We start from the raw sequence: 55,010 nt of genomic DNA, 5'->3' as shown, positions 1-55,010 counted from the left end.
GCGCAGCGCAATCGCCGCAGGCGACGCGACGCAGGAGCGCCCTTGAGGGGCGGGCCTCCGCCGCCACACTTACATGTGGCGGCCCCCATCGCAGAAGCGACCAACGCCCCAGGGCCGCCAACGCCCGCCCGGTGTGTTCAGCCGAAGCGGGGGCGCCGGAGGGCGGTGCTTCTGCTCCGCAGCTATCCCGACCCGGGACCATCCAGCCCAACAAGCCCACCCAGCCCACCCAGCCCACCCGGCCCATCCCTCCCACCCGCACCACTTCCGCGAAATTTCCGTTGCCGCGGGAACCTGTGGCGCACCGGTTCCGTCCAACCGGCGTACTGCCGGTGAGTCTCCGCACAGCGGTGTCGGCACTCGCTGCTGGCTGCGATCGCCGACTCCCCTCTCCAGCCGCCTGCGGCCGGCAGCACAGCCGCCACTGGTGCGCCCCCCTCCGAATGCGCCAGTGGCGGCCCCCTTTGCGGGGGGTCCTCGCTCCTATGTGCTGCCACACCCTTGACCTGGCAGTTACTTTCCGGATATCCGTGACTCCTTGGAAGTTTCCTTCAACTCCCTTGTCGGGTACGGCCGTAAGGAGCTCACGTGGACCACCACCGCACCTCCGCCTCCACCTCCAGACGCACCCTGCTCACCGCGACCGCCGCCGCAGTGGCCGCGACCGCCATCAGCTCCACTCCCGCCGCCGCCTCGGACACCGCCACAGGCACAGGCACAGGCACAGGCACAGGCACAGGCACAGCCTCAGGTGACGAGTCCGTCAGGGGCGTTGGGCGGGAACGGCTCAAGCGCCTCATCTCCCGGATGAGCCTCGAAGAGAAGGTCGGCCAGCTCTTCGTGATGCGGGCGTACGGGCACTCCGCGACCGAGCCCGACCAGGTCGACATCGATCTGAATCTCAAGGAGATGGGAGTCAGGACCGCCGCCGAACTCGTGGCGAAGTACCACGTCGGCGGCATCATCTACTTCGCCTGGGCGCACAACACCCGCGACCCTCACCAGATCGCCGATCTGTCGAACGGCATCCAGCGGGCCGGGCTCGCCCAGGACACCCCCGTCCCCCTCCTCATCTCCACCGACCAGGAGCACGGCATCGTCGCCCGCGTCGGCAAGCCCGCGACCCTCGTGCCGGGCGCGATGGCGCTAGGGGCCGGCGGGTCGCGTTCCGACGCGCGCAAGGCGGCGCAGATCGCGGGGGCCGAGCTCGCGGCCATGGGCATCGTGCAGAACTACGCGCCCGTCGCGGACGTCAACGTCAACCCGGCCAACCCCGTCATCGGCGTACGGTCCTTCGGAGCCGATCCGCAGGCCGTCGCCGGGATGGTTGCCGCGCAGGTCAAGGGGTATCAGGGCGCCGGGATCGCCGCCACCTCCAAGCACTTCCCGGGGCACGGCGACACCAAGGACGACAGCCACTACTCCCTCCCGACGATCCATCACACCGCCGAGCAGTGGGAGGAGCTGGACGCGCCGCCGTTCCGGGCCGCCATCGCCGCCGGCATCGACTCGATCATGACCGCGCATATCGTCGTACCGGCTCTCGATCCGGCCAAGGACCCGGCGACGCTCTCCAAGCCGATCCTGACCGGTGTTCTGCGCGAGCGCCTCGGCTACGACGGAGTCGTCGTGACCGACTCCCTCGCCATGGCGGGCGTACGCCAGAAGTACGGCGACGACCGGGTGCCCGTCCTCGCGCTCCTCGCCGGCTGCGACCAGCTGCTGAACCCGCCGGACCTGCCCGTCGCCTGGAACGCCGTCCTCAAGGCCGTCAAGGACGGCGAACTGAGCATGGCGCGAGTCGAGGAATCGATCCTGCGGATCCTGCTGCTCAAGGCCAAGCTCGGGCTGTTCCGCGACCCCTATGTCTCACACAAGGATGTGGACAGGACCGTGGGCGCGCGGGCTCACATCGACGCGGCCGACCGGATCGCCGAGGGGACCACCACCCTGCTCGCCAATGACAGCGGGCTGCTGCCGCTCAGCCGTCGTACGCACCGCAATGTGCTGGTGGTCGGCGCCGACCCCGCGTCCCCCACCGCGACCACCGGGCCGCCCACCACCGTCATCGCCAAAGCCCTGACCGAACTCGGCTTCACCGCCACGGCCCTGTCCACCGGGATCACCCCGACCCAGGCGAAGATCAAGGAAGCGGTCACCGCGGCCAAGGGCAAGGACGTGGTCGTGGTGGGGACGTACAACGTCTCCGCCACCAGTCCCCAGCGCACGCTCGTCCGCGAGCTGGCCGCGACCGGGGTGCCCGTCGTCGCCCTCGCCATCCGCAATCCGTACGACATCGCCCAGCTCGTCGGGACGGGGTTCGGCGCGAGCGTCGCCGCGTACTCCTGGACCGATGTCGAACTGCGCGCGGCCGTACGGGCCATCGCCGGCCATAGCGTGCCCGGAGGGAAGCTGCCCGTTCCGATACAGCGTGCGGACGATCCGGCGAAGGTGCTGTATCCGGTCGGGCACGGACTGACGTACTAGCGGACGTACGTATCCGGCGTACGCCGCCGTACGCCGGACCACCGCCGCACCACCGCCCCACCACCCCCCAAGTGGCGCAAAGCCCCCCGCGCGTCTGGCGTGCGCCCGCTCCAGCGGGTCACGCTGGGTGGACGTACCGGGGGGGTTCTGCATGCGTCGACGTCGCAGGGATCGGTTCAGGGGGGTGGCGTGCGCGCCGCTGCTGCTCGTCATCGCCGGCATGGTGGTCGCTTCGGCGCTGACTGGGTGCCAGCAGCCGTCATCCGGTCAGGGCGACGTGTCCGACAACAGCCTCGTCGGCACGGTCACACCATCGGGTTACGGCGCCACCTTCCTCGGTGTCGGGGAATGCAGCTCGCGCGGGCGCGACTTCCGTGAGGTGTCCTGCGCGAGCGAGAAGGCTGCGGCCCGGGTGCTGGCCCGGCACGAGGGGCCTCATGCCGAGGGGCCGGCCTGCCCGGCCCGTACGGACTTCGTGCTGCACATCTCGGAAAGTCTGTCGGAGAGCCGGTCCTCGTTCGATGAAGACGGCGACGGGGCCGTGCCGCGCGGGTTCGCGTGCATGCGCAATCTGGAGCAGCCACATCCGGGCGATCCGGGGAATGGGGGCGGGCCACGGACGGTCGTCGGGGACTGTGTCTACACGGCGCGCAAGGGGCAGGTGAAGGAGACGCCCTGCGACGGGTCGGGCGAGATGGCCCCGGAGTTCGAGGTGGTGGCCGCCGTGCAGCGCCGTGCGCAGTGCCCGTCGGCGACGGCGTTGTACGTCCAGCTGGGCGGGGAGAAGGCGGTGGGCTGCGCCCGCCGGGTGTGAAACCACGGCGGGCGCAGCCCGTTCGAGCGTTGCGTTGCGTTGTTGCGGTGCGTTGCGTTGCGTTGCGTTACGGGCGCAGCGTCTGCCTCTGCTCCACGTCGCGCTTGTCCAGCTTCGCGTCGTACCGTGCCAGCGGCTTGGCCTTCGCCGGGTCCGCCTGGACGGCGGCCGGGGCCACGCCCGCCCATTCGAGGATCGCGGCGGTCGCCTTCGCCTTCTCGGCGGGGGCGAGGCCCGCGACGTTGGCGCCGTGGTTGGCGCCGGGCGCGGTGTAGACGTACGAGTCGCGCGCGCCCTTGCCGAGGCGGAAGGGTTCGGCGCTCCACGGGTCGTTCTGGCCGTTCACGAACAGCATCCGCGTGGCGTTGTGCCGCACCCAGCTGTCCACGTCCCGCATCGCGCGCGGGTTGAACTTCATCGGGATGTCGCGCGGCACGTAGACACGCGGCTGGAAGAAGTCCGGGCCGTACTTCATGAGGCCTTCGAGGTGCGGGTACTTGATCTGCGGCGCGCCCAGCTGGGTGCCCGCCTGGTAGTAGTACGGCGTGTACGTCGCCAGGCTGTCGTCGCTGTAGGCGGCGAACCCGGAGATCGCGTCGACGTAGTCGTAGATGACCTGGTCGGAGGAGTCCGCGGCGGGCACGTCCGCGCAGTCGCTGGCCTTGCTGTACTGCCAGAAGGCCCACACGAAGTCGAGGACCGTGGACTCGTACGCCTTGTCCAGGCTGCCGACGGTGTTGAAGGTGGCGTTGTTGGCGTCCGCCCACTCCTTGACCTTGGCGCTCAGCGGACCGCGCCGCTCAAGTGCCTCGCGCTGTACGGCGTTGAGCGCGTCGCGGCACTCCTTGGTGCCGACGCCCTGGAAGAAGCGGTCGTACGCCGCGTCCTCCTTGTTCACCACGTCGTTGGGGGCGACGTACGCGACGACGCCGTCCATGTCGCGCGGGTAGAAGCGCTCGTAGTACGTCGCGGTCATGCCGCCCTTGGAGCCACCGGTCGAGATCCACTTCTTGGAGTAGATCTTCTTCAGGTCGGTGAAGATGCGGTGCTGGTCACTCGCGGCCTGCTTGATGTCGAGCTTCGACCAGTCGGCGGGATCCGCCGGGCGGGACGGTGTGAAGAAGCGGTACTCCATCGAGACCTGGTTGCCGTCGACGATCGTCGTCGGCTCACTGCGGCGCGGGGTTGTCGAGACGTTGTAACCGCTGGTGAAGAAGACCGTCGGGCGGTTGGTGTCCTTGTGCAGCAGGGTGACGCGCTGCTTGAAGGTGCCCTTGGACGGGTTCCGGTGGTCGACCGGCTGGGTGTAGTTCAGTACGAAATAGCGATAGCCGGTGTACGGCTTCTCCTCAACCAGGCTCATGCCCGGTATCGCGAGTATTCGCTCCTTGATGTCCTGCTCCGGCTCTGCGGTGGTGACCGCCCCGGCCGGTGCGCTGCCGAGTCCTACGGTGCCTATGAGCACCGCGAACGACAGCAGCATGCTGCGCGCCTTGCGCATTCGCCCTCCCCTGTTCAGTCACAGACGACGGGGCGAACCTAGCCGGGCAACTCCCGTACCACCAGCCTCAGCAGAGAATCCAGCCGGTCGATGCGTTCCGCGCACCGACCGAACCATGCGCCCGCACACAGCGGTTGAGGGCGTAGACCGTCACCGGTCCGGCGCGGTGGGTGAAGCGGCCGCTGTCCCTGGCGGTGCGGCTGCCGCGCGCCTGGATGGTGACCGTCATGGTCTGCCGTACGCCGGGGCGCTTGGAGACGGTGATGGCGCAGGCGTAGCGGCGGCTCTTGTAGATGCGCAGTTCTCCGGTGGCGAAGGCGACCGTCTTCACTTTCCGGCCGGAACAGGCAGATCCGGCAGACGCCGCCTCGGCACTTCCGGTGCCGGGGCTCGCGAGAGTCAGTCCCGCCGCCGCGATCACGATGGCAAGTCCGTACATCAGGTGTTTTCTCATCGCCCCACCCGCCACAGCGAACACACGTGTCCCCTTCCCCCACATGAGCGTACGTGCGTACGGACGCTCGGGAAACACGGCGCGGTTGCGGGACTTCCGCGCAAAGGTTCGACGGGTTGGGACAACCGAATCCTCCGGGATCAGGAGTCTCAGCCGCGGCTGAGGACGAGCACCAGGAACATCCCCTCCATGGCGAGTTGGGTCCACAGCGCCGCGCGGCGAATCCGCTCGGCACCTGCCATGCGCGACGGTATGAAGAGGGCGGTGCAGCACGCCACCAGCGCGGCGACGAGCGCCGCCACGAACGCCCAGCCGGGCGGCGAGGCGCCGCACGCGTCGCCCCCGTACTTGAGGCAGCGCCCGCCCTGTTCGGTGGAGACGGAAGCCACCCAGGCCACCACGGCGCCGGGAAGCAGCAGCACGGCCGCGAACACGGAGGCCATGCGCAGGCGGACGGCGGTTCGGGAGGCGGGCGGGGGCGTGCTGACGTCGCGCATCCAGCCGGCGTGGTCGACCTTGTTCATGCCCCCGATCAAAGCGGAGCCGGCCCCGCTGAGGGACCGGCTCCGCTACTCATCTTCCGCACGGAACATACTCAGACGGCCGCCGGCTCGTCCTCGCCCACGAACGTGCGCCACAGTCGGGCGTACGTCCCCTCCAGGGCCAGCAGTTCGTCGTGTGTGCCGTCCTCGACGACCCGGCCGTGGTCCATGACCACGACCCGGTCCGCGCGCGCCGCCGTCGTCAGGCGGTGGGCGACGACCAGCGTGGTACGGCGGCCGGTGAGGCGGTCCGTGGCCTGGTTGACCTGGGCCTCGGTCGCCAGGTCCAGGGCCGCGGTCGCCTCGTCGAGCAGCAGGACGTCGGGGTCGACGAGTTCGGCGCGGGCGAGCGCGATGAGCTGGCGCTGGCCGGCGGAGAGGTTGCGGCCGCGCTCGGCGACCTCGTGCAGGTAGCCGCCGTCGAGCGTCGCGATCATGTCGTGCGCGCCGACCGCCCGGGCCGCCGCCTCCACCTCGGCGTCAGTGGCGTCGTGCCGGCCGTAGGCGATGGCGTCGCGGACCGTGCCGGCGAAGAGGTACGCCTCCTGCGGTACGACGCCGAGGCGGTGCCGGTACGCCGTGATGTCGAGGTCGCGCAGGTCGGTGCCGTCGGCGGTGATCCGCCCGGAGGTCGGGTCGTAGAAGCGGGCGACGAGCTTGACGACGGTGGACTTGCCCGCGCCGGTCTCGCCGACGAAGGCGACGGTCTGGCCGGCCGGAATCCGCAGATCGATCCCGCTGAGCGCCTCTTCCTCATCGCCGTACTGGAAGCGCACGTCCTCGAAGGCGATCTCGCCGCGCAGCGACGGGACTTCCTTCGGCCGCTCGGCCGCGGCGGTCGAGGTGGGCTCCTGGAGCAGTTCCTGGATGCGCCGCAGGGAGACCGTGGCCTGCTGGTATCCGTCAAAGACTTGGGAGAGCTGCTGTACGGGCGCGAAGAACAGGTCGATGTAGAGGAGGTACGCGACAAGCGCGCCGGTGGTGAGTGTGCCCGCGTCCACCCGCCCGGCGCCGACGATCAGCACCGCGGCGGCGGCGGCGGACGACAGCAGCTGCACGAACGGGAAGTAGATGGAGATCAGCCACTGGCCGCGCACCCGCGCCTGCCGGTAGCTGTCGCTGCGCTCGGCGAACCGCTCGGCGCCCGTGCGCTCGCGCCGGAACGCCTGGACGATGCGCAGCCCGGACACGGACTCCTGGAGGTCGGCGTTGACGAGACCGACGCGGTCGCGCGCCAGCTCGTACGCCTTGACGCTCGACTTGCGGAAGAAGTACGTACCGATGATCAGCACCGGCAGTGTCGCGAAGACGACCAGGGCCAGCTGCACGTCGATGACGAGGAGCGCGACCATGATGCCGAAGAAGGTGACGACGGAGACGAAGGCCGTGACGAGGCCGGTCTGGAGGAACGTCGACAGGGCGTCGACGTCCGTCGTCATGCGGGTCATGATGCGGCCGGTCAGCTCGCGCTCGTAGTAGTCGAGGCCGAGGCGCTGGAGCTGGGCGAAGATCTTGAGGCGGAGTGCGTAGAGCACGCGCTCACCGGTCCTGCCGGTCATCCGGATCTCGGCGGTCTGCGCGACCCACTGCACGACGACGGACAGCAGCGCGAGCCCGGCCGCCGCCCAGACCGCGCCGAGCGCGAGCTTGGTGACGCCGTCGTCGATGCCGTGCCGGATCATGACCGGCAGGAGCAGCCCCATGCCGGCGTCCACCGCGACGAGCGCGAGGCTGACCAGCAGCGGCAGCCCGAAGCCGCGCAGGAGGCGGCGCAGGCCGTACGACTCCTCGGGCTGGACGGCGCGGGTCTCGTCGATGTCGGGTACGTCGTTGGCGGGCGGCAGCGCCTCGACCTGGGCGAGCAGCTCGGGCGTGGCCGGCATCCCCGGCGCGTGGTCGGTGGCTGCCCGGTCGTCGGGCGAGGTCTCGTCCCGTACCCACAGCTCGGGCGTGATGCCGCGCTCGGCGTCGAATTCGGCGTCCAGCTCGGCCTGCACGGACCGGTCGTCCGCCGGCTCGGGCAACTTGGTGAGGATGTGCCCGGGCGATACGCCGCCGAGCTCGTCGGGGTCGGTGAGCAGCCGCCGGTAGAGGGCCGAGCGCTCCTGGAGCTCCTCGTGCGTACCGATGTCGGAGAGGCGGCCGCCGTCGATCACGGCGATGCGGTCGGCGAGGTTGAGGGTGGAGCGGCGGTGGGCTATGAGCAGCGTCGTACGCCCGGCCATGACGCCTTTCAGCGCCTCGTGGATCTCGTGCTCGACGCGGGCGTCCACGGCGGACGTGGCGTCGTCGAGGAGGAGCAGGCGGGGGTCGGTGAGGATGGCGCGGGCGAGGGCGATGCGCTGGCGCTGCCCGCCGGAGAGGGTGAGGCCGTGTTCGCCGACGGTGGTGTCGTAGCCGTTCGGCAGCTCGGATATGAAGCGGTCGGCCTGGGCGGCGCGGGCGGCGGCCAGGATCTGTTCTTCGGTGGCGTCCGGCAGGCCGTACGCGATGTTGGCGCGGACGGTGTCGGAGAACAGGAAGCTGTCCTCCGGTACGAGCCCGATGGCGGCCCGGAGCGAGTCGAGGGTGAGCTCGCGGACGTCGTGCCCGCCGACGAGGACGGCGCCTCGGGAGACGTCGTAGAAGCGCGGGAGGAGAAGCGACACGGTGGACTTGCCGCTCCCGGACGAGCCGACGACGGCGACGGTCTCCCCGGACCGGATCTCCAGCGAGAAACCGTCGAGGACGGGCCGGTCGTCGTCGTAGCCGAACGACACGTCGTCGAACTCGACGGTGGCGGGAGCGTCGGCGGGAAGCTCTTTGGTCCCGTCCTCGATGGACGGCTCGGTGTCGATCAGCTCCAGGACACGCTCGACACCGGCGCGGGCCTGCTGCCCGACGGTGAGGACCATGGCGAGCATGCGGACGGGGCCGACGAGCTGGGCGAGGTAGGTGGAGAAGGCCACGAACGTACCGAGGGTGATCTCCCCGCGCGTCGCGAGCCAGCCGCCGAGCGCGAGCATCGCGACCTGGCCGAGGGCGGGCACGGACTGGAGGGCGGGGGTGTAGCGCGAATTCAGCCGTACGGTCCGCATCCGCCCGGCGAAGAGCCGCCGGCTGACCCCGCGCAGCTTGCCGGTCTCCTGGTCCTCCTGGCCGAAGCCCTTCACGACGCGTACGCCGGAGACAGCCCCGTCGACGACGCCGGCGACGGCGGCGGCCTGGCCCTGGGCGTACCAGGTGGCCGGGAAGAGCCGCGTGCGGCTGCGCTTCGCGATGAACCACAGGGCGGGGGCGACGGCGAGGGCGACGAGGGTGAGGAGCGGCGAGAGCCACGCCATGATCCCGAGGGAGATGAAGAACAGCAGGAAGTTCCCGATGGTCATCGGGAGCATGAAGAGGAGGCCCTGGATGAGCTGGAGGTCGCTGGTGGCGCGGCCGACGACCTGACCGGTGGAGAGCTCGTCCTGGCGGCGTCCGTCGAGGCGGGTGATGGTCCCGTACATCTCGGTGCGGAGGTCGTGCTGGACGTCGAGGGCGAGGCGGCCGCCGTAGTAGCGGCGGATGTAGGTGAGGCCGTACACGACGACGGCGGCGACGATGAGCAGCCCGGTCCATACGGCGAGCGACCGCGTCTTGGCGCCGATGACGTCGTCGATGACCACCTTGGTGATCAGCGGGACGAGCGCCATGACGGCCATGCCGCCGAGCGACGATCCGAGGGCGAGCACGACATTGCGCCGATACCTCCAGGCATAGCCCGCCAGCCGCCGTGCCCACCCTTGATCTGCCGCCGACGCCACTAGATGCCTCCCGATCGTCCTGCTCTGCCGGAAGTCACCAACGCGGTGAGGTGCGGATTTCATCCCGCCGGGGCGAATACGGGTCTCTGGTCCTAGGACCCCGTCACTCGTTCGGCGGACTTCCTGACTGTTTCCCCGAGTCATACACTGGAGTATCTATACATTCGAGTGTATGGAAGATCCTTTTATGGTCGAGATCGAGCCGGAGGTCCGGCTGTGGCTCATGAACCTGTCCGATTCGGACTATCTCGTGGTCGAGCACGTGACCAATCGACTGTTGAACCACCCGACGACTCTCGGTGAGCCATACTCGCGTTACTTGGGCGATGGGGTCCGGGAGCTGCGCTTCGATCTGGGCAACAACCGCGACGCCATACGGATCCCGTACTGGCTCGCACCAGGGCGGAGGGTGGTACTCCTGACGGTCTTCCGCAAGACACGGCCGCGCGAAGACGCCGAGGTCGCGCGTGCCAAGCGGGCCAGGACAATCTGCGCAGCCGAGCACGAGCCCGCGCACGAGGAATTCACGCGTGCCGTCAAGAGAGGAGAAGTGTGATGGTGAGTCACGCTCACTGGAAGCTCGCCAGGGACCGGAAGGTCGCCCAGGGCATCTCGGAAGATCCAGAGGTGACCAAACGGCGCGAGGAGATCAGCCTGGCATTCGATCTCGGTCAGGCGGTGTACGACCGGCGAACCGAGCTCGGGATCTCGCAGACCGAGCTCGCGCAGCGCGCCGGCATGACGCAGCCGCAGATCTCCAAGTTGGAGCTGGGCGGCACCATGCCGACGCTGCCGCTGCTCGCGCGGCTGGCGCGGGCGATGGAGGCCTCGTTGAGGGTGGAGCTCGACGGTGATACGTCCGTTGTCGCGTTCCGCGCACGTACCACCGCCGCCTGACGGAGCCGGTCCGTCAGGACTTCGGTACCGCCGGGATCGCCTCGCGGGGCGTCTGGGTCGGGGCGTACAGGGTCGATGCGGAGGCCGTCGGGTTGAGGGCCTTGTGGATGGCGCGGGACACGGCCTGGATGGTGTTCACGCCGTCGTTCATGGTGGCGTTGTCGTAGGTGAGTACGGTGATGCCGTAGTCGTGACCGTTACCGGTGAACGCGCCGATGGAGTGGACCCGCCAGCCGTGCGTCGAGCGGGGCAGCCAGCCGTTCTTGACCTGGATCTTGGCGGTGGACGGGGCGCCGGCCGGAGTGCCCCAGCGCTGGGAGGAGATGACCTTGCCCATCAGGCCGAGGGTGTACTTCCGCGAATTGTCGCTCAGGACGGTGTTCTTCGCGGTGAGCAGCGCGAGCAGCTTCTGCTCGTCGCGGGCGGTGATCTGGGTCAGGCCCCAGTAGCCGCCGGTGCCGGGGACGGTCTGGGTCATCCCGGCGGCGGCCAGGAAACCCTTGATCTTCGTCATGCCGAGCTGCCGCCACAGCGTGCTGGTGGCGTTGTTGTCCGACTTCGTGATCATGTCGGTGGCGAGCGTGTTCTCGCGCGACGTCAGGTAGCGGTTGGTCTTCTTCGCGTCCCACAGCAGCGTGGCGAGGACGGTCACCTTGACCACGCTCGCGGAGTCGTACTTCTGCGTGGCGCGCAGGGTGCAGGTGGTCTTGGTGGTGCGGTCGTACAGCGAGATCGCGGTCGTGGACTTCCGCCCCTTGAGCGCCTCGGTGATCCCCGTGGTCAGCTTGGCCGCGAGCCCGGTCTTCGCCGAGGTACAGACCACCGTCGGCGCGGTGGCGGCAGCGGCGGGCGCCGCGGCGGCGAGGGGCACGAGTACCGCCCCGGCCAGGGCTGCGGCGGTCGTGGCGAGCGTTATTCGACTGTGCGTCATGGTGTGGTTTTCCGTCCCCTCGTGACTTCTTCTTCAGATGACCCTTGGGGGGCCGAAAGGTTGTACGGGACGCGGGGGCGGCGGAACCGATGTTCCTCGCCGGATCGTACGGGGTAGTGATGCCGGTCCATGGACGAACGGGGAGGAACCATGCCTGCAGACAAGCCGAGTGACGCCGAACTCTGCGGCCGGCTCTACGCGGCTCTCGCCGCACTGCAAAAACTCAGCGCACCGGGCAACAACCACTCATTGGGGCGCCCGGGGGCCTGCGCGAAGGCCGCCGAGCATCCTGAGCGGCAACTGCGCGAGCACCTGAACAACGTGGTCAAGTACTTCGTGGAGGCACGGAAGCAGGGCAAGGCCGAGATCGCCACGGAGCTCTTCGGATCGATACCCGGCCTGCTGCCTTCGGGGAACCGTCTGCCGGGGGACCTGGATCACGAGAAGCGCGAGCAGTTCTGCAAGGGCCGCCGGGCGCAGGAGGAGTCCCTCCAGAAGGCGCACCCGGCGCTGGCATAGCCAGGCCGGGCGCACGAACCGGTCACAGGTGCGTCGGGGCGAACATCCGGAGGAGCGCCGGGAGTACGAGGACCGAAGGGCCGGGAGTGGAGAAGGACTTGGCCAGGTCTTCGGTCAGGGTCTCGGGGGTCGTCCTGTGTGCCGGTACGCCGAAGGATTCGGCCAGGGCGATGAAGTCCGGGCGGGCGAGTTCCGTGCCGGTGGCCTCGTCGAAGGCGTCGGTCATGTATTCGCGGAGGATGCCGTAACCGCCGTCGTCCACGATCAGCCAGGTCACCGGGAGGTTGTGCTGGCGGGCCGTGGCGAGTTCCGCGATGGAGTACATCGCGCCGCCGTCGCCGGACACCGCGAGTACGGGACGGGTACGGTCCGCCGCCGCCGCGCCCAGCGCCGCCGGGAAACCGTAGCCGAGGCCGCCCGCGCCCTGCGCCGAGTGCATGGTGTTGGGGTGGCGGGGGTCGAAGGCCGACCAGGCCCAGTAGGCGAGAATCGTCATGTCCCAGAAGCTCGGGGACGTGGCGGGGAGAGCCTCCCGGATCGATGCGAGCAGGTGCTGCTCCAGGGGGAGGTCCTGGGAGGCGATGCGGGCGCGGACCTTCGACAGCACCGCCGCCACTCGCTCCGCCGCCCCCTCGTCCTCGCGGTCCTCCGCCGTCTCCAGCAGCGCCGAAAGCGCCAGGCGGGCGTCCGCGTGGATGCCGAGCGCCGGGTGGTTCGATTCGAGCTTGCCCAGGTCGGCGTCGATCTGGATGATCCGGCCGCGCGGGCTGAACGTGAAGTAGTTGGAGGACAGTTCGCCCAGGCCGCTGCCGACTACCAGGAGTACGTCCGCCTCTTCCAGGAAGTCCGTCGTGTGGCGGTCCTCCAGCCACGACTGGAGCGAGAGGGGGTGTTCCCACGGGAACGCGCCCTTGCCGCCGAACGTCGTGACGACCGGTGCGTTCAGCTTCTCCGCGAGCGCGAGCAGTTTGCCGGAGGCGTCGGAGCGTACGACACCGCCACCCGCGATGATCGCCGGACGGGCGGCCGTCGACAGCAAGTGGGCGGCGAGGGCCGTCAGTTCGGGGCGTGGAGGGAGTTCGTGCGGGGTTGCGTCCATCGCTGTGACGACGGGGAGGGTCGTCTCCGCCAGGAGTACGTCCTGGGGGATCTCGATCCATACCGGGCCGTGCGGGGCCGTCAGGGCCGATTCCCACGCCTCGGCGATCGCCGACGGGATCTGCGACGCCGTACGGACCGTGTGGACCGACTTCACGATGTCGCGGAACGACGCCTTCTGGTCGCGCAGTTCGTGCAGGTAGCCGTGCCGGCCGCCGCCCAGTCCCGGCGACGGGATCTGGCTGCTGATCGCGAGTACGGGGGCCGACGCCGCCGCCGCCTCCTGGAGCGCGGCGAGGGAGGTGAGGGCCCCCGGGCCGGTGGACAGGAGCAGCGGGGCCGCCTCGCCGGTGATCCGGCCGTACGCGTCGGCGGCGAAGCCCGCGTTGTTCTCGACGCGCAGGCCGACGTACGAGAGGGAGGATCGGCGCAGTGCGTCGAACATGCCCAGCGCGTGCTGGCCCGGGAGGCCGAAGACGGTGGTCGCGCCGAGGCCGGTCAGGGTCTCGACGACGAGGTCGCCGCCGTTGCGGCCGGCCGGCGGGTTCAGTGCCGCCTCGGTCTGCGCGGCGGTGGGCCGCAGGACCAGGTCGTGGTCGTGGGTCATACGTACATCCCTTCCGTCGTCGTGCCGGGCCTCCCGGCCCGTGCCGACGTTGCGGCCGCGTGCCGCGGCCGGCCCGCCGTACGCACGTGTGAGCGCGGCGGGCGGGCCGGTGCCGGCTCCAGCGGTGAGGTTACTTCGCGGTCTGCTCCGCGCCGGCGGCGCGGTTCGCCGCGATCTGCCGGGACATGATCGTCGTCAGCTCGTACGCCGTGTGGGAGGCGGCGACGGAGGTGATCTCGGCGTGGTCGTACGCCGGCGCGACCTCGACCACGTCCGCCGAGACGAGGTTGCAGGAGGACAGGCCGCGCAGGATCTCCAGGAGCTCGCGGGAGGTCATGCCGCCCGCCTCCGGCGTGCCGGTGCCGGGCGCGTGGGCCGGGTCGAGGCAGTCGATGTCGATGGAGATGTAGAGCGGGCGGTCGCCGATGCGCTGGCGGAGCTGGTCGGCGACCTCGTCGGCGCCGCGCCGGTAGACGTCGGACGACGTGACGATGCCGAAGCCCATCTTCTCGTCGTCGGTCAGGTCCTGCTTGCCGTAGAGGGGGCCGCGGATACCGACGTGCGAGAGCGCCTCGGTGTCGAGGATGCCCTCCTCGACGGCCCGGCGGAACGGCGTGCCGTGGGTGTACTCCGCGCCGAAGTACGTGTCCCACGTGTCCAGGTGCGCGTCGAAGTGCAGCAGGGCCACCGGGCCGTGCTTCTTCGCGACCGAGCGCAGGAGCGGAAGGGCGATGGTGTGGTCGCCGCCGAGCGTCATCATGCGGGCGCCGGAGCCGATGAGGTCGTCGGCCGCGGCCTCGATCGTCTCGACGGCCTCGTTGATGTTGAACGGGTTGGCGGCGATGTCACCGGCGTCCGCGACCTGTGCGAGCGCGAAGGGCGACGCGTCCTGCGCCGGGTTGTACGGGCGCAGGAGGCGCGAGGCCTCGCGGATCGCGTTGCCGCCGAAACGGGCGCCGGGGCGGTAGGAGACCCCGGAGTCGAAGGGCACGCCGACGATGGCGACATCGGCGGTGCCGACCTCGTCGAGGCGCGGCAGCCGCGCGAACGTCGCCGGGCCCGCGTACCGCGGGATGCGGGAGGAGTCGACGGGCCCGCGGAACTGCTGCTCGCTGCTGCTGCTCATGTCTATTGCCTTCTTTCGTACGCTTCGTTGCGTTATATGACTTTAGCCCGGCGTGGGGACGGACTCGGACTCGGACTGGGGCTCGGGCTCGGAACCGGGCCCGGCTTCGGCGCCCCGGCCCGCCAGCCGCTCGCGCCAGGCGGCCAGGACGGCGGCGTCGGTCGGCGGGGTGGCGAGGCTGACGACGACGTACGCCGCGAGCGACAGCAACAGGCCGTAGTAGACGGGCTCGTTGGCGAGGATTCCGTACCAGCCCATCAGACCGACGACCGCGAGGCCGCCGACCGTGACGGACGCCAGGGCGCCGTACACCGTGCCGCGCTTCCACAGCAGACCGCCGAGGATCGGGACCAGCAGGCCGCCGACGAGGAGGTTGTAGGCGACGGTGAGGGCCTCGACGACGTTGTTGAGGGCGATGGCGATGCAGACGACCGCGATGCCCATGATGAGGATGAAGATGCGGTTGCCGCGCACCTCGTCGTGAGCCTCGTCGCCCGGCGCTTCGTTCTTTACGACGCCTCGCAGCCGCGACCAGATGTCGTTGTTCGCAACCGTCGCGCAGGCGATCAGCGCGCCGGACGAGGTCGACATGACGGCCGCCAGCGCCGCCGCGAGGACCAGGCCGCGTACGCCCATGGGCAGCTCGTCCCTGACGATCGTCGCGAAGGCGTCGTCCGCGTGGGCCAGGTCCGGGTAGAGGACCTTGGCCGCCGTACCGATGACGGCGCCGGCGAGGGCGTAGACCAGGCAGTACGTGCCGGCGACCGTGCCGCCGTAGCGGGCGACCTTGTCGCTGCGGGCCGTGAAGACGCGCTGCCAGATGTCCTGGCCGATGAGCATGCCGAACGTATAAATCAGGACGTACGTGAAGATCGTCTCGCCACCGATGCCGAGCGGGTCGAAGTACTCCGTCGGAAGCTGCGCCTTCATCTCGCTGAAGCCGCCGGCCTTGACGACCGCGATCGGCAGGAGCAGGAGCAGCACGCCGATGGTCTTGACGACGAACTGCACCATGTCCGTCAGCGTGATCGACCACATGCCGCCGAGCGTCGAGTACGCGACGACGATGGTGCCGCCGAGGATGATCGACAGGCCGCGGTCCATGCTGAAGATGACGTCGAAGATCGTGGCGTACGCGATGGTCGAGGTGACGGCGAGCATGAGGGTGTACGCCCACATGACGACGCCCGAGATGATGCCGGCCCTGCCTCCGCCGTAGCGGAGGTCGAGCATCTCGCTGACCGTGTAGACCTTCAGGCGGGCGATGCGTGCGGAGAAGAAGATGCTGAGGGCGAGGAGTCCGAGGCCGATGGTGAAGACCATCCAGGCGCCGGAGAGGCCGTACTGGTAGCCGAGGCCCACGCCGCCGATTGTGGAGGCGCCGCCGAGGACGATGGCCGCCATCGTGCCGGAGTACATGCCCGGGCCGAGGCGGCGGCCCGCCACCAGGAATTCGCTCTTGGACTTGGCGCGGCGCATGCCCCACCAGCCCATGGCGAGCATTCCGGCCAGGTATATGACGATCACCGCGTAGTCGACGGCCATGGGCCATCCTCCTTCGAGCACCTCAGTGGCGTGTCGTGCAGGGATGTGTAGGGAGAGCGGCGGCTCTTGTGCGGGGACATCCGCCCGTACCCGCGGCCGCCGGTTCGCTCGACATTAAGTGGCTGGAAGGCGACGCTGAAGTGTACGTTTCATCCACTTCCTCGATCCCAGATGGATGGACCATCCATGCCGGAGCCTGTGGCCTCCCCTCCCACCCCTCCCGTGTCACTGGCGGCGCTGCTGGCGCGGGAGGAACTCGGCCTGCGCCGGATCGCGGGGCCCGAGGACGCTGATCTGCACTGGGTGCACACGTCGGAGATGGGCGACCCGTATCCGTACCTCCTCGGCGGCGAGCTCCTGCTGACCGCCGGTGTCCAGCTCACGGACCCCGAGCACTACGTCTCCCGGGTCGTAGAGGCGGGCGCTGCGGCGCTCGGCTTCGGTGTCGCGCCGGTGTACGACACGGTTCCGCCTGCCCTGGTGGCGGCGTGCGAGCGGCACGGGCTGCCGCTGGTGGAGGTGCCGCCGCCGACGACGTTCACCGCGATCGCCCGCGCGGTGTGGCGCCTGATGGCAGAGGCCCGCCACCGCGAGCTGCGCCGCGTCGCGCAGGCCCAGCAGGGCCTGGCCACGGCTGCGGCCCGCCCGGATCCCGTCCCCGCGGTCCTGCGGCAGCTGACGGCGCGGCTGGACGGGGCGTGGGCGGTGCTGCTGTCGGCGGAGGGTGCGCCCCTGGCGACGGCGGGGCGGGCGCCGACGCCGGAAGCCCACGCGGCGCTGACCCGGCTGGCGCGCGTGGTCAACCCGCCGCAGCCGAAGCCCTCGGGGGCCGAGAGCGCCGCCCCCAGCACCACGCCGACCGGCACGGCGGCATCCGCACCCACCGGCAAGACCGCCCCCGCACCCAGGACCACGCCCGCCGGCGTGCCCGCCCCCGCGCCGGCTCCCCGGACCGCGTCCGCCTCTTCACCCGCCCCCAGAACCGCGCCCGCCTCCGCCACCGACACCGCCGGCGACAGCCATCTCGCCGCGTACGCCCTCACCGGCGGCCAGCGGCTGGCACTCGCAGTGGCCTCGGACCGGCGGGAGGCCGGGGACCACACCATCGCGGGTGTCGCCGTCGTACTGCTGTCGCTGCTCACCACGCCGCATCAGGGCGCCGCGGAGTCCGCCCGCGCCGCCGCGCTGGTGCGGCTGCTGCTCGGGGCGGACGCGGGGGAAGTGGCGCCGCTGCTCGGCGCGGGCGACTGGACCGTGGTGCACGCCCGCCCCACCGGTGCCTCTGGTCGCGATCCGCTCGCCGCCGCGGCGCTCGGCGCGACCCTCGGCAGTGCGCTGGTGGACGCGACGGACGAGGGAGGCGGCGTACGGGTCCTGCTGAGCGGCGCCCGGGAGATCGAGCCGCAGGCCGGGTGGACCCTCGGCGTCAGCTCCCCGGTGCCCGCGTCCGACCTGCCGGCCGCCGACATCCGCGCAGCACAGGCCGTACGCCGCGCCGAGGCCACCCGCAGCCCCCTCGTGCGCGACCGGGGCGAGGCGGGCGAGGGAATCGCCTCCCTGGTCGCCCCTGACGAGGCCCGCGCCCACGCCCGCGTACAGCTCGCGCCGATCGCCGACTCCCCCGCGCTCACCGCGACCCTGCGCACCTGGCTCTCGCTGCACGGCAGCTGGGACCGTACAGCCGTCGCGCTCGACGTCCACCGCAACACGGTCCGCCAGCGCATCGCCCGCTGCGCGGCCCTGCTCGACGCGGACCTGGACGACGCGGACGTACGGATGGATCTGTGGTTCGCGCTGCGCTGGCTGTGACGCGTACGACCGTCCTGGAGCCTGGACAGCCTTGGTGACTACCCGGTAACTTCGACTGAGCAAGCGCTTAGAACAGCATCGCCGATCCAGCACGAAGGGGGCGTCCCGTGCGCCGTAGCGTTTTTGACGAGGACCACGAGGCGTTCCGGAAGACGATCCGGGCCTTCATCGAGGCCGAGGTCGTACCCGTCTACGACGAGTGGTTCGCCGCGGGCCAGGCGCCGCGCGACTTCTACTACAAGCTCGGCGAGCTGGGCGTCTTCGGCATCCGGGTCCCGGAGGAGTACGGCGGCGCGGGCATCGAGTCGCACAAGTACGAGGCCGTGATGTACGAGGAGACGTCCCGCGCGGGCGTCAACTTCGGCGGCTCCGGCGTGCACGTACTGCTGGGCCTGCCCTACATCGAGATGCTTGCCACCGACGAGCAGAAGCAGCGCTACCTGCCGAAGTTCGTCACCGGCGAGGAGATGTGGGCGCTGGCGATGACCGAGCCGGGCACCGGCTCCGACGTCGCGGGCATGAAGACCACCGCCAAGCTCTCCGAGGACGGCACGCACTACGTCCTCAACGGCGCGAAGACGTTCATCACCGGCGGCGTGCACGCCGACCGCGTGATCGTGTGCGCCCGCACGGCCGCCCCGCGCGAGGACGACCGCCGCTTCGGCATCTCCCTGTTCGCCGTGGACACCAAGTCCGACGGCTACTCGGTCGGCCGCAAGCTGGACAAGCTCGGCCTGAAGACCTCCGACACCGCCGAGCTGGCGTTCGTCGACGTGAAGGTCCCGGCCGAGGACCTGCTCGGCGAGGAGAACAAGGGCTTCGGCTACCTGGGCAAGAACCTGGCCTCGGAGCGCTGGGGCATCGCGTTCGGCGCGTACGCACAGGCCAAGGCCGCGGTCCGCTTCGCGCAGCAGTACGTGACGGACCGAACCGTCTTCGGCAAGCCGGTGGCCTCCTTCCAGAACACGAAGTTCGAGCTGGCGGCCTGCCAGGCCGAGGTGGACGCCGCCGAAGCCGTCGTCGACCGCGCCCTGGAAGCCCTCGACGCGGGCGAGCTGACGCCGGCCGAGGCCGCGTCCGCGAAGCTGTTCACCACCGAGGTCGCGCACCGCGTCATCGACAAGTGCCTCCAGCTGCACGGCGGTTACGGGTTCATGAACGAGTACCCGATCGCCCGCCTGTACGCGGACAACCGCGTCAACCGCATCTACGGCGGCACCAGCGAGGTCATGAAGATGATCATCGCCAAGGACATGGGCCTGTAAGACCCACCCTGTAGAACGGCTCTTATGAACAAGGCACTCGACGCCCTCCTCGATCTGCTCGACCTGGAGCAGATCGAGGAGGACATCTTCCGAGGCGTGAGCCGTTCGGCGATCGTTCCCCGCGTCTTCGGCGGGCAAGTCGCGGCCCAGGCCCTCGTCGCCGCGGGCCGCACGGTCCCCGGCGAACGCCTCGCCCACTCCCTGCACGCCTACTTCCTGCGCGCGGGCGACCCGGGCGCGCCGATCGTCTACACCGTCGACCGCATCCGCGACGGCCGCTCCTTCACCACGCGCCGGGTCGTCGCCGTCCAGCACGGCCAGCCGATCTTCCACCTCTCCGCGTCCTTCCAGACGTACGAGGAGGGCCTGGAGCACCAGGCGGACATGCCGCCCGCGCCGGCCCCCGAGACGCTCCCGACGGCGGCCCAGATGCTGCCGCGGTACGCGGACCACTTCCTCGACCCGGGTGTCGTCGACCGCATGCTCGAAGCCCGCGCGGCGGTCGATCTCCGCTACGTCGACGCCCCGCCGTACGGCAGCGTCGGCGAACCGCGCGAGCCGCGCTCGCAGGTCTGGTTCCGTACGAACGGCAAGCTGGCCGACGACCCACTCCTGCACGTCTGCCTCGCGACGTACGTCTCCGACATGACGCTGCTCGACTCGGTACTGCTCGCGCACGGGCGCGGCGGCTGGGCGACCGGCGATGTGGTCGGCGCGTCGCTGGACCACGCGATGTGGTTCCACCGGCCGTTCCGGGCGGACGAGTGGCTGCTGTACGACCAGGAGTCGCCGTCCGCATCGGGCGGACGGGGTCTGGGCCAGGCCAGGATCTACACGCAGGACGGCCGACTGGCGATTTCCGTCATCCAGGAGGGCGTGGTCCGGGTACCTCGCTGACCGCACGGTCAGCCCGGCCCCGTCCGGTCAGTATCCTCACCCACCCCGATCACGCCCTCGGCCAGGTCGACCGGTAGCTGCCCTTGTCCAGCAGGATGTCGAAGTCGCCACGCTCACCCATGGTGGCGAGCTCTTCCAGTGCGATCAGGCGCCGACGGCGCTTGGCCACCTCGAAGAGAGCGGCGTTGACGGTGTCCTGCTCCGTCGTAGTGCCCAGTGTCGACGCGGCGTCGCTGAGGGCGTCGTCCCGATCTTCCATCCGGCGGAACATACACACCGCCCAGCCTGTGGGCGCCCGAAGCCCCGGGAAGGCCGCCGTACGAGTGACAGCCGGGCCCGCCCCCAGGAGCGCGCGAGTGTCAGGCCGCGCCTTCGCCCAGGCCCGCCGCGTCCAGCAGGTACGCCGTCATCGGGTCGTAGAAGCGCGGGTCCGTGACGTGGTCGTCGAGCGGGACGGTGACCTGGAGCGTGCCTTCCGCCTCCGCGATGAAGAGCGCCGGGTCGTTGGAGTCGGCGTATCCGACCGCGTCGATCCCGCGCTGACCGGCGCAGCCCGCCCACCCGTGGTCGGCGACGACGAGGTCGGGCAGGGGCCGCCCCTCGTGCTCCATCCCGTTGAGGATCGCCGTCATCGGCTCGGGCGAGTGCGTGTGCCACAGCGTCGCGCCGCGTTCCAGCATCGCGACGTCCGCGAACTGGAACACCATGCCCTCGTCCGCCATGAGCCCGCCGGGGATCCGTACGATCTCGCAGCCCGCGCGGCGCAGCGCGTCCGCTGTCTGGCGGTGTACGTCGAGCAGCCCGCCGGGGTGCCCGGTCGCGAACAGCACGCGCTCTTTGCCGGCGGCGGCCTTGCGCAGCCGTGCCGCCATGCGCTCCAGCGCGTCGACGGTCAGCTCGGGGTCAATGGTGTCCTGGCCCATGCGGTGCTCGGGGTCGTCACTGACGCCGCAGCGCTCGGCCATTACGGCGAGGACGTCCTGTTCGTCGGTCCAGCGGTCACCGAGTTCTAGACCGAGCCAGTAGTGGCGGTCACCGTTCGCGAGCTTGCGGTAGTGGGAGAGGTTGTTGTCGCGGGGAGTGGCGACGTCACCGGCGATGCGGGTGCGGGCGAGGTGATCGACAAGAGCGGCGCGGCTGGGTATCGGCATGAGCCCATTGTGCCGTCCGGCTCCCACCCCCGTCCGGCAAAGCTTGCCCCGGCGGGCAACGCGCAGCGGGGTCAGAGGCAGCGCCCCGGTTACCTCAGGCCACAACTCGAGGCGCCAGCGCCCCGAACGCCCCGTGCGCCAGCCGCCGCAGCAGCCCCTCCATCGCCGCCCGCCCCGGCAGTCCGTTGCCGTACGACCCCAGGTGCGGCGTCGAGTTGAGCAGCCCGAACACCGCGTGCACGGCCGACCGCGCCTCCGCCTCCGGTACGTCGGGATTCAGCTCCCGCACGACGGTGACCCACAGTTCGACGTACTGCCGCTGGAGCTGTCGGACCCGCTTGCGGTCGCTCTCCCTGAGCCGGTCCAGTTCACGGTCGTGCAGGGTGATCAGCGGCCGGTCGTCGAGCGCGAAGTCGATGTGGCCGTCGATGAGCGAGCCCAGGACGGCCGCCGGGCTGTCGGCCGATTCGGCGGCGGCGCGCTGCCTGCCGCCGTCCAGCAGCCGCTCACTGATGCCGACGAGCAGCTCGGCGAGCATGGCGTCCTTGCCCGGGAAATGACGGTAGAGACCGGGGCCGCTGATGCCTACGGCGGCGCCTATCTCGTCGACGCCCACGCCGTGGAAGCCGCGCTCGGCAAAGAGGCGGGCGGCCTCTTTGAGGATCTGCTCGCGGCGGGTCGGGGCCGCGACGCGGGCGGCGGCGTTGGTGCTCATGAGGCCAGTCTAAACCGGCCGGTTAGCGGTCGTTAACCTCACGGAAATGAGTGAACGCACGCAGCACCCGTTCCACAGGACCGAGCCGGTACCGCCGCAGCAGCCACCCGCTGAGCGCGAGCTGCGCGGCGTACAGGACGAGCGCGACGCCCAACGGGACGGCTATGCCCACGCGTCCGTACAGACCGAGACCGTACCCGGTGAAGATCAAAGCCATGACCAGCGACTGGGTGAGGTAGTTGGTCAGCGCCATGCGCCCGGCCGGCGCGAGCACCCCGGCGGCCCGCGCCCCGCTCGGCGTACCGAACCAGAGCAGCAGGCCGGCGACGTACGCGGCACTGAGTGCCGGAGCCACGACCACGCCGGTCATGGCCGCGAGCAGCTCCCAGCGGGGCGAGAGCGGGCCTGCCACGCCGGAGGCGGCGAAAGTGGCGGCGGGCACGCCCACGCAGAGGCCGGTCGCGAGGATACGGCGCAGACTCGCCCCGTCGGCCCGCGTGAGCCACTGCCGCTTCCCGGCCGAGAGCCCCAGCAGGAAGGCGGCGACCACGAAGCCGCTCATGGTGACCAGTGCGATGACGGCGAACGGCAGCTGTCCCACGTTCGCGCCCACGACATCGGTGAACCCGCCCCGGTAGGCGGCGGTGAGTTCCGCCGCCTCGGCGACCACGGCGGCCCGGTCGGCGTCGCTTTCGGGGCCGGCGAGTGTCCCGAGCGCGCCGAGCAGCAGGAGAAACGAGCCGAAGACGCCCCACACCCAGAGCGCGGCGCGGTACGCCCCTTCGGGGGTGACCCGGCGGGCGGCGAAGAGGATCAGGCCGAGCAGGGCATACGTCGTGAGGATGTCGCCGATGTAGAGGAACACCGCATGCAGGGCCCCGAGGACGAACAGCCCCAGCAGCCGCCGCATCGTGCGGGGCCCGAAGCGGGCGCCGGCGCGCTCGGCGGAGGCCGCCTGGAGGGTGAAGCTGTAGCCGAAGAGGAACGAGAAGAGCAGATAGAACTTGCCCTGCGCGAGGAAATCGACCAGCCACAGGGCCACGGTGTCGGTGGCGCCGGACGGACGGCCGCCAAGCAACCCGGCCGTGCCCGCCATGGTCAAGGTGTTGACCAGCAGGATGCCGAGGAGCGCGAAGCCGCGAAGGGCGTCGACCTCCAGGACGCGCTGTTGCGGCTGCGGCCGTATCGCCTCTGTCGCAGCGCCTCGCGCAGCGCCTCGCGCCGTGTCTCGCAATGTCGTCACAAGTCCCGCCCCCGTGTCTCAGTCAGGTCAGATCCTGACACCACTTGATCTTCGACGCGTCATACCGAAGGACGAATCCACAGCCCTGGACAGGGCGGTTAGCGCTCGTTAACCTGAAAGGGCGTTAACGCTCATTAACATCACATCGACCGGGCAAGGGGGCTCAGGAGATGCGGCAGGCACCAGTGCTGACCAGCACCGCCGATCCGGCAGCCGAGGCATGGCGGGCCAATGAAGCGGCCCACCTGGAGCTCGTGGAGGGGCTGCGCGGGCGGCTCGCCGCGGCGCGGCTCGGCGGCGGTGAGAAGGCGCGTGCCCGGCACACCGCGCGCGGCAAGCTCCTCCCCCGCGACCGCGTGGACGCGCTCCTGGACCCCGGTTCGCCCTTCCTGGAGCTGGCCCCGCTGGCGGCCGAGGGGATGTACGGCGGGGCAGCGCCGGCCGCCGGTGTGATCGCCGGGATCGGGCGGGTGAGCGGCCGCGAGGTCGTCGTGGTGGCCAACGACGCCACGGTCAAGGGCGGCACGTACTACCCGATGACCGTCAAGAAGCACCTCCGGGCCCAGGAGGTCGCCCTCGAGAACCGGCTGCCCTGCGTCTACTTGGTGGACTCCGGCGGCGCCTTCCTCCCCATGCAGGACGAGGTCTTCCCGGACCGCGAGCACTTCGGGCGCATCTTCTACAACCAGGCCCGCATGTCGGGAGCGGGCATCCCGCAGATCGCGGCGGTGCTCGGCTCCTGCACGGCGGGCGGGGCGTACGTACCCGCGATGAGCGACGAGGCCGTCATCGTGCGGAACCAGGGCACGATCTTCCTGGGCGGGCCCCCGCTGGTGAAGGCCGCGACGGGCGAGGTCGTCACGGCGGAGGAGCTGGGCGGCGGCGAGGTCCACTCCCGCACGTCTGGCGTCACCGACCACCTCGCCGAGGACGACGCCCACGCACTGCGCATCGTCCGGAACATCGTCGCGACGCTGCCGGAGCGCGGCCCGCTGCCGTGGTCGGTCGAGCCGGTCGAGGAGCCGAAGGTCGATCCGGCCGGGCTGTACGGCGCGGTGCCGGTGGACTCCCGTACGCCCTACGACGTGCGTGAAGTCATCGCCCGCACGGTCGACGGCTCGCGCTTCCAGGAGTTCAAGGCGGAGTACGGACAGACGTTGATCACCGGCTTCGCGCGCATCCACGGGCACCCGGTCGGCATCGTCGCCAACAACGGCATCCTGTTCTCCGAATCCGCCCAGAAGGGCGCGCACTTCATCGAGCTGTGCGACCAGCGCGGCATCCCCCTCCTCTTCCTCCAGAACATCTCGGGCTTCATGGTCGGCCGGGACTACGAAGCGGGCGGGATCGCCAAGCACGGCGCGAAGATGGTGACGGCGGTGGCGTGCACGCGCGTACCGAAGCTGACGGTCGTCGTCGGCGGGTCGTACGGCGCGGGCAACTACTCGATGTGCGGCCGGGCGTACTCGCCGCGCTTCCTGTGGATGTGGCCCAACGCGAAGATCTCGGTGATGGGCGGCGAGCAGGCGGCGTCGGTCCTCGCGACGGTCAAGCGCGACCAGCTGGAGGCGCGCGGCGAGGAGTGGCCGGCCGAGGAGGAAGAGGCCTTCAAGGACCCGATCCGCGCGCAGTACGAGGCCCAGGGCAACGCCTACTACGCGACGGCGCGGCTGTGGGACGACGGCGTGATCGACCCGCTGGAGACCCGGCAGGTCGTGGGCCTGGCCCTGACGGCCTGCGCCAACGCCCCGCTGCCCGAGCCCGCCTTCGGCATCTTCCGGATGTGAGAGACAGATGACGACGACGATGAAGATGTTCGACACAGTCCTGGTCGCCAACCGCGGCGAGATCGCGGTCCGCGTCATCCGCACGCTGCGGGAGCTGGGCGTGCGCTCGGTGGCCGTGTTCAGCGACGCGGACGCGGATGCCCGTCATGTACGGGAGGCGGACACGGCAGTCCGGATCGGCCCGGCGGCGGCGTCCGCCTCCTACCTGCGCACGGACCGGCTGCTGGAGGCGGCCGCCCGTACCGGCGCACAGGCCGTCCACCCGGGCTACGGCTTCCTCGCCGAGAACGCGGCCTTCGCCCAGGCGTGCGCGGACGCGGGTCTCGCCTTCATCGGCCCTCCCGCCTCCGCCATAGCGCTGATGGGCGACAAGATCCGGGCGAAGGAGACGGTACGGGCGGCAGGCGTGCCGGTGGTCCCCGGCTCGTCCGGAAGCGGGCTGACGGATGCCGAACTGGCGGCGGCGGCGCGGGAGATCGGCATGCCGGTCTTGCTCAAGCCTTCGGCCGGCGGCGGCGGCAAGGGCATGCGGCTGACGCGGGTCGAGTCGGCACTGGCCGACGAGATCGCGGCAGCGAGGCGTGAGGCGCGGGCGTCCTTCGGCGACGACACTCTCCTCGTCGAACGGTGGATCGACCGCCCCCGGCACATCGAGATCCAGGTCCTGGCCGACGCCCACGGAAACGTGATCCACCTCGGCGAGCGCGAATGCTCCCTCCAGCGCCGCCACCAGAAGATCATCGAGGAGGCGCCCTCGGTCCTCCTGGACGAGGCGACCCGCGCGGCGATGGGCGAGGCGGCGGTCCAGGCGGCGCGCTCCTGCGGCTACCGGGGTGCGGGCACGGTGGAGTTCATCGTCCCGGGAAACGACCCGTCCTCGTACTTCTTCATGGAGATGAACACCCGCCTCCAGGTGGAGCACCCGGTGACAGAGCTGATCACCGGCCTGGACCTGGTGGAGTGGCAGCTTCGGGTCGCGGCCGGTGAGGAACTCCCCTTCACGCAGAAGGACATCACGCTCACGGGTCACGCGGTGGAGGCCCGCATCTGCGCCGAGGACCCTTCTCGGGGCTTCCTGCCCTCGGGCGGCACGATCCTCGCCCTCCACGAGCCGCAGGGCGACGGCGTGCGCACGGACTCCGGCCTCACGCAGGGCACGGAGGTCGGCAGCATCTACGACCCGATGCTCTCCAAGGTCATCGCGTACGCCCCGGACCGCGCCACGGCCCTGCGCCGCCTGCGCGCGGCCCTGGCGGACACGGTCACCCTGGGCGTCCCGACGAACGCGGGCTTCCTGCGCCGCCTGCTGGCCCACCCCGACGTCGTCTCCGGAGCCCTGGACACAGGCCTGGTCGAACGCGACGCGGACAGCCTGATCCCGGACGGAATCCCGCCCGAGGTGTACGTGGCGGCGGCGCTGCTGCGGGCCGGGGAGACGGCCGTCGCCGACGAGACACCCGGCTGGTCGGACCCCTTTTCCGCCCGCACGGGCTGGCGCCTGGGCGGCACCCCCGCCTGGACGGTGCACCACGTGCGCGTACCCGGCCACGACCCGGTGGCGATCCGCTTGCGCACCACGGCGGCGGGCCAGGAAATCCTGATCCCGGAAGCACAGCCCCCGGCCCCGGATCTGGCAACCGCCATCCCCCTGGAACCCGTCGCCCCGACAGGGCACGTCAGCGCCCAGTCGACGCCCGCAGAGGACGCCGGCACCGGGCCACAGGCCGCCCCCGTGCGCGCGCACCACCAACCCGCCCCGGCCACGGGCGAAGCCCCGTCCGGGGCCGGCGGCGCGCAGCTGCCGCCCCGGGGGCCTGGGGGCTTGCCCCCAGTTTCGGGAAGGGGCGGGGTGGGGGAAGAAAAGCTGCCCACCCGCGCGCGCATCGTCACCGCCGACGCCGGCACCGTCACCATCGAACTCGCCGGCGTCACCCATACCTTCAGCCACGCGACCAGCCCGGAGGGCACCTGGCTGGGCCGGGACGGGGACGCCTGGCACGTCCAGGACCACGACCCCGTCGAGGCGAGCCTGACCGGCGGCGCCCGCTCCGGTGTCGACACCCTCGCCGCGCCCATGCCCGGCACCGTCACCGTGGTCAAGGTGGCCGTCGGTGACCACGTCGACGCCGGGCAGAGCCTCCTCGTCGTCGAGGCGATGAAGATGGAGCACGTCATCTCCGCCCCGCACGCCGGCACCGTCACCGAGCTCGACGTGACGCCGGGCTCGACCGTCGCCATGGACCAGGTCCTGGCCGTCGTCACCCCGCAGGAGGAGTCATGACCGACGGGCTGCGACTGCCGATGCGGGTCCGGGCGCCCGACCTGCCCACCCGCGTCCGCATCCACGAAGTCGGCGCCCGCGACGGTCTCCAGAACGAGAAGACCGTCGTACCGACCGAGGTGAAGGCGGAGTTCATCCACCGCCTCGCCGACGCCGGTCTGAGCACCGTCGAGGCGACCAGCTTCGTGCACCCCAAGTGGGTGCCCCAGCTGGCCGACGCCGAGGACCTGTTCCCGCTCCTGCACGACTTGCGGGGGACCGCCGAGCTCCCCGTGCTCGTACCGAACGCCCGCGGCCTCGACCGCGCCCTCGCTCTCGGCGCGCGTCGCATCGCCGTGTTCGGGAGCGCGACGGAGACGTTCGCGAGGCGCAACCTCAACCGGACGATCGACGAGTCGCTCGCCATGTTCGAGCCGGTCGTCGCCCGCGCGAAGCAGGACAGCATCCACGTACGCGGCTACCTCTCCATGTGCTTCGGCGACCCGTGGGAGGGCGCGGTGCCGGTCCCCCAGGTCGTCAGGATCGCCAAGGCGCTCCTCGACCTCGGCTGCGACGAACTGAGCCTCGGCGACACGATCGGCGTGGCCACCCCCGGCCACGTCCAGAGCCTCCTCGCCCACCTCAACGAGGCCGGGGTCCCGACCCGGGCCATCGGCGTGCACTTTCACGACACGTACGGCCAGGCCCTCGCCAACACCCTCGCCGCGCTCCAGCACGGAGTCACCACCGTGGACGCCTCCGCGGGCGGCCTCGGCGGTTGCCCGTACGCGAAGAGCGCCACCGGAAATCTCGCCACCGAAGACCTCGTGTGGATGCTCAACGGCCTCGGTATCGAAACCGGGGTCGACCTCGGCCGCCTCACCGCCACCAGCGCGTGGATGGCCGAACAGCTGGGCCGCCCCAGTCCCTCCCGCACCGTGCGTGCCCTGTCCCCCGAGGACCAGTCCCACAAGGACCTGTCCCACAAGGAGTCGTAGCCATGACCCTCGACCACCGCCTCTCCCCCGAACACGAAGAACTCCGCCGTACGGTCGAGGAGTTCGCGCACGACGTAGTCGCCCCGAAGATCGGCGACCTCTACGAGCGCCACGAGTTCCCGTACGAGATCGTCCGCGAGATGGGCCGCATGGGCCTGTTCGGACTGCCCTTCCCCGAGGAGTACGGCGGCATGGGCGGCGACTACCTCGCGCTGGGCATCGCCCTCGAAGAGCTGGCCCGAGTCGATTCCTCGGTCGCGATCACCCTCGAAGCGGGCGTCTCGCTCGGCGCGATGCCCATCTTCCGCTTCGGCACGGAGGAGCAGAAGCGCGAGTGGCTGCCCCGCCTGTGCTCGGGCGAACTGCTGGGCGCGTTCGGCCTGACCGAGCCCGACTGCGGCTCGGACGCCGGTGGCACGAAGACCACGGCACGCCGCGAGGGTGACGAGTGGGTGATAAACGGCTCGAAGTGCTTCATCACCAACTCCGGTACGGACATCACCGGCCTGGTCACCGTCACGGCGGTAACCGGCCGCAAGGCGGACGGCAATCCGGAGATCTCCGCGATCATCGTCCCGTCCGGCACCCCGGGCTTCACCGTCGCCGCCCCGTACTCCAAGGTCGGCTGGAACGCCTCGGACACCCGCGAGCTGTCCTTCTCCGACGTCCGCGTCCCGCTCGCCAACCTCCTCGGCGAAGAGGGCCGTGGTTACGCCCAGTTCCTGCGCATCCTCGACGAGGGCCGCGTCGCGATCTCGGCACTCGCGACGGGCCTGGCCCAGGGCTGCGTCGACGAGTCGGTGACGTACGCGAAGGAGCGCCACACCTTCGGCCGCCCCATCGGCTCCAACCAGGCGATCCAGTTCAAGATCGCCGACATGGAGATGCGCGCCCACATGGCCCGCATCGGCTGGCGCGACGCGGCGTCACGCCTGGTCCAGGGCGAGCCGTTCAAGAAGGAAGCGGCGCTCGCCAAGCTCTACTCCTCCACGGTCGCGGTCGACAACGCCCGCGAGGCCACCCAGATCCACGGCGGCTACGGCTTCATGAACGAGTACCCGGTGGCCCGCATGTGGCGCGACTCCAAGATCCTGGAGATCGGCGAGGGCACGAGCGAGGTCCAGCGCATGCTGATCGCCCGCGAACTGGGTCTCACCGGCTGACGTCCGACCGCCCCGGCCCCGCACCGCAAGCGCACAAGGTGCGGGGCCGGGAGCCGTCAGATCTCCTGGAGCTTGTTCGTGAAGACGTGGTTTCCGACATCGCGGCCGAGCTGCAAGCCGTCGGTGGCGTCCCAGCGGTAGTGCACACCCAGGTAGAGGCGGCTCATGGCGTTCTCCTCCTCGGCGTGACGGAAGCCGGTGAACCTGCGTGAGCGCACCGGGGACTTGGTGTCGTCCGTCCTGCCCTCGAACGCGATCGCGTCGGTCTTGAAGTACGCCCGCATGATCGTGCCCCACGCGCCTGCGAACGCGGCGTGCCCCGAAGCCCAGGCGGGGAAGCACGGCGTGGCGCCGAGCGGCTGCCAGGCCGTGTCGCCGAGGCCCTCGCGGATGGCCGAGACCGGCCGCCACAGGTCGATCTCCGTGCGGTACTTCACGTCCCATTCCGCGATCGCGGCGTCCGCGAGGGCCAGCGACAGAAGCGCGAACAGCCGGGCGTTCTCGTAGGTGTCCAGCTTTCGCAGCGCGGTGACGACCCGCGTGTGGTCGATCAGCTGCCCCGGCGGCTTGTACGTCCGGTCGGCGTCGTTCGCCCAGAACCACGCGGCGGCGGTCTTGTCGGCGTCACGGTCGGCGGCCGAGGCGGTGGCCGACCCCACCCGGCGTACCTCCTCCACCTGCTTGCGGTACTCCTCACTGGCCAGAAGGGCTTCGTACGTGGCGAAGCGCTCCGGCGTCGGTGGCCGGAAATGCGCGCCGGACGGGATGGCGAAGGGGTCCACCAGTCCCCAGTGCGGGTCGACCGCGTCGCTCTCCTGTGAACAGGACGCGCCGCCGGTCGGACGCCAGGCGCCGGGTATTCCGTCGAGGTTGTACGCGTCCTCGTTGCTCGACCTGTCGAGCAGCCGGTGGTCCCAGACGCGCTTGGCCGTGGGCTCGGCGATCAGCGGCTTGAGGATGTCGAAGGCGGTCCAGTCGTTGCCGAACCGGTCCTTGAAGCGCTGGTTGACGAACAGGCTCTCGTTCGGGAAGAGCCGCACGAGGATGTCGCGGGCGGTGAACCCGATGACGCGCTCCTGCTCGTCCGGGCCCTGCTGGAAGGGCGCCCCGGAGTATTTGGGCGCTTCCAGATACGGCCGGTACTTCATCCTGTACCAGGTGTTGTAGTACGCGCTGACGGCGTCAAAGATCGCCACATTGGTCATGGCGGCCGCGCGCGCGAGCGGCCCCGGTCCGACACCGGTCTGCTTCCTGAACACGTCCAGCAGGACGCCGTTCCAGTAATGGACCGGGTCGCCCACGAAGGCGGCCGCCCGGGCGGCCGCGGGCCTGGCCGCAGCGTCGGCCCGCCGGGCGGTGGCCGGCAGTGCGGTGAGCGCACCGGTCGCGGCCAGCAGGCCAAGGGCGCGCCTGCGGCTGAACAAAGGTCTCGGTACGGGTCTCGGTAAGGATCTCGCGTACGGGTCCATGGTCGTCCCCCTAGGTCTCGGCATGGATGTGCCGGCGCGGGACCCCCGTGTGTCTCATCCCCGCGCCGGCACTGCGAGAGCCTAGGGCGGGCGCGGGGCGGGCGCGTCGCACCCAGGGTTGATGTCCTTGTGGACTATTGCGGTACATCCAGGCCGCCGGGCACAACGAGGGCGGTCTCGTAGGCGAGCACCACCGCCTGCGCGCGGCTGGACAGGCTCAGCTTCGTCATCGTCCGGTTGAGATGGGTCTTGACCGTCGACTCGCTGATGACCAGCTTGCCTGCGATCTCCAGGTTCGACAGGCCTGTCCCCACCAAGCGCAGCACCTCCAGCTCGCGCGACGTGAGGACGGAGAGGTCCGGGTGAGTCGCCGGCCCGGCGGCCCGGACCAGCGGGGAGTGCAGGTACGACTCGACCAGGCGGCGTGTCACGGTCGGCGCGAACAGCAGGTCACCGGCGGCGACCACGTCGATGGCGGCCAGCAGACGTTCGGGCCCCGCGGCCTTGAGCAGGAACCCCGAGGCTCCGGCGCGCAGGGCGGCGTACACGTACTCGTCCAGGTCGAAGGTGGTCAGCACCATGATCTTGGGCGGGGGGTCGCCGGCCTCCGCGAGGATGCGCTCGGTGGCGGTGATGCCGCTCATGGCCGGCATGCGGATGTCCATCAGGATCACTTCCGGGCGCAGGGCCGACGCCAGCCGTACGGCCTCCTCGCCGTTCGCCGCCTCGCCCGCCACCTCGATCCCCGGTGCCGCCCGCAGCAGCGCCGCGAGCCCTGCCCGGATGAGGTCCTGGTCGTCGACAACAAGCACCGTGGTCACTGCGGTCGGCTCCTTCACCCGGCCGGCGTTCCCCGGCCCGTCAACCCCCTTTCTGCACACCGGGTGCGCGCGGCGCCGGCAGTACGAGTCCGACCTCGAATCCTCCCTCGCGCCGCGGCCCCGCGGACAGACTCCCGCCGTAGAGCTTGGCGCGCTCACGCATGCCGATCAAGCCGTGGCCCTGCCCGGCGCCGATTGTGGCGCGATCCCTACCACCGCCGTGGCCGTCGTCGGTGACGGTGATCCGTACCTCGTCCGGCAGGTAGTCGGCCACGACGTCCACGCGCCGGGCGGTGGGGGCGTGCTTGAGCACGTTGGTGAGGGCTTCCTGGACTATCCGGTAGGCGCACAGTTCCGCCCCCGGCGCCAGCGGACGCGGCGGCCCCGTGACGCGCAGCCGCACCGGCACTCCCGTGTCCCGTACCCGCCGGGTGAGTTCGCCCAGCCGGCCGAGGCCGGGCGCGGGCGCGAACCCGCCGGCGGCCTCGCCGTCCTCCTCGGGGTCCGCGCGCAGCAGCGACAGCGTGCGGCGCATCTCGTGCAGCGCCTCGCGCGTCGTCTCGCCCACCGTGCGCAGGGCCTTCTCCGCCGTGGCGGGGTCGGTCGTGACGACGTACTGGGCGAGCCCCGCCTGGACGGAGATGACGGACAGATGGTGGGCGACGACGTCGTGGAGCTCGCGGGCGATGCGTACGCGCTCGTCGGTGACGGCCCGCCGCGCCCGCTCCTCCTGTTCCCGCTCCAACTGTGCTGCCAGGACCGCCAGTTGCTCATTGCGTTCGGCGAGACGCCGGGCGGCCGCACCGAACCAGCAGATACCGGCGGGAAGCACCACGCTCTGGGCGATCACCGTAGGCATGGAGCCGCCTTCGCGGGCCCAGCCGCCGTACCACCACGTCACGCTGACCAGGGCGGCGCAGGCTGCTGTCGTGCGTGGCGTACGCAGCGAAGCGACGGTGTAGAGGGCCATCAGTGAGCCGAGCGAGTTCACGACGGGCCAGTAGCCGAGGTGGATGTACCAGACCCACAGGGTGCACAGCACGACCATCACCGCGACCGGCGACCGCCTGCGCACCACCAGCGGAAGGTTGATCAGCCAGATGAGGGCGACCCCGGTCCGGTCCATCTCCCGCCACCCCGCGGGAGGATGCTCGTCACCGAGCAGCAGGCTGACGCCCACGTACGACAGGGCGAGGACCGCGTCCACGGCGAGCGGGGGAATCCGCCGGCGCGACCCCGCCCACCAGGCCTTCGAGAGCATCGGCGCAGCGTAGCGCCAATACATCGGCGGGCAAGGGGACTTCCGCGCAGCCGTCGCGTTCCGCGCGCGCCCAGGGCGTCCCTTCGGCACCGGGGCGGCGGTCGGTCCCCGGCGCCTCCCGCAGCCACCCCCTGGACAGCATGTGAGGTTAGGCTAACCTACCTTCGGACTCGCCCCCTGATGGACCCAGCCGCACGTACGAAAGCAGACACCGTCATGCCTCACGCCCGAGCTTCCCACCTCTCCCGCCGCAGCCTGCTGGCCGTCGGCGGCGCCCTCGGCATCGGTGCCGCGCTGACCGCCTGCGGCGAGACCTCCGCGAAGAGCGAGGAAGAGGCCGCCGGGAAGTCGGGGCCGTGGTCCTTCAAGGACGACCGCGGCAAGACGGCGAAGCAGCCGGCCACCCCCAAGAACATCGTCGCGTTCACCGGCGTCGCCGCCGCGCTCCACGACTTCGGCATCGAGGTCAAGGGTGTCTTCGGGCCGACCAAGACCCCCGACGGCAAGGCCGATGTCCAGGCCGGCGACCTCGATGTCAACAAGGTCAAGATCCTCGGCAACGCCTACGACAAGTTCAACGTCGAGGAGTACGCCGCCCTCAACCCCGACCTCCTGGTCACGTCGATGTGGGAGAAGGACAAGCTCTGGTACGTCCCCGAGCAGTCCACCGCGAAGATCCTCAAGGTCGGCGCTCCGAGCGTCGCCCTGTGGGCCGCCGAGACCACCGTCCCCAAGGCGATCCAGCGCCACGCCGACCTGGCCGAGTCCCTCGGCGCCGACGTCAAGGCCAAGAAGGTCACCGACGCCAAGGTCCGCTTCGAGAAGGCCGCCGAGCGCCTGCGCCAGGCCGCCAAGGCGAACCCGAAGGTCAAGGTGATGATCGGCTCCGCGAGCCCGGACCTCTTCTACGTCTCGCTCGCGAAGATGTCGGCGGACACGCTCTACTTCCAGGAGCTGGGCGTGAAGTTCGTCGAGCCGAAGGTGGACTCGGCCGGCTTCTTCGAGAGCCTGAGCTGGGAGAACGTCGACAAGTACAAGGCCGACATCATCATGATGGACAACCGGACCGCCGTCCTCCAGCCGTCCGCCCTCAAGGACAAGCCGACCTGGACCCGCCTGCCCGCCGTCAAGGCCGGCCAGGTCGTCCCGCGCACCACGGAGCCGATTTACTCCTACGACAAGTGCGCGCCGATCCTCGAAGACCTCGCCGAGGCCATCGAGAAGGCCAAGAAGGTCGCCTGACGATGACCGTCCCGTTCCGCTTCTTCGGCCTGACGGTCGTACGGACGCGGCGGCTCAGCACCTCCCTCCTCCGCGTGACGTTCGGGGGCGAGGACCTGCGGGCCTTCGCCTCCGGGGGCCGCGACCAGAGCCTCTCCCTCTTCCTGCCGCACCCCGGCCAGCCGGAACCGGTGCTTCCGCCGGAGACCGAGCCGGACTGGTTCGCGGCGTACCGCGCACTGCCCGACGACGTACGCGCGGTCATGCGCTCGTACACCCTGCGCGAGCAGCGCCGCGCGGCCGACGGAGCACAAGCGGACGAGGTCGACATCGACTTCGCGCTGCACGGAGACGGCGGACCCGCCTGCCGCTGGGCGGCGCAGGCGAGTTCCGGCGACCGCGTCGTGGTGCTCGGCCCCGCGCTCGCGGACAACACGGCCGTACGCTTCCGCCCGCCCGAGGACACCGACTGGGTCCTGATGTGGGCGGACGAGACGGCGCTGCCGGCCGCCGCAGCCGCCCTGGAGTGGCTGCCGGCCGGCACAAGGGCCAAGGTCTGGATCGAGGTCCAGCACGCCGACGACCGCCTGGAGCTGACCACGGCGGCCGACGCGGAGATCACCTGGCTGGTACGGGACGAGGACGCGCCGGCCGCGGTCGACGCGATACGCGCCGTGCCCGACGCCGAGGTGCCCGAAGGTACGCCGTACACCTGGATCGCGGGCGAGTCGTCGTGTGTACGGGCGCTGCGCCGCCATCTCGTCCAGGAGCGGAAGTTCGACCGCGAGCGCGTGACCTTCGTGGGCTATTGGCGCCGCGGGCTGAGTGAGGAGCAACTGCGCGAGCGAGCGGAAGCAGACGCGGAAGCGGAAAACTGACGAACGGCCGGGCGCCCGTGCACAAGACCCACACGGACGCCCGCCGCACCGTCCACCTCATCCAGCCGCTGCTACTCCGCGGACCACGGCACCTGCGCCGACCGGTAGTAGTCGATCCCCAGCGCGGACATCCGCGGCCCCTGGGCCGCCAGCCGCACCTTGTACGTGTCCCAGTCGTGCGTGGCCGCGGGCGACCAGCCTAGTTCCGCGATGCCCGGCAGCCTCGGGAACGCCATGTACTCGACCTGGTCGTTGGTCCACACGGTCTCCGACCACATCGGCGCCTCGACCCCCAGCACGGACTCGGCCGGCGCGCCCGGCAGGTAGGCCCCCGGGTTCCAGTCGTACGACCGGTCCACCTCCACATAGCCCGCCCAGTTGAGCCCCAGCGGCGTGCTCTTGTCGTACTTCATGTCGAGGTACGCCCGGTCCGCCGGCGACAGCACCAGCTTCGTCCCGTTCTTGGCGGCATTGGCGACCTGCGCCTTCTCCGTCGCCGAGGTCCTGTCGAGACCCCAGTACTGGGCGACGGCGCCCTCGACCGGGTTGCCGCCCGTCAGCTGGTGCCAGCCCATCACCGTCTTGCCGTACTTGCCGACGATGGCCTGCGCCTTGTCCATGAAGGTGACGTAGTCCGCGTGCGGCGTGGAGTGCGCCTCGTCGCCGCCGATGTGGAAGTACTTGCCGGGCGTCATCGCGGCGATCTCGCGCACCACGTCGTCCAGGAAGCGGTACGTGATGTCCTTCGGCACGCACAGCGAGCTGAAGCCCACCTTGGTCCCCGTGTAGAGGGGCGGCGCGACGCCGTCGCAGTTCAGCTCGGCGTACGAGGCGAGCGCCGCGTTGGTGTGTCCGGGGATGTCTACTTCGGGGACGACCTCCAGGTAGCGGGAGGCGGCGTACCGCAGGATCTCCTTGTAGTCGGCCTTCGTGTAGTAGCCGCCGGGACCGCCGCCGACCTGTGTGGAGCCGCCGTACGTCGTCAGCCGGGGCCACGAGTCAATGGCGATGCGCCAGCCCTGGTCGTCGGTGAGGTGCAGGTGCAGCTTGTTGATCTTGTAGAGCACCATCTGGTCGATGTACGTCTTGACCTTGTCCACGCTGAAGAAGTGCCGCGAGACGTCGAGCATCGCGCCCCGGTAGCCGTAGCGAGGCACGTCCTTGATGGTGCCGCCCGCGACGACCCACGGCCCCTGCTGCCGCGTGTCCTTCTCCACCGAGGCGGGCAGAAGCTGACGGAGCGTCTGTACGCCGTGGAAGAGCCCGGCGGGCTTGAGGGCGCTGATGGTCACGCCGTGGCGGCCGGACTCCAGCCGGTAGCCCTCGTCGCCCAGCGAGTCGTCCTCGGAGTCGAGCAGCAGCCGGATGCCGTCGTTGGCGTCCCAATCGGCGTCCCAATCGGTGACAGGCAGTGCGAAGCCGGTGGAGGGACGCAGTATGTCCGCGAGGTACGAGCCGATCCGCCGCGCCTCGCGCGAGTCCTCGTCGACCCTGATGCGCGTGCGGCCCGTGAGGGCATAAGAAGACCCGCCCTCGGTAACGGAGGCGGGCGCCGGAATCACCTGGCTCAACGGTCTCGCTTCCGCGGCCGGCTCGGCGGCGGCCGGAGCGGCCGCGATGCTCGTCGCGCCGGCGGCGACGACGAGCAGCAGCGGGGCGAACAGGCGTGGAATCCTTCTGCGTTGACTCACGGGCGGTCCCTTCGGCGGGCTTCGCAACAGTGGCATGGTGCAGGCGAACGGTCACCATGCGTATCGCGCGCCCCGCTCCAGGGTCAAGGGTTTAGACCACTTCGCCACTCGTGTCCCCCCGCGTCCGCCGCAAGCCGGACGCGACCGTGTCCCGCACTTTCGCTTCTGTGACCGAAATCCTGCCCGATTACGGGCAGATTTCTTGCGTACGCCCCCAATCCCCCGCAGTATCTACCGGGTGCTCGAACGCCGCTCTTCGTCCCCGTACGACGACCTCATCGACCATCTGGTCCGCAGCACCGCGCTCCCGCGCGGTGAGGCCGCCCGGGTGGTGCTCGACGTACTCGCGTACTTCGACGAGACGGCCGAGGACTTCGTGCGCCGCCGCCACCGTGAGCTGCAGTCCGGTGGCCTGGTGAACACGGAGATCTTCGAGCGGATCGCGGCCGAGCTGCCACACCGCGCCGTGGCGCCGCCGGAGCTCTCGCTCCGCCAGCTGCGCCGCATCGTCTACGGCTGAGCACCCCACACCACACGACTCGAGGGATACAGACTGTATGTGCGGAATCGTCGGTTACATCGGCAAGCGTGACGTCGCCCCGCTGCTGCTCGAAGGCCTCCAGCGCCTGGAGTACCGCGGCTACGACTCGGCGGGCATCGTCATCACGAGCCCGAAGGCCAGCGGCCTGAAGATGGTCAAGGCGAAGGGCCGCGTCCGCGACCTGGAGGCCAAGGTCCCCAAGCGCTTCGCCGGCACCACCGGCATCGCGCACACCCGCTGGGCCACCCACGGCGCCCCGAGCGACGAGAACGCGCACCCGCACCTCGATGCCGAGGGCAAGGTCGCCGTCGTACACAACGGCATCATCGACAACGCCACCGAGCTTCGCGCGAAGCTGGTCGCCGACGGCGTCGAGTTCCTCTCCGAGACCGACACCGAGGTCCTCGTCCACCTCGTCGCCCGCTCCCAGGCGGTCACCCTTGAGGAGAAGGTCCGCGAGGCGCTGCGCCACGTCGAGGGCACGTACGGCGTCGCCGTCATGCACGCCGACTTCTCCGACCGCATCGTCGTCGCCCGCAACGGCTCGCCGGTCGTCCTCGGCATCGGCGAGAAGGAGATGTTCGTCGCCTCCGACATCGCCGCGCTCGTCTCGCACACCCGCCAGATCGTCACCCTCGAAGACGGCGAGATGGCCACCCTCAAGGCCGACGACTTCCGTACGTACACCACCGAGGGCTCGCGTACGACGGCCACGCCGACCACCGTGGAGTGGGAGGCCGAGTCGTACGACATGGGCGGCCACGACACGTACATGCACAAGGAGATCTCCGAGCAGGCCGACGCCGTGGACCGCGTGCTGCGCGGCCGCATCGACGACCGCTTCTCCACCGTGCACCTGGGCGGCCTGAACCTGGACGCCCGCGAGGCGCGCGGCATCCGCCGCGTCAAGATCCTCGGCTGCGGCACCTCGTACCACGCGGGCATGATCGGCGCCCAGCTGATCGAGGAGCTGGCCCGCATCCCCGCCGACGCCGAGCCCGCGTCCGAGTTCCGCTACCGCAACCCGGTCGTGGACCCCGACACCCTCTACGTCGCCGTCTCCCAGTCCGGTGAGACGTACGACGTGCTCGCGGCCGTGCAGGAGCTGAAGCGCAAGGGCGCCCGCGTCCTCGGCGTCGTCAACGTCGTCGGCTCGGCGATCGCCCGCGAGGCCGACGGCGGCATGTACGTCCACGCCGGGCCCGAGGTCTGCGTCGTCTCCACCAAGTGCTTCACCAACACGGTGGTCGCCTTCGCGCTGCTCGCCCTGCACCTGGGCCGCATCCGCGACCTGTCGGTCTCGGACGGCAAGCGGCTGATCGCGGGCCTGCGCAAGCTGCCCGCCCAGATCGCGGAGATCCTTCAGACCGAGGACGAGATCAAGAAGATCGCCGAGGAGTACGCGGGCGCCCAGTCGATGATGTTCATCGGGCGGGTCCGCGGCTACCCGGTGGCGCTGGAGGCCTCCCTCAAGCTGAAGGAGATCTCCTACATCCACGCCGAGGCGTATCCGGCCTCCGAGCTCAAGCACGGCCCGCTCGCGCTGATCGAGCCCGCGCTGCCGACCGTCGCGATCGTGCCGGACGACGAGCTGCTGGAGAAGAACCGGGCGGCGCTGGAGGAGATCAAGGCGCGCAGCGGCCGGATCCTGGCGGTCGCGCACCGCGAGCAGGAAAAGGCCGACCACACCATTGTGGTCCCGAAGAACGAGACGGAGCTGGACCCGATCCTCATGGGCATTCCGCTCCAGCTCCTCGCCTACCACACGGCACTGGCCATGGGTCGCGACATCGACAAGCCGCGTAACCTCGCCAAGTCCGTGACGGTCGAGTAGTAGCCAGTCGACGAAGGTCGTTGTGATCCCGTACGAACGGGCTACGGGATCACAATGACCGGCCGCTGCGCGCGCCGCGCCAGCCGGCCCGCCACCGAGCCGAAGATCCGCCCGACGATGCCGTGCGTCGAGCCGACCACGATCGCGTCGGCCGAGTACTCCTGGCCGACCTCCTCCAGCTCGTGGCAGATGTCGCCACCGCGCTCGACGAGGATCCACGGCACTTCGGCGAGATAGTCCGCGCAGGCCAGCTCAAGACCGAGCACCTCGGTGCGGTGATCCGGTACGTCCACGAAGACCGGGGGCTCGCAGCCCGCCCAGACCGTGGTCGGCAGCCGGTTGGCGACGTGGACGATGATCAGGCCGGAGCCCGACCGCACCGCCATCCCGATCGCATACGAAAGCGCCCGCTCACTGGACGTGGAGCCGTCGAAGCCGACGACGACGCCGTGCTGGAAGGCGGGATCGCAAGAATGGCGTGTTTGTTCCACCGCCCGGAGGTCGTCCAGAGGATCGACAACCTGCTTGCGGTCTGCGGGTTCGGGGAGTTCGTGACCGGCCATGGGTGTCTCGGCGAAGAATCCTCTTGGGAGGGGTCGCTGGTCGCTTTGTCGAGGGAAGCAGTGGCAGTGAGCGGTGGAGCGGTGGAGCTGTGTCCGGGAATCATCTTCCCAAGCCCATACCCCCAAGGGTACGGCGACACTCCTCTCCTGCCCAGAGCCCGCCGTCCCTCACACGGCGTTCCAGGGAGCATGCACGAGCCCGGCCCGTAAGGCAATGCCGGTTGGCCCTTACACGCTGTCTCGACAGGCTCACCCACCAGTGACCACCCGGGCCCGCCGCCCGTTAGTCACGAGCCCACCCCGCGTACGTGAGGAGCCCCGCCGTGCCCGGACGCTCGACCTCCCCCGCCACTCCTGCCGCCACTCCGGCCGGCGACACTGTCGGCGACGTGGTCCGGTGGGCCGCGTTCAGCTGCGCCCTCGTCCCTGTGGTGCTCGTCATGTACGGGACGTCGTTCGGCGGGGCGGCCGCCGCCGCGCTGGGGCTCGCGGCCGTGACCGCCGTCTGCCGGGTACTCCTGCGCCGGTCCGAGCGCGCGGCGGCCGAGGCGATCGCGGCGGCACGGAAGCGGGAACATGCGAAGGTGCCGGGGGCGCGCCGGGGCGGGCGTCATGCCGGAAGAAGTGCGCCGGAAGAATGAAGGTCTCGCACACACGAGCCCGTATCTTTTCAGCCAACTTCTGGCCGCTACCGGACTCTTGTCGAAATGGCCTCCCAACCCCCGTTCCACCAGGCATGAAAGGACCGTCTCCGGCCAATGCACCCTACGGGGACGGGCCATGAGCGGGACGCGCACTTCCCTGCGAGGCCCGTGAGTGGAACGCTTCGTGATCGAATGCTTCGCGCCAAGTGGCCTTGTCGACATAGTGCCGAATGCCGAAGTTGTCACGCCGGCACCACCGGACACAGTAGATTCGATCATGGGTATATACGGCGGGGGAATCATGCAGGACCGAGGGGAAACGTGCAGGACCGAGAGGACGCGAACACCAAGGGGGGCTTAGCGTCATGAGCCAGGACTCCACTGCCGTACCGGAGGCCGCACGGAAGCTCTCCGGACGCCGCCGCCGGGAGATCGTAGCGGTGCTGCTCTTCAGCGGCGGCCCCATCTTCGAGAGCTCCATTCCGCTCTCCGTGTTCGGCATCGACCGGCAGGACGCCGGCGTTCCCCGTTACCGGCTGCTGGTCTGCGCCGGCGAGGACGGGCCGCTGCGCACCACGGGAGGGCTCGAACTGACCGCCCCCTACGGCCTGGAGGCGATGAGCAGAGCGGGCACCGTCGTCGTACCGGCGTGGCGGTCCATCACCTCGCCACCACCGCCGGAAGCGCTCGACGCGCTGCGCCGCGCGCACGAGGAGGGCGCCCGCATCGTCGGGCTGTGCACCGGCGCCTTCGTACTGGCGGCGGCCGGGCTGCTCGACGGCCGCCCGGCCACCACGCACTGGATGTACGCGCCGACGCTCGCCAAGCGCTACCCGTCGGTCCACGTCGACCCGCGCGAGCTCTTCGTCGACGACGGCGACGTCCTCACGTCGGCCGGCACGGCGGCCGGAATCGACCTGTGCCTGCACATCGTGCGTACGGACCACGGCACCGAGGCGGCAGGGGCACTGGCCCGCAGGCTGGTCGTACCTCCGCGCCGAAGCGGCGGCCAGGAGCGCTACCTCGACAGGTCTTTACCGGAGGAGATCGGCGCCGACCCGCTGGCCGAGGTCGTCGCCTGGGCGCTGGAGCATCTCCACGAGCAGTTCGACGTGGAGACGCTGGCCGCGCGCGCCTATATGAGCCGCCGCACCTTCGACCGGCGTTTTCGTTCCCTCACCGGGAGCGCTCCCCTGCAGTGGCTGATCACTCAGCGGGTGCTCCAGGCGCAGCGTCTGCTGGAGACGTCCGACTACTCGGTCGACGAGGTCGCGGGCCGCTGCGGCTTCCGCTCGCCGGTCGCGCTGCGCGGGCATTTCCGGCGCCAGCTGGGCTCGTCCCCGGCCGCGTACCGGGCGGCGTACCGGGCCCGGCGCCCGCAGAGCGAGATGCACGCGGTCGGCTCCGGGCCGTCCCAGGCCGCCCAGCTCGCCGACCCGCTGCCGCCGCAGGCCAGGCGTACGGCGGCGGCCAGTGCACAGTCGGGCCAGGCGGCGACCACATCGGCGGCGTCGGAGCCGGGCAAGCCCAGCTCCGACGTGTACGCCCCCGGCCGCCCGACGCTGCCCGGCCAGCGGGATCGCCCCGTAGGGTGAGACACATGAACGATCGCATGGTGTGGATCGACTGCGAGATGACCGGGCTCTCGCTGACGGACGACGCACTCATTGAGGTGGCCGCACTGGTCACCGACTCGGAGCTCAACGTGCTCGGCGAAGGGGTGGACATCGTGATCCGCCCGCCGGACGCGGCCCTGGAGACCATGCCCGAGGTGGTGCGGCAGATGCACACCGCCTCGGGCCTGCTCGACGAGCTGGCCGGCGGAACGACGCTGGCCGACGCCGAGGAACAGGTCCTGGCCTACGTGAAGAAACACGTGAAGGAGCCCGGCAGGGCCCCGCTGTGCGGAAACTCGGTCGGCACCGACCGGGGGTTCCTGCTGCGGGACATGTCGGAGCTGGAGGCGTACCTCCACTACCGGATCGTGGATGTCTCGTCGATCAAGGAGCTGTCCCGCCGCTGGTACCCGCGGGCGTACTTCAACAGCCCGGAGAAGAACGGCAACCACCGGGCGCTCGCCGACATCAAGGACTCCATCGCGGAGCTGCGCTACTACCGGGAAGCGGTCTTCGTGCCGCAGCCCGGGCCCGACTCCGAAACGGCGAAGAAAATCGCCGCGAAGTACGTCCTGCCTGCGGAACACGGGTAATAAGCATCCGGTGAGACCCGGTTAAACCCGGGCGCGAGCACCCTCTGGGACCCTGTACACTTTTTCTCAGCCGGTCGGGAACGACCGGCCACGGTGGGTGTAGCTCAGTTGGTAGAGCACCTGGTTGTGGTCCAGGTGGCCGCGGGTTCAAGTCCCGTCACTCACCCTGATCGATCCGAGCCCCTGACCTGGAAACAGGTCAGGGGCTCGGATTGTTTTGCTGCCCTCGTCATGACCATGCACGGGTGCCGGCCATGCATAGGTCATGACGAGGTACGGGTCACCAGCTCCGTCGGGAACACGCTCTGGCGCGGGGCGGTGATGCTGCGCGTGCCCTCCGGGCGGCGGTCGGCGATCTCTTCCAGCAGCACGCGGGTCATCTCGCGGCCCATTTCCTCGATCGGCACCCGGACGCTGGTCAGCGGCGGGTCCATGTGGCGCGCGATGGGTGAATCGTCGAAGCCGACCAGCGCCACATCGCCGGGAACACTGCGCCCCTGCTCCCGCAGCACCTGGCGGGCGCCGGCCGCCATCACGTCCGATGCGACGAAGACCGCGTCCAGGTCGGGACTGCGTTCGAGCAGGTCGGTCATGGCGCGGCGGCCGCCCTCCTCGGTGAAGTCGGCGGGGGCGATCAGCCGCTCGTCGACGCCGAGGCCGGCCGCGGCCAGGGCCTGGCGGTAGCCGTCGAGGCGGCACTGAGCGCCGTACACCTCCAGTCGTCCTGTGATGGTCGCTATCGTGCGGCGGCCGCGGGATATGAGGTGAGCCACGGCGCCGCGCGCACCCGTCACGTTGTCCGCGTCGACGCAGGGCAGTGCCTCGTGCTCGGAGCGGCGACCGCTGATGACCGTCGGGATGCCGAGCCGGACCAGCTGCTCGGGCAGCGGATCGTCGGCGCGTACGGAGACGAGCAGCACGCCGTCGACACGGTGCCCGGCGAGGTAGTGGGCCAGGCGGCCGCGCTCGCGGTCGCTGCCGACGATGGTGAGCAGCAGCTGCATCTCGGTGCTGTCGAGGGCGGCGCCGACGCCGCGCACGATGTCGGAGAAGTACGGCTCGGCGAAGAACCGGGACTCGACCTCCGGGACGACGAGCGCGACGGCGTCGGTGCGGTTGGCGGCGAGGGCGCGGGCCGCGCGGTTCGGTACGTACCCCAGCTCGTCCACCGCCGCCTCGACGGCGGCGCGGGTCTCGTCGCTGACGCGCGGGGAGCCGTTCACCACCCGGGAGACGGTGCCCCGGCCGACACCGGCGCGTGCGGCCACTTCTTCAAGAGTCGGCCGTCCGCCGCTCCGGCCCCCTTGGCCCCGGATTCCACGAGTCACCATCGTCCCGACCTCCCCATATCGTGCACCGTTCGGTCGCCGTCCGGTGGCCGTCCGGCGCTGCGCAATATCTCATAGCGGTCTCGGACAGCAAATCCCGCGTCCGGTGCCTTGACACCCCCGCGGGGAGCCGCGAACCTTCAACACATCACACGTGGGAGCGCTCCCACCGTACCTGACTCATACACATCCCGCACGTTCCCCGCCCGGGCCGCAGCCGCAACTCAGGGGCTCAGCAACACAGTTGGCCGGGGGGTCGGCACGTCAGGGCACAAGGAGGACGCAATGCGCATCAGCACCCGTACGCCTCGCCGGGCGGTGGTCGTCGCCGCTGTGGCCGCACTCGGCGCCGGCCTGCTCGGCGGCTGCGCCGAGGACAGCGACGAGGGAACCGGCGGCTCCGGCGGCAGCAAGAAGGACGCCAGGGGCAAGACCGTCATCGAGGTCGGCACCTTCGGCGTCTTCGGCTACAAACAGGCCGGGCTCTACGACGAGTACATGAAGCTGCACCCGGAGATCCTCATCAAGGAGGACGTGACCGAGCGCAACGACACGTACTACCCGGAACTGCTGACGCACCTCGCGGCCAACAGCGGCCTCCAGGACATCCAGGCCATAGAGGTCGGGAACATCAACGAGATCACCACCACGCAGGCCGACAAGTTCGAGGACCTTTCCAAGGCTCCGGGTGTCGACAAGTCGAACTGGCTGGACTGGAAGTGGGCGCAGGGGTCCACGAAGGACGGGCGGACTGTCGCGCTCGGTACGGACATCGGGCCCATGGGCATGTGTTACCGCAAGGACCTGTTCGAGAAGGCCGGGCTGCCGACCGACCGCGAGGCGGTGGGCAAGCTGTGGGCGGGCGACTGGCAGAAGTACGTCGACGCGGGCAAGGACTACAAGGAGAAGGGCCCCAAGGGCACCACGTTCACCGATTCGGCCGCCGGTCTCTTCGCCGCCGTCAACAACGGTTACGCGCAGCGGTTCTACGACAGCGACGGCAAGCTGATCTACAAGGACAGCCCCGCCGTGAAGACCGCCTGGGACCTGGCGATGCAGGCAGCGGAGGGCGGTCTGACCGGGAAGCTGAAGCAGTTCGACAAGGCGTGGGACCAGGCGTACGCCAACGGTGCCTTCGCCACCGTCTCCTGCCCGCCGTGGATGCTCGGCTACATCAAGGAGAAGGCAGGCAAGGCGGGCGAGGACCAGTGGGACGTCGCGGCGGCCCCGAAGCCCGCCAACTGGGGCGGCTCGTTCATCGGCGTACCGAAGGCGGCCAAGAACAAGGCGGAAGCGATCAAACTCGCGGCCTGGCTGACCGCACCCGAACAGCAGGCGAAGCTCTTCGACAAGCAGGCGAGCTTCCCGTCCACCCCGCCGGCGTACGAGATGGACGTGGTCTCCGGCGCCAAGAACCCGTACTTCGGTGACGCCCCGACCGGGCAGCTCTTCGCCGCGGCGGCCAAGGGCATCCCGACGCTGGTGATCGGCCCTAAGGACCAGCAGATCGGTACCGCTTTCGGTGATGTCGGCATCCTCCAGGTGGAGCAGCAGGGCAAGAGCCCGGAGGAGGGCTGGAAGGCGGCCCTGAAGGAGATCGACAACGCGGTGGACGGCTGATGCGTCCGTACACCGACCAGTCCGACCAGGCTGCGTCCCCTTCCTCGGGGGACGCGGTCCCGGGCCCGGACCGCCCCGCGCCCGTGGCGGTCGAGCGGCCGCAGGGCACCGACCGCCGCCGGGCGTGGCGAAGCCGGCGCTACCGCTGGGACACGAAGTACAGCCCGTACGCCTTCGTCGCGCCCTTCTTCGTCTTCTTCGCGGCCTTCGGGGTCTTCCCGCTCCTCTATACGGGCTGGTCGTCGCTGCACCGCGTATCGCTGTCGGCGCCGAACGACATGCAGTGGGTGGGGCTGCACAACTACACGCGGCTGCTGGGGGACGAGTTCTTCTGGAACGCGCTGCGCAACACCTTCACCATCGGGATCATCTCGACGGTGCCGCAGCTGCTGATGGCGCTGGGCATCGCGCACCTGCTGAACTACCGGCTGCGCGCCTCGGGCTTCTTCCGGGTAGCGATCCTGACTCCGTACGCCACTTCGGTGGCAGCGGCGACCCTCGTCTTCGTCCTCTTGTTCGGGCGCGACTACGGGATGATCAACTGGGCGCTGGACGCGGTGGGGCTCGGGAAGGTCGACTGGCAGAGCGGGACCCTGTCGTCGCAGGTCGCGGTCTCGACGATCGTGATCTGGCGGTGGACCGGGTACAACGCGCTGATCTATCTGGCGGCGATGCAGGCCGTGCCGAACGATCTGTACGAGTCGGCGGCGCTGGACGGGGCGACGAGGTGGCAGCAGTTCCTCCACGTAACCATCCCTTCCCTGCGCCCGACGATCCTCTTCACGGTCGTCGTCTCGACGATCGGCGCGACGCAGCTGTTCGGTGAGCCGCTGCTGTTCGGCGGGGCGGGCGGGCAGAAGGGCGGGGCCTCGCACCAGTTCCAGACGCTGGGCCTGTACCTCTACGAGCAGGGCTGGTTCAACTTCCACCTCGGGCGCGCTTCGGCGATCGCCTGGGCGATGTTCCTGATTCTACTGATCGTCGCGGGTGTGTACCTGCTGATCGCCCGCCGCCTGAGGAAGAGCCAATGACAACGATGACGAAGATGACGAAATTGCCGGGCGTTCGCGCCGGTCGCCATCTGCACGGCGGCCCCCTCACGTACGCCGTGTTGATCGTCTTCACGGTCGGGTCGCTGTTCCCCCTCGTATGGACGGCGATCGCCGCTTCCCGCAACAGCACCCGGCTGTCGCAGACGCCGCCGCCGTTCTGGTTCGGCGGCAACCTCTTCAAAAATCTCCAGACGGCGTGGACCGACGCCAACATGGGACTGGCGCTGCTCAATACGGCGGTGGTGGCCGGGACGATCGCGCTGGGTACGGTGCTCTTCTCGACCCTCGCGGGCTTCGCGTTCGCCAAGCTGCGCTTCCGCTTCAAGAACCTGCTGATGCTGCTGGTCGTGGCCACGATGATGGTGCCGCCGCAGCTCAGCGTCGTACCCCTGTTCATGACGGTCGCGGAGCTGGAGTGGACCGACCAGCTCCAGGCCGTGATCCTGCCGACTCTCGTCAGCGCCTTCGGGGTCTTCTTCATGCGCCAGTACCTGGTGCAGGCGCTGCCCAGCGAACTGGTCGAGGCGGCGCGGGTGGACGGCGCGAGCAGTCTTCGCATCATCTGGCACATCGTCTTCCCGGCGGCGCGGCCGGCGATGGCGGTGCTGGGCATGCTCACGTTCGTGGCCGCCTGGAACGACTTCTTCTGGCCGATCATCGCCCTCACCCAGGACAACCCGACCGTGCAGGTGGCGCTCGCCAACCTCGGCCAGGGATTCGTACCGGACCAGTCGGTCATCATGGCCGGCGCTCTGCTGGGCACGCTGCCGCTGCTGCTGGCTTTCGTGCTGTTCGGGAAGCAGATCGTGGGCGGGATCATGCAGGGCGCGGTCAAGGGCTGACTTTCCTGCCGACTTTCCTGCTGACTTTCCTCTTTCCCTCTCCTACCAGGAGGACTTCCATGACTGAGAGCACGGAGACCTTTCCGCCCGGATTCCTGTGGGGCTCCGCCACCGCCGCGTACCAGATCGAGGGCGCGGTGCGGGAGGACGGCCGCACACCGTCGATCTGGGACACCTTCAGCCATACGCCGGGGAAGGTGCTGGGCGGTGACACGGGCGACGTGGCGGTCGACCACTACCACCGGATGCGGGACGACGTACGGATGATGGCCGACCTGGGGATGAGCGCGTACCGCTTCTCGGTCTCCTGGCCGCGCGTGCAGCCGACCGGCCGGGGTCCGGCCGCCGAGCGCGGCCTGGACTTCTACCGCGCGCTGACGGATGAGCTGCTGGCGGCCGGAATCACGCCCAGCCTGACGCTGTACCACTGGGATCTGCCGCAGGAGCTGGAAGATGTCGGGGGCTGGCCGGCGCGCGACACGGCGTACCGCTTCGCGGAGTACGCGGGCCTCGTCGCTCAGGCGCTGGGCGACCGTGTCGAGCTGTGGACGACGCTCAACGAGCCCTGGTGCAGCGCCTTCCTGGGGTACGGGTCCGGGGTGCACGCGCCCGGCCGTACCGACCCGGTGGCCGCCCTGCGCGCCGCCCACCACTTGAACCTGGGCCACGGCCTGGCCGTACAGGCGCTGCGTGCCGCGCTTGCGGCGCGGGCGCCGACGCCGGCGCGGATCGGCGTAAGCCTCAACCCGAGCGCGGTCAGACCACTGACGCGGTCGGCGGGCGACCTGGACGCGCAGCGCCGCATCGACGCCCTCGCGAACCGCGTCTTCACCGGCCCGATGCTGACGGGCGAGTACCCGGCCGACCTCCTCGCCGACACCGCGCACCTGACGGACTGGTCGTTCGTACGGGACGGGGACGCGCAGACGGCAGGCGCGCCCCTCGATTTCCTGGGCATCAACTACTACTCACCGGCGGTGGTTTCGGCGCCCACCGCCGACACCGCGGCGGACAACCGCCGCGACGGCCACGGCCCGAGTGACCACTCCCCCTGGCCCGGCTCGGAGTCCGTCACCTTCCACCAGCCGCCGGGCGAACTGACGGCGATGGACTGGTCCGTCGACCCGACCGGCCTGTACGACCTGCTGATGCGTTACGCCCGCGAGGCCCCCGGCATCGCGCTGATGGTCACGGAGAACGGCGCGGCGTACGACGACAAGCCCGCCACCGACGGCACGGTCCACGACCCGGACCGCATCCGCTACCTGCACGGCCACTTGGCGGCGGTGCGGCGGGCGATGCGGGACGGGGCCGATGTGCGCGGTTACTTCCTCTGGTCACTGATGGACAACTTCGAGTGGGCGTACGGCTACAGCAAGCGCTTCGGCGCGGTGTACGTCGACTACGAGACGCAGACACGCACGCCGAAGTCGAGCGCGCAGTGGTACGGGCGGATCGCGAGGACGGGCGTACTGCCGTACCCCATGCTGGACGACTGACGACGACGATGCCCCCGGCCGCCCGGATCGCACGTGACGGCACATCCGAGTCCCCGCTGTCGACGGCACGCTCGGCGGCCTGCAGCCGCCGGGCCATCTCCGGGTGTCTCTCGATCTCTACGATTACGCCCAGCGCCGGTGGAACATCCGGATCGGCAGAACTCCGGCAGCCGGGACAGCACGACCGCCAAATACAGCCTGCCGCAACGCAGGCAGCGTCAGATCGAGAGCGCCTGGGCACTCACTGTGACGATCTGTCGAGCTTGAGCCGCCCGAGTTCGAACCAAGTCCTTTTGCCCCTGCCGGGCCCGTGCGTACAGACGCCCCAGGCATCGGCGCCGTACGAGATCAGCATCATCCCGCGCCCGCTCTCCTCGTCGGCGGCGGGTGCTCGGCACTCCGGGAGCCCCGGCGCGCTGTCGTGGACGAGCACACGGAGGCGGTGAGGGTCGGCCCAACCGGCGGAGAGAGTCACGGGGCTGGTGCACGCGGTGGTGCGGCAGGCGTTGACGGCGTTGGTGACGGCCTCGGAGGTGAGGAGGAGCGCGGCGTCGGTGAGGTCGGCGCGGCCTGCGACGGCGAGGAGTGTACGGACGGTCTCGCGGGCGGTGCGGACCCAGACGGGGTCGGGCGGGAAGACGAGGGATACGTCGGTGGCGCGGGGCGGGTCCTCCATGGGGGCCTCCTGTGAGCGCGCAGCGCGTTGTGGTGACCAGGTCCGCCCTCAAATTGCCTAAGGCCGGGGGTACTTCCTCTTACTGCGCGGTTGGTTCGGTCGCTCACGAAGGTAGGGAACGCGTTTCGCTAGGTGCAACCGTTTACCGGATATGTCACCAGAGTGGGTGACAGGCGAACGTTCCAGTGACCACGGGAGTTTGCACCGACAGACTGCGCTGCAGGAGGTCGAACATGCCACCCAGGAGCAACCCCAGCGAGCGGCAGCGACGGCTCGGGCTCGAACTTCGCAAGCTCAGGAACGGCGCGGGGCTTTCCGGCGACCGAGCCGGCGCCCTGCTCGATGCGGACCGCACGCGGATCAGCAACATCGAAGCGGGCCGGATCGACGTGTCTCGAAACCGGCTCTACAAGCTGCTGCGGGAGTACGGATGCCCACACGGCCCGTACTTCGACGGGCTCATGGAAATGGCGCAGGAACTGGGAAAGGGATGGTGGGACGACTTCAAGGACGCCATCGGACCGAGGGCGCGCGACCTCGCGGAACTGGAGTCTCGCTGCTCCGGCATCCGCATCCACGAGCCGCTTTTCATTCCAGGCATGTTCCAGACCGAGGATTACGCGCGCGCGGTGGTCACCACAGCAGAGCAGGACCAGAACAAGGAGCGTGTGGACCGGTACGTAGAGTTTCGTATGGCCAGGCAACGCGTCCTGACCGACCCCGACGCGGTCCCGTACCACGCAATCGTCCACGAGGCCGCTCTACGCCTTCACGTCGGCGGCACCGGGACGCTGCGTAAGCAGTTGCTGCGACTGATCGAGATCGCCCGCCTGCCCAACGTGACGCTCCAGATCTTCCCCTTCGAGCGCGGCGCTTACGCCGCGTTCAGCCGTCCGTTCATTCTCTTCAGCGGTGCGACACGGGAGTTGGACACCGTCTACATCGAGCACCCGCTGAAATCCGCCTTCCTGGGGGATGGAGATGCCATCGACAAGTACGGCAAGATGTTTGAGCGACTCTCCGAACTGGCGCTCGAACCGGTCGATCCGGAGTCCGCGCCGGAGTCTCACGACAGCCGGGACTCGCTGAGCCTGATCCAGCACATCATGTACGAACTGTAGGGAGTCAGATGCCGCAGCTCACCTGGCAGAAGTCCTCGTTCAGCACCGGCGGCGAGGGTGAATGCGTCGAGTTGGCAACCGGCGCCACCGGCCACATCCACCTCCGCGAGAGCGACCGCCCCATGGAGATCACCACCGCGACGCCGACGGCCTTGGCAGCGCTGCTGAACGCGATCAAGGACGAACGCATCGTGGGCTAGGGGCAGGGGCGTTGGCGGTCCCGGGGCGTTGGCGGTCCCGGGGCGTTGGCGGTCCCGGGGCGTTGGCGGTCCCGGGGCGTTGATTGCTTCTGGCGTGGGGGCCGCCACATGTAAGTGTGGCGTCGGAGGCCCGCCCCTCAAGGGCGCTCCTGCGTCGCGTCGCCTGCGGCGATTGCGCTGCGCTTAACCCTTGACCGGCGAACCTCCGCCGCAATGCTTCTGGGGGGCGGCCCCCGGGGGGAGCCCACGGGGAGGTCCGGTAATTGGCTGCTGTTTCGCTGCCGACCGACGGGCTCGGTAAGTGGGGCGCACCACGTCTAGGGGGCGGCGCGGCCCCAGACTCAGCGACTGCGGCGACGGCCGTTGGCGTGACAGCCCCATTCCCACGCACACGCGCACCCACGACGGCGGCCAGCCGCTCCCACCGGTCGACCTGCGGACTCATGCCTGGCGCGGGTGGGGCGCGACAGTTGAATGGGGGACTCGGGCCGGCGTGGCGCCCACCCCGGCCGGTGGCCGGTTGAGCGACAAGCCCGTTGCCGATGTGGGTGGGTAGTGGCGCACCGAAACGCAGGACGCGGCATGACACTCGGCGGCCCCCCGGCCCCCCAGTCGCACGAACCCACGAGCCCCATACTCCACACCAGCCGTCTCCCTCCCGACGGTCGGCGCAGTCCGTGGGGGCCGAGTGGGTCGAAACGCTCCCGTGACGGCCGCAAGCGAAACGGCGGGGACTGGTGAGGTTGGAGGGGCGTTGGGATTCATCAAGTGTGGGGTTCGTCGCGTTCCGAGCCCGGAGCCCGCCAAGAGCAGTAGTCGGGCGCTACTTGAGCCCAGGCGGCGTCGGAATGGACGTGCCCGAGTACCACGTTCCTGCCAGGCCGCCGGACCGACGGCACGATCAACCATCACGTCGGCTGACCGGCGGGGCTGCCATGGGTCGAAACGCTCCCGTGACAGCCGGAAGCGATGCGGCTGAGATGGGTGGGACTGGAGGGGTGCTGGGAATTGCCATGTGTTGGGTTAGTTGCGTTCCGAGCCCGGAACCGGGCTGCTGGAACGACCGAACCGCGCCAGAGGCGATGGTTCGGGTTCTGGGGAACCGTGTCCGGGTCCGCTGGGTGCCCTGCTCCCTTCAGGCCGCCGAGGCCAACGGCCCGTGAGCCGTCACGCCAGCTCGCTAGTGCCGCATCAGGCAACGTTTGCCCTGGCTGTGGTGAAGCACCACGCACCGTTCAGACGTTGCGCCAGATCGCAGCCATGGCCCCGGCGGAACGGGCGGCAGACGTCCCGCCACTGCCTTGACCTCTCTCCGATACACCAGCATTCCGTCGGACGGCGTAGAGACGCCCGCCACTGCTCGCTGCCGTAAGCACGCGGACGTAGCGTCATCCACAGGTGGCCGACTTCGAACGTGAATCGAGGAAAACCGAGATGGCAGTGTTGGTACACAATCAGGGCGCGGACTGGAACCAAGAGCTTTACCAGGCGACCTTCGACCGGACGACCGACCGCGCAAATCCGCCCGCCGGGCTCATTGCCCACTTCGGGGCGCCTGGCGAGGCGGGCGGTTGGCAGGTCATCGACGTATGGGAGTCGGAAGACGCGTGGCCGCTTCATGGAAGAGGCGGTTTACCCTGCCGCACAGGAACTCGGAGCGCCGCCGTTCGACACGAAGATGGTCGAGATCTACAACTCCTTGATCCCGTAGCGGGGCCAGTGCCGTTCGAGCGGTCGGACCCTGTCCGCCTGTCGTCGGCAGGGCAAACGTTGCCTGATAGGGCACTAGCTCACCGGCACGCGAATCACACCAACCAGTCGTTCGCGCGGTACCTGTGGGGCTGGGACTGTTGGGGCTGGAGGTGTCTTCGGATTCGCCATGTACCGGGTACATCGCGTTCCGTGCCCCCGGAAAGGGCCGCTGTGGCAACGGATTCCGATCGGTGACGAAGGCGGGGCTGCCGCGGAAGTGAGGCGAAACGGGCGCGCCTGTGTGTCACGTGCTGGGTTCGTCCCATCCCGCCGATGTGGGAGCCGGGGCAGTGCCCCACTGGGCCGGCTGAGAGCCGCTAATTGCCCATCTTGTCCGGTCGAGAGTGTCGGCTGTCCAACTGGCCGGGCCGAGAGCGTCCGCCGCCCCTGCTGGTCGGGCCGAAAGCTTCGAACCCCTATCGGCGTGGCCGTGAGTGACGAGCCACCCTGCGAGCCCGATCGCTCGTCCGGCCGGACCGCCGACAGGACCCACCCGCCCCTGGACGCCCCTCCACCCACCCACACCAGCCACGTGCTTGCACCCCAACCGGCCACCGGCCGGGGTGGACGCCACACCCACCCGAGTCCCCCCATTCAACTGTCGCGCCCCACCCGCAGGCCCAAGAGTCTGCAGGTCGTCCCGCCAGCCTCGCCGTCCGCCCACGTGGGTGCTCGCGTGCGTCGGAATGGGGATGTCCCGCCAGCGGCCGTTCCTGCAGTCGCTGAGCCTGGGGCCGCGCCGCCCCCTCAACCTGCCGCGCCCCACCCACTCACCCGACAGCCACCGAGCCGACCCGCGCCACTCCCCCAGCCCCCGTGCAGGGCGTTTTTCTTTGGGCCGTCCCCGTACAAGCGTTAGCGGTGGGCCGGGGCGACGGGTCAAGGGTGGGCCGCAGGCACATCGCGCAGCGACGCGACCGTAGGGAGCGCCCTTGACGCGGCGGTCCGGCCCACCGACACTCGAGCGCTCGGGACGGCCCGAAACCCCCAGAAGCGAGCCTTGGTTACCCACCCCCGGTGACGCCCCTACGCCCCCGGCGTAGCCTGGAAATGGACTCGGGGATCGCAATCGCTCGCTGCGCGCTACGCGCCAGGAGGCGGATGACCATGGCCACGCTCGTGTGCAAGAACTTCGATTCCGCAGATGAGACCCGCCCCTTCGAGGACGGAAAGGGCAGGCTCGACCTGCTCAACACAGACCGAGGCCCGGTGGGCCGTGCCGTCTTCGAGCCGGGCTGGCAGTGGTCCAAGCACGTCAAGCCCATCGCCGGGACCGACAGCTGCCAGGCTGCCCATGTCGGCTACGTCGCGAGCGGCCGAATGAAGATCGTCATGGACGACGGCGAGAGCGCGGAAGCCGGACCGGGCGACTTCATCTCCATCGCGCCCGGCCACGACGCCTGGGTGCTCGGCGACGAACCCTGCGTGACCCTCGACTGGGTCGGCTTCGGGGACTACGCCGTACCCGCCGGCTCCTGAACCTCCGGCCCCCCGCCGCCCCAGCACCAGCACCGGCACCGGCACCAGCACCAGCACCGCGCCCCCATAGGTCCCTGGTCCCGAGGGGCGGCGGTAAGCCATCCGTGTTGTCATCGATGGAGGAGAGAACAACGTCCCGAATGCGGGAGGAATCCAAAAATCATGGCTACGAACAAGCAGCTCAAGGCCCGCGACATCATGACCAGCGGGGTTCAGTGTGTCGGTGCGCACCAGTCGCTGTACGACGCGGCGCAGATGATGCGTGACCTGAACGTCGGTTGTCTGCCCATCTGCGGCGACGACAACAGGCTCACCGGCCTGATCACCGACCGCGACATCGTCGTCCAGTGTTGCGCCGAAGGCGTCGACCCGGCGACGGTGCAGGCCGGCACCCTGGGCGGGCACGTGCACTGGATCGACGCCGACGCGGACGCCAACGAGGCTCTGCAGACCATGGAGACGCACCAGATCAAGCGCGTCCCGGTCATCGACGTCGCAGGCGGCCACCAGCTCGTCGGAATGATCACGGAAGCCAACCTCGCCAAGAACCTCAGCGACGAACAGATCGCCGAGTTCGCAACGCGCGTCTACGCGAACGTCGCAGGATAGCTGCGGCCGCCACCACAAAATATCGACGAGCGTCCGCCCGACCAGTTCCGGATGCGCGTGCGTCTGCGCGAAGTGCCCGGCCACCACCCGCGCCCCCAGCTTCCAC

General features: G+C 70.0%; 46 protein-coding genes and 1 tRNA gene. 28 read left to right on the top strand and 19 right to left on the bottom strand.

Annotation, left to right across the window (positions count from 1 at the left end; translation table 11 throughout):
- Nucleotides 1-588: 588 nt before the first annotated feature.
- On the top strand, nt 589-2,487 hold the full coding sequence (locus ABZX79_RS34715) for a glycoside hydrolase family 3 protein (protein WP_355266988.1): 1,899 nt from the start codon (nt 589-591) through the stop codon (nt 2,485-2,487).
- A gap of 184 nt (nt 2,488-2,671) precedes the next feature.
- Nucleotides 2,672-3,301 carry a hypothetical protein gene (locus ABZX79_RS34710; RefSeq protein ID WP_355266985.1) on the top strand — a complete coding sequence of 210 codons (630 nt, stop codon included), beginning with the start codon at nt 2,672-2,674 and terminating at the stop codon, nt 3,299-3,301.
- 67 nt (nt 3,302-3,368) lie between these two features.
- Here ABZX79_RS34710 and ABZX79_RS34705 read toward each other — a convergent pair whose 3' ends face one another.
- The 4 genes from ABZX79_RS34705 to ABZX79_RS34690 all read right to left on the bottom strand — a co-directional run bounded on the left by ABZX79_RS34705 (nt 3,369) and on the right by ABZX79_RS34690 (nt 9,583).
- Nucleotides 3,369-4,802 (bottom strand): S28 family serine protease, encoded by a 1,434-nt coding sequence (locus ABZX79_RS34705; RefSeq protein WP_355266982.1) that lies wholly within the window; start codon nt 4,800-4,802, stop codon nt 3,369-3,371.
- Between the two features lie 67 nt (nt 4,803-4,869).
- Nucleotides 4,870-5,241 (bottom strand): hypothetical protein, encoded by a 372-nt coding sequence (locus ABZX79_RS34700; protein WP_355266979.1) that lies wholly within the window; start codon nt 5,239-5,241, stop codon nt 4,870-4,872.
- 164 nt (nt 5,242-5,405) lie between these two features.
- On the bottom strand, nt 5,406-5,780 hold the full coding sequence (locus ABZX79_RS34695; protein WP_355266976.1) for a hypothetical protein: 375 nt from the start codon (nt 5,778-5,780) through the stop codon (nt 5,406-5,408).
- 71 nt (nt 5,781-5,851) lie between these two features.
- Nucleotides 5,852-9,583: an ABC transporter ATP-binding protein gene (locus tag ABZX79_RS34690; RefSeq protein WP_355266973.1), complete on the bottom strand. Its 3,732-nt coding sequence runs from the start codon at nt 9,581-9,583 to the stop codon at nt 5,852-5,854.
- Nucleotides 9,584-9,755: 172 nt separating this feature from the next.
- On the opposite strand from ABZX79_RS34690, the gene ABZX79_RS34685 reads away from it, so the two are divergent.
- Both ABZX79_RS34685 and ABZX79_RS34680 read left to right on the top strand, forming a co-directional pair.
- On the top strand, nt 9,756-10,139 hold the full coding sequence (locus ABZX79_RS34685; RefSeq protein WP_355266970.1) for a type II toxin-antitoxin system RelE/ParE family toxin: 384 nt from the start codon (nt 9,756-9,758) through the stop codon (nt 10,137-10,139).
- Entirely contained in the window at nt 10,139-10,480 is a 342-nt protein-coding gene (locus tag ABZX79_RS34680; protein WP_355266967.1) for a helix-turn-helix transcriptional regulator, read from the top strand. The genes ABZX79_RS34685 and ABZX79_RS34680 overlap by 1 nt, the downstream gene beginning before the upstream one ends.
- Nucleotides 10,481-10,493: 13 nt before the next feature.
- On the opposite strand, the gene ABZX79_RS34675 is transcribed toward ABZX79_RS34680, so the two are convergent.
- Entirely contained in the window at nt 10,494-11,411 is a 918-nt protein-coding gene (locus tag ABZX79_RS34675; protein WP_355266964.1) for a serine hydrolase, read from the bottom strand.
- 150 nt (nt 11,412-11,561) lie between these two features.
- Here ABZX79_RS34675 and ABZX79_RS34670 point away from each other — a divergent pair, with 150 nt between their 5' ends.
- Nucleotides 11,562-11,930 (top strand): hypothetical protein, encoded by a 369-nt coding sequence (locus tag ABZX79_RS34670; RefSeq protein WP_355266961.1) that lies wholly within the window; start codon nt 11,562-11,564, stop codon nt 11,928-11,930.
- Between the two features lie 22 nt (nt 11,931-11,952).
- On the opposite strand, the gene ABZX79_RS34665 is transcribed toward ABZX79_RS34670, so the two are convergent.
- The 3 genes from ABZX79_RS34665 to ABZX79_RS34655 form a co-directional block, all read right to left on the bottom strand.
- Nucleotides 11,953-13,635 (bottom strand): thiamine pyrophosphate-binding protein, encoded by a 1,683-nt coding sequence (locus tag ABZX79_RS34665; RefSeq protein ID WP_355266958.1) that lies wholly within the window; start codon nt 13,633-13,635, stop codon nt 11,953-11,955.
- Nucleotides 13,636-13,765: 130 nt separating this feature from the next.
- Nucleotides 13,766-14,761, bottom strand: a complete 996-nt coding sequence (gene speB, locus ABZX79_RS34660; protein WP_355266955.1) for an agmatinase — start codon at nt 14,759-14,761, stop codon at nt 13,766-13,768.
- A gap of 42 nt (nt 14,762-14,803) precedes the next feature.
- A complete protein-coding gene (locus tag ABZX79_RS34655) occupies nt 14,804-16,306 on the bottom strand; it encodes a sodium:solute symporter (RefSeq protein WP_355266952.1) in 1,503 nt (500 codons plus the stop codon).
- Nucleotides 16,307-16,492: 186 nt separating this feature from the next.
- Between ABZX79_RS34655 and ABZX79_RS34650 the strand changes: the two genes are divergently transcribed.
- The 3 genes from ABZX79_RS34650 to tesB all read left to right on the top strand — a co-directional run bounded on the left by ABZX79_RS34650 (nt 16,493) and on the right by tesB (nt 20,277).
- The gene (locus ABZX79_RS34650) at nt 16,493-18,115 is read left to right on the top strand and encodes a PucR family transcriptional regulator ligand-binding domain-containing protein (protein WP_355266949.1); all 1,623 of its coding nucleotides are present in this window, start codon (nt 16,493-16,495) and stop codon (nt 18,113-18,115) included.
- 107 nt (nt 18,116-18,222) lie between these two features.
- The gene (locus ABZX79_RS34645) at nt 18,223-19,380 is read left to right on the top strand and encodes an acyl-CoA dehydrogenase family protein (RefSeq protein WP_355266946.1); all 1,158 of its coding nucleotides are present in this window, start codon (nt 18,223-18,225) and stop codon (nt 19,378-19,380) included.
- Nucleotides 19,381-19,404: 24 nt separating this feature from the next.
- Nucleotides 19,405-20,277, top strand: coding sequence for an acyl-CoA thioesterase II (gene tesB / locus ABZX79_RS34640; protein ID WP_355266943.1), 873 nt, complete (start codon nt 19,405-19,407; stop codon nt 20,275-20,277).
- A 49-nt stretch (nt 20,278-20,326) separates the two neighbouring features.
- Here tesB and ABZX79_RS34635 read toward each other — a convergent pair whose 3' ends face one another.
- From ABZX79_RS34635 to ABZX79_RS34620, 4 genes are all read right to left on the bottom strand, one after another.
- Entirely contained in the window at nt 20,327-20,536 is a 210-nt protein-coding gene (locus ABZX79_RS34635) for a DUF2191 domain-containing protein (RefSeq protein WP_355266940.1), read from the bottom strand.
- A 100-nt stretch (nt 20,537-20,636) separates the two neighbouring features.
- Complete coding sequence (locus ABZX79_RS34630) at nt 20,637-21,428, bottom strand: phosphatase (protein ID WP_355266937.1); 792 nt, start codon at nt 21,426-21,428, stop codon at nt 20,637-20,639.
- Between the two features lie 94 nt (nt 21,429-21,522).
- Entirely contained in the window at nt 21,523-22,143 is a 621-nt protein-coding gene (locus ABZX79_RS34625) for a TetR/AcrR family transcriptional regulator (RefSeq protein ID WP_355266935.1), read from the bottom strand.
- Nucleotides 22,144-22,165: 22 nt separating this feature from the next.
- Complete coding sequence (locus ABZX79_RS34620; protein ID WP_355266932.1) at nt 22,166-23,386, bottom strand: DUF418 domain-containing protein; 1,221 nt, start codon at nt 23,384-23,386, stop codon at nt 22,166-22,168.
- Between the two features lie 170 nt (nt 23,387-23,556).
- On the opposite strand from ABZX79_RS34620, the gene ABZX79_RS34615 reads away from it, so the two are divergent.
- Genes ABZX79_RS34615 through ABZX79_RS34600 form a run of 4 tightly spaced genes read left to right on the top strand, consistent with a single transcriptional unit; the run spans nt 23,557 to nt 29,594 of the window.
- Nucleotides 23,557-25,173, top strand: coding sequence for a carboxyl transferase domain-containing protein (locus ABZX79_RS34615; protein ID WP_355266929.1), 1,617 nt, complete (start codon nt 23,557-23,559; stop codon nt 25,171-25,173).
- 25 nt (nt 25,174-25,198) lie between these two features.
- Nucleotides 25,199-27,454 carry an acetyl-CoA carboxylase biotin carboxylase subunit gene (locus ABZX79_RS34610; protein ID WP_355266994.1) on the top strand — a complete coding sequence of 752 codons (2,256 nt, stop codon included), beginning with the start codon at nt 25,199-25,201 and terminating at the stop codon, nt 27,452-27,454.
- Nucleotides 27,451-28,431, top strand: coding sequence for a hydroxymethylglutaryl-CoA lyase (locus tag ABZX79_RS34605; protein WP_355266926.1), 981 nt, complete (start codon nt 27,451-27,453; stop codon nt 28,429-28,431). Before ABZX79_RS34610 ends, ABZX79_RS34605 begins: the two co-directional genes overlap by 4 nt.
- A gap of 2 nt (nt 28,432-28,433) precedes the next feature.
- Nucleotides 28,434-29,594, top strand: coding sequence for an acyl-CoA dehydrogenase family protein (locus ABZX79_RS34600; protein ID WP_355266923.1), 1,161 nt, complete (start codon nt 28,434-28,436; stop codon nt 29,592-29,594).
- Nucleotides 29,595-29,650: 56 nt separating this feature from the next.
- On the opposite strand, the gene ABZX79_RS34595 is transcribed toward ABZX79_RS34600, so the two are convergent.
- The 3 genes from ABZX79_RS34595 to ABZX79_RS34585 form a co-directional block, all read right to left on the bottom strand.
- Entirely contained in the window at nt 29,651-31,018 is a 1,368-nt protein-coding gene (locus ABZX79_RS34595; RefSeq protein ID WP_355266920.1) for a vanadium-dependent haloperoxidase, read from the bottom strand.
- 179 nt (nt 31,019-31,197) lie between these two features.
- Nucleotides 31,198-31,884, bottom strand: a complete 687-nt coding sequence (locus ABZX79_RS34590) for a response regulator transcription factor (protein ID WP_355266917.1) — start codon at nt 31,882-31,884, stop codon at nt 31,198-31,200.
- Between the two features lie 40 nt (nt 31,885-31,924).
- Nucleotides 31,925-33,145: a sensor histidine kinase gene (locus ABZX79_RS34585; RefSeq protein WP_355266914.1), complete on the bottom strand. Its 1,221-nt coding sequence runs from the start codon at nt 33,143-33,145 to the stop codon at nt 31,925-31,927.
- A 216-nt stretch (nt 33,146-33,361) separates the two neighbouring features.
- Here ABZX79_RS34585 and ABZX79_RS34580 point away from each other — a divergent pair, with 216 nt between their 5' ends.
- Together ABZX79_RS34580 and ABZX79_RS34575 are read left to right on the top strand one after the other, a co-directional pair.
- Nucleotides 33,362-34,387, top strand: a complete 1,026-nt coding sequence (locus ABZX79_RS34580; protein WP_355266911.1) for an ABC transporter substrate-binding protein — start codon at nt 33,362-33,364, stop codon at nt 34,385-34,387.
- Nucleotides 34,388-34,389: 2 nt separating this feature from the next.
- Entirely contained in the window at nt 34,390-35,244 is an 855-nt protein-coding gene (locus ABZX79_RS34575) for a siderophore-interacting protein (RefSeq protein ID WP_355266908.1), read from the top strand.
- A gap of 71 nt (nt 35,245-35,315) precedes the next feature.
- Here ABZX79_RS34575 and ABZX79_RS34570 read toward each other — a convergent pair whose 3' ends face one another.
- Nucleotides 35,316-36,971 carry a beta-N-acetylhexosaminidase gene (locus ABZX79_RS34570; protein WP_355266905.1) on the bottom strand — a complete coding sequence of 552 codons (1,656 nt, stop codon included), beginning with the start codon at nt 36,969-36,971 and terminating at the stop codon, nt 35,316-35,318.
- A 202-nt stretch (nt 36,972-37,173) separates the two neighbouring features.
- Here ABZX79_RS34570 and ABZX79_RS34565 point away from each other — a divergent pair, with 202 nt between their 5' ends.
- Both ABZX79_RS34565 and glmS read left to right on the top strand, forming a co-directional pair.
- Complete coding sequence (locus ABZX79_RS34565) at nt 37,174-37,455, top strand: hypothetical protein (protein WP_355266902.1); 282 nt, start codon at nt 37,174-37,176, stop codon at nt 37,453-37,455.
- Nucleotides 37,456-37,492: 37 nt separating this feature from the next.
- Entirely contained in the window at nt 37,493-39,310 is a 1,818-nt protein-coding gene (gene glmS, locus ABZX79_RS34560; protein WP_355266899.1) for a glutamine--fructose-6-phosphate transaminase (isomerizing), read from the top strand.
- A 41-nt stretch (nt 39,311-39,351) separates the two neighbouring features.
- On the opposite strand, the gene ABZX79_RS34555 is transcribed toward glmS, so the two are convergent.
- A complete protein-coding gene (locus tag ABZX79_RS34555; RefSeq protein WP_214969051.1) occupies nt 39,352-39,873 on the bottom strand; it encodes a universal stress protein in 522 nt (173 codons plus the stop codon).
- 323 nt (nt 39,874-40,196) lie between these two features.
- Between ABZX79_RS34555 and ABZX79_RS34550 the strand changes: the two genes are divergently transcribed.
- The 4 genes from ABZX79_RS34550 to ABZX79_RS34535 all read left to right on the top strand — a co-directional run bounded on the left by ABZX79_RS34550 (nt 40,197) and on the right by ABZX79_RS34535 (nt 42,892).
- The gene (locus ABZX79_RS34550; RefSeq protein WP_355266895.1) at nt 40,197-40,514 is read left to right on the top strand and encodes a hypothetical protein; all 318 of its coding nucleotides are present in this window, start codon (nt 40,197-40,199) and stop codon (nt 40,512-40,514) included.
- A 368-nt stretch (nt 40,515-40,882) separates the two neighbouring features.
- Nucleotides 40,883-42,112 carry a helix-turn-helix domain-containing protein gene (locus ABZX79_RS34545; protein ID WP_355266892.1) on the top strand — a complete coding sequence of 410 codons (1,230 nt, stop codon included), beginning with the start codon at nt 40,883-40,885 and terminating at the stop codon, nt 42,110-42,112.
- 5 nt (nt 42,113-42,117) lie between these two features.
- Nucleotides 42,118-42,726: an oligoribonuclease gene (gene orn, locus ABZX79_RS34540; RefSeq protein WP_355266889.1), complete on the top strand. Its 609-nt coding sequence runs from the start codon at nt 42,118-42,120 to the stop codon at nt 42,724-42,726.
- 93 nt (nt 42,727-42,819) lie between these two features.
- A tRNA-His gene (locus ABZX79_RS34535) sits at nt 42,820-42,892 on the top strand.
- Nucleotides 42,893-42,989: 97 nt separating this feature from the next.
- Here the strand turns inward: ABZX79_RS34535 and ABZX79_RS34530 are convergent.
- A complete protein-coding gene (locus ABZX79_RS34530; RefSeq protein ID WP_355266886.1) occupies nt 42,990-44,057 on the bottom strand; it encodes a LacI family DNA-binding transcriptional regulator in 1,068 nt (355 codons plus the stop codon).
- A 282-nt stretch (nt 44,058-44,339) separates the two neighbouring features.
- Here ABZX79_RS34530 and ABZX79_RS34525 point away from each other — a divergent pair, with 282 nt between their 5' ends.
- The 4 genes from ABZX79_RS34525 to ABZX79_RS34510 are packed head-to-tail and all read left to right on the top strand — an operon-like array spanning nt 44,340 to nt 49,067.
- On the top strand, nt 44,340-45,674 hold the full coding sequence (locus ABZX79_RS34525) for an extracellular solute-binding protein (RefSeq protein ID WP_355266883.1): 1,335 nt from the start codon (nt 44,340-44,342) through the stop codon (nt 45,672-45,674).
- The gene (locus ABZX79_RS34520) at nt 45,674-46,705 is read left to right on the top strand and encodes a sugar ABC transporter permease (protein WP_355266880.1); all 1,032 of its coding nucleotides are present in this window, start codon (nt 45,674-45,676) and stop codon (nt 46,703-46,705) included. Before ABZX79_RS34525 ends, ABZX79_RS34520 begins: the two co-directional genes overlap by 1 nt.
- Nucleotides 46,706-46,710: 5 nt before the next feature.
- A complete protein-coding gene (locus ABZX79_RS34515; protein ID WP_355266991.1) occupies nt 46,711-47,568 on the top strand; it encodes a carbohydrate ABC transporter permease in 858 nt (285 codons plus the stop codon).
- Nucleotides 47,569-47,627: 59 nt separating this feature from the next.
- Nucleotides 47,628-49,067, top strand: coding sequence for a GH1 family beta-glucosidase (locus ABZX79_RS34510; protein WP_355266878.1), 1,440 nt, complete (start codon nt 47,628-47,630; stop codon nt 49,065-49,067).
- Nucleotides 49,068-49,308: 241 nt separating this feature from the next.
- On the opposite strand, the gene ABZX79_RS34505 is transcribed toward ABZX79_RS34510, so the two are convergent.
- Nucleotides 49,309-49,743 (bottom strand): ATP-binding protein, encoded by a 435-nt coding sequence (locus ABZX79_RS34505; protein ID WP_355266875.1) that lies wholly within the window; start codon nt 49,741-49,743, stop codon nt 49,309-49,311.
- A gap of 233 nt (nt 49,744-49,976) precedes the next feature.
- Between ABZX79_RS34505 and ABZX79_RS34500 the strand changes: the two genes are divergently transcribed.
- From ABZX79_RS34500 to ABZX79_RS34485, 4 genes are all read left to right on the top strand, one after another.
- A complete protein-coding gene (locus ABZX79_RS34500; RefSeq protein WP_355266872.1) occupies nt 49,977-50,864 on the top strand; it encodes a helix-turn-helix transcriptional regulator in 888 nt (295 codons plus the stop codon).
- An 8-nt stretch (nt 50,865-50,872) separates the two neighbouring features.
- Nucleotides 50,873-51,064, top strand: a complete 192-nt coding sequence (locus ABZX79_RS34495; RefSeq protein ID WP_355266869.1) for a DUF397 domain-containing protein — start codon at nt 50,873-50,875, stop codon at nt 51,062-51,064.
- Between the two features lie 2,859 nt (nt 51,065-53,923).
- On the top strand, nt 53,924-54,295 hold the full coding sequence (locus ABZX79_RS34490) for a cupin domain-containing protein (protein WP_355266866.1): 372 nt from the start codon (nt 53,924-53,926) through the stop codon (nt 54,293-54,295).
- 162 nt (nt 54,296-54,457) lie between these two features.
- A complete protein-coding gene (locus ABZX79_RS34485; RefSeq protein WP_355266863.1) occupies nt 54,458-54,904 on the top strand; it encodes a CBS domain-containing protein in 447 nt (148 codons plus the stop codon).
- The last annotated feature ends 106 nt before the right edge of the window (nt 54,905-55,010 follow it).

It is taken from the genome of Streptomyces sp. NPDC002994, assembly GCF_040611155.1.
Lineage (GTDB): Bacteria > Actinomycetota > Actinomycetes > Streptomycetales > Streptomycetaceae > Streptomyces.
The sequence above is the reverse complement of the archived record's forward strand: the minus strand, read 5'-3'. Positions and strand labels throughout refer to the sequence as shown.

Bases quoted from the DNA above. Each gene is read 5' to 3' on its own strand.
- ABZX79_RS34705 (WP_355266982.1), bottom strand. From the start codon at position 4,802: ATGCGCAAGGCGCGCAGCATGCTGCTGTCGTTCGCGGTGCTCATAGGC.
- ABZX79_RS34700 (WP_355266979.1), bottom strand. From the start codon at position 5,241: ATGTACGGACTTGCCATCGTGATCGCGGCGGCGGGACTGACTCTCGCG.
- ABZX79_RS34695 (WP_355266976.1), bottom strand. From the start codon at position 5,780: ATGAACAAGGTCGACCACGCCGGCTGGATGCGCGACGTCAGCACGCCC.
- ABZX79_RS34685 (WP_355266970.1), top strand. From the start codon at position 9,756: ATGGAAGATCCTTTTATGGTCGAGATCGAGCCGGAGGTCCGGCTGTGG.
- ABZX79_RS34680 (WP_355266967.1), top strand. From the start codon at position 10,139: ATGGTGAGTCACGCTCACTGGAAGCTCGCCAGGGACCGGAAGGTCGCC.
- ABZX79_RS34675 (WP_355266964.1), bottom strand. From the start codon at position 11,411: ATGACGCACAGTCGAATAACGCTCGCCACGACCGCCGCAGCCCTGGCC.
- ABZX79_RS34670 (WP_355266961.1), top strand. From the start codon at position 11,562: ATGCCTGCAGACAAGCCGAGTGACGCCGAACTCTGCGGCCGGCTCTAC.
- ABZX79_RS34665 (WP_355266958.1), bottom strand. From the start codon at position 13,635: ATGACCCACGACCACGACCTGGTCCTGCGGCCCACCGCCGCGCAGACC.
- speB (WP_355266955.1), bottom strand. From the start codon at position 14,761: ATGAGCAGCAGCAGCGAGCAGCAGTTCCGCGGGCCCGTCGACTCCTCC.
- ABZX79_RS34655 (WP_355266952.1), bottom strand. From the start codon at position 16,306: ATGGCCGTCGACTACGCGGTGATCGTCATATACCTGGCCGGAATGCTC.
- ABZX79_RS34650 (WP_355266949.1), top strand. From the start codon at position 16,493: ATGCCGGAGCCTGTGGCCTCCCCTCCCACCCCTCCCGTGTCACTGGCG.
- tesB (WP_355266943.1), top strand. From the start codon at position 19,405: ATGAACAAGGCACTCGACGCCCTCCTCGATCTGCTCGACCTGGAGCAG.
- ABZX79_RS34635 (WP_355266940.1), bottom strand. From the start codon at position 20,536: ATGGAAGATCGGGACGACGCCCTCAGCGACGCCGCGTCGACACTGGGC.
- ABZX79_RS34630 (WP_355266937.1), bottom strand. From the start codon at position 21,428: ATGCCGATACCCAGCCGCGCCGCTCTTGTCGATCACCTCGCCCGCACC.
- ABZX79_RS34625 (WP_355266935.1), bottom strand. From the start codon at position 22,143: ATGAGCACCAACGCCGCCGCCCGCGTCGCGGCCCCGACCCGCCGCGAG.
- ABZX79_RS34615 (WP_355266929.1), top strand. From the start codon at position 23,557: ATGCGGCAGGCACCAGTGCTGACCAGCACCGCCGATCCGGCAGCCGAG.
- ABZX79_RS34610 (WP_355266994.1), top strand. From the start codon at position 25,199: ATGTTCGACACAGTCCTGGTCGCCAACCGCGGCGAGATCGCGGTCCGC.
- ABZX79_RS34605 (WP_355266926.1), top strand. From the start codon at position 27,451: ATGACCGACGGGCTGCGACTGCCGATGCGGGTCCGGGCGCCCGACCTG.
- ABZX79_RS34600 (WP_355266923.1), top strand. From the start codon at position 28,434: ATGACCCTCGACCACCGCCTCTCCCCCGAACACGAAGAACTCCGCCGT.
- ABZX79_RS34585 (WP_355266914.1), bottom strand. From the start codon at position 33,145: ATGCTCTCGAAGGCCTGGTGGGCGGGGTCGCGCCGGCGGATTCCCCCG.
- ABZX79_RS34580 (WP_355266911.1), top strand. From the start codon at position 33,362: ATGCCTCACGCCCGAGCTTCCCACCTCTCCCGCCGCAGCCTGCTGGCC.
- ABZX79_RS34575 (WP_355266908.1), top strand. From the start codon at position 34,390: ATGACCGTCCCGTTCCGCTTCTTCGGCCTGACGGTCGTACGGACGCGG.
- ABZX79_RS34570 (WP_355266905.1), bottom strand. From the start codon at position 36,971: ATGCCACTGTTGCGAAGCCCGCCGAAGGGACCGCCCGTGAGTCAACGC.
- glmS (WP_355266899.1), top strand. From the start codon at position 37,493: ATGTGCGGAATCGTCGGTTACATCGGCAAGCGTGACGTCGCCCCGCTG.
- ABZX79_RS34555 (WP_214969051.1), bottom strand. From the start codon at position 39,873: ATGGCCGGTCACGAACTCCCCGAACCCGCAGACCGCAAGCAGGTTGTC.
- ABZX79_RS34545 (WP_355266892.1), top strand. From the start codon at position 40,883: ATGAGCCAGGACTCCACTGCCGTACCGGAGGCCGCACGGAAGCTCTCC.
- orn (WP_355266889.1), top strand. From the start codon at position 42,118: ATGAACGATCGCATGGTGTGGATCGACTGCGAGATGACCGGGCTCTCG.
- ABZX79_RS34530 (WP_355266886.1), bottom strand. From the start codon at position 44,057: ATGGTGACTCGTGGAATCCGGGGCCAAGGGGGCCGGAGCGGCGGACGG.
- ABZX79_RS34525 (WP_355266883.1), top strand. From the start codon at position 44,340: ATGCGCATCAGCACCCGTACGCCTCGCCGGGCGGTGGTCGTCGCCGCT.
- ABZX79_RS34520 (WP_355266880.1), top strand. From the start codon at position 45,674: ATGCGTCCGTACACCGACCAGTCCGACCAGGCTGCGTCCCCTTCCTCG.
- ABZX79_RS34515 (WP_355266991.1), top strand. From the start codon at position 46,711: ATGACGAAGATGACGAAATTGCCGGGCGTTCGCGCCGGTCGCCATCTG.
- ABZX79_RS34510 (WP_355266878.1), top strand. From the start codon at position 47,628: ATGACTGAGAGCACGGAGACCTTTCCGCCCGGATTCCTGTGGGGCTCC.
- ABZX79_RS34505 (WP_355266875.1), bottom strand. From the start codon at position 49,743: ATGGAGGACCCGCCCCGCGCCACCGACGTATCCCTCGTCTTCCCGCCC.
- ABZX79_RS34500 (WP_355266872.1), top strand. From the start codon at position 49,977: ATGCCACCCAGGAGCAACCCCAGCGAGCGGCAGCGACGGCTCGGGCTC.
- ABZX79_RS34495 (WP_355266869.1), top strand. From the start codon at position 50,873: ATGCCGCAGCTCACCTGGCAGAAGTCCTCGTTCAGCACCGGCGGCGAG.
- ABZX79_RS34490 (WP_355266866.1), top strand. From the start codon at position 53,924: ATGGCCACGCTCGTGTGCAAGAACTTCGATTCCGCAGATGAGACCCGC.
- ABZX79_RS34485 (WP_355266863.1), top strand. From the start codon at position 54,458: ATGGCTACGAACAAGCAGCTCAAGGCCCGCGACATCATGACCAGCGGG.